Origin of the sequence: Parapedobacter sp. SGR-10 (assembly GCF_011030405.1) — a bacterium.
Lineage (GTDB): Bacteria > Bacteroidota > Bacteroidia > Sphingobacteriales > Sphingobacteriaceae > Sphingobacterium.
Genome location: NZ_JAAJTJ010000004.1, coordinates 115,343 through 173,013, shown reverse-complemented (window position 1 = coordinate 173,013; position 57,671 = coordinate 115,343). Strand labels below are relative to the sequence as shown.

Here is a 57,671-nt window from a genome sequence, read left to right as displayed (position 1 = left end):
CTTCACGACCGTCCGATACATGGTATGCTATCTTCCCGTCACTCGGCGACAACTGACCGGCAATCGTTTTCAATAAAGTCGATTTTCCCGAGCCGTTCGGCCCCAGGATTGCATATTTTTTTGGAGAAGAGAAGGTGTAATCCATGTTTCTAAAAACCCATTCCTGATCAAACCTTCTACCTAGATTGTGTAAAGTTATATTCAATAAGCGCGCTTTGTTAGATTTAGACACTGATTTTTCCTTGGTTAAACCCTCTTACGACCCCACGATCGGAATTTCGCACAAAAGCCAGGATCTCATCCCGCAATTCGGTAGCGGCAAACTCAGCCTCCACCAGATCCAGAGCCTTGCTCAAGTTACGGTGCTGTACGAAGAGTACCCGATAGATATTTTGGATCTCGGCGATCTGTTCGGGTGTAAATCCCCTGCGTCTCAGCCCCACCGAATTGACACCTGCATACGAAATAGGCTCTCGTGCAGCCTTGATAAACGGTGGCACATCCTTACGTACCAGTGTACCTCCTGTCACAAAAGCATGTGAACCTATCTTACAAAACTGATGGACGGCAACCAAACCGGCCAGTACCACATAATCCCCTACGGTAATATGACCGGCCAACGTACTGGAGTTAGAGAAAATACAGTTATTACCGACAATACAATCGTGTGCAATATGACTGTAAGCCTGAATCAGACAATTCTTTCCGATGACTGTTTTGTAGCGGTCCTTCGTCCCCCTATTGATGGTTACACATTCTCGAATAGTAGTGTTATCCCCGATTTCCACCGTTGTCACTTCACCTTCAAACTTAAGGTCCTGAGGCTCACCGGAAATAACGGCACCGGGAAATATCTTACAATTCTTGCCAATTCGGGCACCATCCATGATGGTGACATTGGATCCTATCCAGGTGCCCTCCCCTATGACCACATCTTTATGTATGGTACTGAAAGGTTCGACAACCACGTTGGGCGCTATACGAGCCTCCGGATGGATATACGACAACGGTTGTATCATTTATTATTTATTTTACTTTGACAATTTGAGCCATTAGTTCGGCTTCACTCACAATCTTCTCACCTACCATCCCCACACCCTTCATACGGGCGATCCCTCTTCGGATAGGCTCCAGCAGTTCACAGCTGAATATCAAGGTGTCCCCCGGATGCACCTGGTTCTTGAAGCGGGCATTTTCTATCTTCAGAAACAAGGTCAGCCAATTTTCGGGATCCGGCACTGTATTCAACACCAGAATACCTCCGGTCTGTGCCATAGCTTCAATCTGTAGGACGCCCGGAAATACCGGAGCTCCGGGAAAGTGTCCCATAAACAAATCTTCATTCATGGTTACATTTTTCAAACCCACTACATGGGTTTCTGACAGTTCCAAGATCTTGTCCACCATCAAAAAAGGCTGACGGTGGGGAAGAATATTCATGATCTGTACCGTATCATAGACCGGCTTGGCATGGATATCGTAGGTATTGATCTTTTTCTTGTTTTTGTCCCGCTTGATTTGATTTTTGACACGCTTGGCAAACGCCACATTAGCGGCATGCCCTGGCCTTGCAGCCATGATATGCCCCTTCAAAGGTCGTCCTACCAATGCCAGATCTCCAATCATATCCAACAGTTTATGTCGTGCGGGTTCATTTTGATACCGCAATTGAATGTTGTCCAAGATGCCTTCATCCGCTACAGTTACTTCTTTGTTAAACAGCATTTGGAGCTTGTCAAGCTCATCCTTGCTCACTTCTTTGTCCACTATAACGATAGCATTGGACAAATCGCCACCTTTGATCAAATTATTTTTTACCAAAGCTTCCAATTCATGCAAAAAACAGAATGTCCGCGAAGAAGAAATATCTTTCTTGAACTCGTCTATCTTACTGATGGAAGCATGTTGGCTACCCAATACGGGCGAATTGAAATCAATCATACAGGTCAAGCGATAACCATCCAAAGGCATGGCCACAATCTCAACCTTACGCTCAGGCTCTACATAGTGGATATTCTCCTTAATTTCGTAAAAATCTCTATCAGCTTCTTGTTCTGCAAACCCTGCTTCTAATAATTTCTCGACGAATACAGCTGAGCTTCCATCCAAAATCGGCACTTCAGGACCATCAATATCAATAATAACATTGTCTATTTCCAGACCCACCAATGCAGCCATCAAATGCTCTATCGTGCTGACAGAAGCTCCATTCTCCGAAATAGTCGTTCCACGCGAAGTATCCGTTACATTGTCCGCATCTACAGCCACGACCGGCTGATCTTCCAAATCTACACGTCTAAATTTAAACCAATGATTTTCGGGAGCAGGCTTGATGGTCAATGTTACCGATTTACCGGTGTGCAACCCTATTCCCGAAATTGAAATCTCTCTCTTGATTGTCCTTTGCTTGGCATTCATTTCTTCCATATTGTATGGTTCAATTTATAGTAGTTTATTCCTGGTTTTTTAATTTCTTTTCCAGTTCCAAAATCCTTTTCTCCAATTCGGGAAGCTTAGCATACACGACTTGTGATCTTAGCTCGCTCGTATACGGTGCAAATGGGGATCCCCCCCATTTTGCATTGGCAATCAGGATACTGCGGTTTACCCCCGACTGGGCTTGTATCTGGCTTCCATCAGCTATGCTGATATGCCCTACGATACCGACCTGACCGCCGACAATCACCTGTTTACCGATTTTGGTACTCCCCGAGATGCCCGTCTGTGCTGCTATCACACTATGATCACCGATATCTACGTTGTGGGCTATCTGTATCAAATTGTCCAGCTTCACCCCTTTATGTATGACCGTCGAGCCCATTGTCGCACGATCAATGACCGTATTGGCACCTATTTCCACATCATCTTCGACAATTACATTTCCGATTTGCGGAATCTTGTCATAGGAACCGTCTTTTTGGGGAGCAAACCCAAACCCATCACTACCGACAACTGCCCCCGCATGTATAATGACATTTCGCCCTACCACACAGTCGTAGTATATGGTCACATGAGGATACAATACCGAATTGTCTCCGATGGTCGCATCATCTCCTATATATACATGGGGAAAAATCCGGACATTGTTTCCGATACGTACATTCTTGCCCACATAAGCAAACGCTCCTATGTATCCACCCTCTCCTATCAGTGCCGACTCATGGATAAAATGCTCGCCTTCCCTTCCTGTACGTTCTGTTTTAAAGCCGTAATAAATCTTCAGCAGCGTAGTGAAAGCCGAATACGCATTCTGTACCCGAATCAATGTCGCCTGGACAGGCTTCTGCAAAAGCAATGATTCGTCTACGATAACAATACTAGCCTGCGTAGAATAAAGATATTGCTCGTACTTTGGATTAGAGACAAACGAAAGACTACCCTCCGTACCCTCCTCGATTTTGGACAAATGGGTAACCGTGGTATGAGGATTTCCTTCGATCTTACCATTCAACAACTCGGCTATTTGTTCGGCTGAAAATTGCATTAATTTACAAATGTATATTTTTTCTTAATAAAAAATTAATCTTTAATTCTCCTTTTTAAATGACTCCAATCTCTTTCGGATAGGTTACCGTATGTTTTTCAACACTCCTGGCCAATGCTTCCAAATTTGAAAGGTCAGAAGCTTCAGCTATATCGACAAGTTCACCCTTATTGTTCAATATCCGGATCGGATCCCGTTCGGCGTCATACGCACTGTTGCGGATGATCTGTGTGTACACAAAATAGTCGACCTCCGTATCATCTACCCCAAAACGATCCTTGACCCTGGACCGGATATGCTTGATCTCCTCCGAATCAAAACAATCGTTGCGCATAGCCGTCCTGAACAGATCCCGACCTAAGAGTTTTCTGCACAGCGTAGACAAGATGAAATCCTCGTGATCGGCCCAGACTTTAAGTGCGGACATGATATCATTATCGTCCAACTTGGTGAACCATTCGAGGTGTTCCTCGTGCAATGCAAAATCCTCGGAAGTAATCCTATTATTCAAGAAATGTTGCAAAGCCGGCGTTGCAAACAGTGCTGTTCCTGTATTGCTCAACTCTTTTGCCCGAGCCAAAGCCTTGATCAACATTTGCTCTGCCGCAATCACTGTCTTGTGTAGATAGACCTGCCAATACATAAGCCTGCGGGCTATCAGAAATTTCTCCACTGAATAAATCCCCTTCGCCTCCACCACCAACTCATCATCTTTCACATTCAGCATCTTGATAATTCTATCGAAGGATATCACCCCCTCTGATACTCCTGTAAAGAAGCTATCCCTATTCAGATAGTCCATACGATCCGTATCCAACTGGCTCGACACCAACTGATGCAAAAATTTCCGGGGATATTCATTATTGAAAACGGTAATAGCCAGATTCAATCTCCCATCAAACTGCTTATTCAGCCTATCCATCAATAAGTGCGACACTTGCTCGTGCGATACGCCTTCGATAAGCGTATGTTCCAGGGAATGTGAAAACGGCCCGTGCCCTATATCATGCAGCAGGATAGCAAGAAGCACGGCTTCCTCCTCTTCCTCCGATATATAGACCTCCTTAGAACGCAAGGTGTCGATAGCCAACTGCATCAAGTGCATCGCACCCATGACATGCTGAAAACGCGTGTGCAATGCCCCTGGATAGACCAGATGCGTCATGCTGACCTGCTTGATATACCGCAATCTTTGCAAATAAGGATGTTGGATCAGATCAAAAACAAACCCCGACGGTATCGAAACAAAACCGTACACAGGATCATTGATTATTTTCTTTTTGTTCAAGGGCAGTTTTTTATAGCTAACTTAGCCTATATGCTATTCCATAAAAGTTCAAAAAAACGGATATACTAAGTTAGCCGCAAAGATACATACATTGCAGTTAATTTATGTTAAAAATCGGGCCTATTCTTTAGCACGAACAAGGTATTTCCTTTAAAAATAGTATTTTTATCCTACATCACAAAATAAATACACAAGACTAAACTTTGCAACGAATAGATTATCTTCGATGAGCACTTCGTGATTCTCCATTCGTTCAGAATGACAAACGACAAACAAAGTATTTCTATGGCGAAAACACATATTTTATGGGCTGACGACGAAATTGAGTTTTTAAAACCTCATATTTTGCTGCTGGAAGAGAGAGGTTATAAGGTCATTACCGTGAATAATGGCAATGATGCCGTAGAAGCTTTTAAGAATGAACCTTTTGATATTGTTTTTCTGGATGAGAATATGCCCGGATTGACTGGTCTCGAGACATTGAATATCTTAAAATCCATCAACCCGACTATACCGACTGTGTTGGTGACCAAAAACGAAGAAGAGCACCTGATGGAAGATGCCATTGGCTCCAAGATAGACGACTATCTGATCAAGCCTGTGAACCCTAAGCAAATATTGCTGACTATAAAAAAATTTACGGAAAACAAGCGGTTGGTCAGTGAAAAGACCTCTATGGCTTACCAACAGGAGTTCCGCAACCTTGGCATGATCATGAACAATGATCTCAATTACGAAGAGTGGGTCGAAGCTTACAGGAAACTTATCTATTGGGAGCTTTCATTGGAAAAGCTCGAAGACGAGAGCATGCACGAGATATTGACCACACAGAAATCCGAGGCCAACACACTGTTTTCCAAGTATATCGAGCGGAATTATCTCCAATGGATAAATAATCCAGACACTGCCCCCCTATTGTCGCATCAACTCTTCAAAAAGAAAGTTTTTCCGAGTCTAAGCACAGATTATCCGACATTCTTCTTCCTGATCGACAACCTACGGTATGACCAATGGAAACAGATCAACGATATCGTGACCGACTATTTCAGGTTGGAGGAAGAAACCTGCTATTACAGCATCCTCCCTACAGCAACCCAATATGCTCGCAACGCCATTTTCAGTGGTATGACACCCCTGGAGATGGAAAAGCGTTTTCCCTCGCTCTGGCAAAATGACGATGATGAAGGGGGCAAAAACCTGCACGAAGACACTTTTCTCGCCGACCAGATCAAGCGGCTCTACAGGCCCGAGATCAAGCACAGCTATACAAAAGTATTGACCTTGGAACAGAGCAAAGAGGCCTTGGAAAATGCCGGCAGGCTCATCAAAAACGATCTTAATGTCCTTGTCTACAATTTTGTAGATATGTTATCACACGCACGTACAGACATGGCCATGATTCGCGAATTGGCCAATGACGAAGCAGCCTACCGCTCCCTTACCATTTCCTGGTTTGAGCATTCACCGCTATTGGATCTCATTAAATGGTTGTCGCAACGCAAAGTAAGGATTATTATCACGACCGATCACGGCACCATTCGGGTCAAAAAACCTTCAAAAATCGTGGGCGACCGTCATACAAATACAAATCTTAGGTACAAGCAGGGACGAAACCTCAATTACAACGACAAAGAGGTTTTCGTCATCAAAAATCCACACGAGGCGCAGTTGCCTAAGATCAATGTTAGTTCTACTTTTGTATTTGCCAAGGATGACTATTACTTCGTCTATCCCAATAATTACAACCAATTTGTCAATTATTACAACGGAACATTCCAACATGGCGGCATATCCTTAGAGGAAATGATCATCCCGTATGCGACGTATATTCCAAAGTAGAGACGTAGCATCACCCTTCACCTCCACAACTTTTTATACTTTTGCAACATGAGGATAGAAATAAAAAGCCTGCATGAACTGCCCACGATAGCAAATACCATCCTAAGCACCTTTCCCGACGAAAGAATATTTCTATTTTACGGAGATATGGGTGCCGGAAAAACAACGTTTATCAACGCTTTGTGCGAGGCACTCGACGTACAGGATCATACTTCCAGCCCGACGTTTTCCATTGTCAATGAATACGCTGCCACACATGGCCCTTTATACCATTTTGACTTCTACCGATTGAAAAACGAGACCGAAGCTTTCGATATGGGCTATGAGGAATATTTCTATTCGGGAAATTACTGTTTCGTAGAATGGCCGGAAAAAATAGCCAATCTGCTGCCATCAAGTTATGTCAAAATAAAAATGGAAGTTACTGAAAATCAAAACCGTTTCATGACTGTCGAAAAAAAATAAATTTTTCTTTCCTCTCCATGCAACCTATTATCTTTTGCCGTCGTCTTCCCTAATAAAGTTAATATAAAAAACAGCAAAAAATTGGATAGCTTGGCCATCAACAATATATGGGAACGGTGCACGAGGCAGGACAGAAAAGCCCAAGCTTTATTATACCATCATTTTGCGAAAAAGATGTACGCCGTTTGCCTACGCTATGCACACACCTCGTTGGAAGCGGATGATATTCTGCAAAACAGTTTTGTCAAGGTATTTACCAAACATTATCTGTACGATGGAAAAGGTTCTTTGGAAGGTTGGATCAAAAGAATTGTGGTGAATACAGCCATCGAAACGCACCGTAAAAACAAGCGGTCGTACATGGAGAACATCGATGATATACAATTATCCGTATCAAGCCTTGTCGGGACGGAGCAGACAGGCTATCAAGAACTACTTGCCTTAATCCAGCAATTGCCATTGGGTTACAAAACTGTGTTCAACCTATATGCTATAGAAGGATATTCGCACAAAGAGATCGCCGAAATGCTGAGCATCAGTGAAGGAAACTCCAAATCACAATTGTCACGTGCACGGCAATGGTTGCAAAACAAATTAGTCAAAACAGCAATTTAGAAGAGGCCATGGAAAATAAAGACATAGACAAATTATTCAGACAAACCTTTGAGGACGCTGAGCAGGAAGTACATCCAGCCGTCTGGCAAAATATTGAAAAGGAACTGGACAAGAACAGCAAAAAAACAATTCCTGTCCTTTTCAAGGCATACAATTGGGTCAGCTATGCCGCAGCAATACTTATTATACTGGGTATAGGTTTCTTTCTTTTTAAGAGTAAGCCTACCGAAAACATTATTGCCGAGCAGCCCGCCAGCAAACAAAAAGATTCTCCTGTACAAATGACCAAACCAACTATCGAGAGATCTGTCACAGCGGAGAATACTTCAGCGAATGCAACGGTACCGACTGCTATAGAGGATCTGCCAAAGGTAGACAGAACCGCCTCCAAAGAAAAGGTATCCAAATCTCCTCACGATAGTCAAGGCAACACCGTTCTCCCTTCTGGACACAAGTGGAAAGCCTCGATTGTAGCCCTATCCGACCTTCCCACGGATACGGGAACGACGCTAGCAAATGTAGTGGATCTTGTACAAACCAATGTTCCTACTACGCAGGTCACGGAGGTAGAACCGATCAAGCCTCTGATTGTTTTTGAAGAAGAGGAAGAAAGCATGTATGCCGCAAACGAAGGCTCTTCGTCCAATGAAAGTACGGTAATAACGACGATTTTGAACAAATTGTCTGAAAATATCGATCTCAAATCAAAAAAAGAAGTCCGCTTTAAATCCGATGATGAGGGTTCCATCCGGATAAATTTGATTAATCCTTTAGCAAAAAACCGCAACAAAAAAAGAAAATAACATGAAAACATTCGTATTAAAAATATCCTTGATTTGTCTATTATCCTTGTTTTTCAGCATTGTGCATGCAAAAAAACATGATATGGCAGTACAAGACACCTCTATCCAAGATACCTCTGCCACAGATAGTATCCAAAACGATCAAAGCACCATACAATACCCTCGTCTCTTTGGGGGCATTACATTTTCAAGAATAGACTGGGGTTTTTCCAGACCGATGGACGATGGTTCGTTCAGCTTATCGGACGAGAAAAATGACCTGTCTTATAAAAGAGCTTCAAACTTTGGTTTTGATGTCCTACAGGTAGGTTTGCGTTTCAACGATCATTTCAAGACCTATATTTCGGCCGGAGTAGAGTGGAATTATCTGAGACTGAAAAAGAACATCCTCTTACACGAAAACCAAAGCCCCCTATCCTATGAGTTTGTCGATGAGAATGATGTCCGCTATACCAAGAATGTATTGACGACGACCTACCTCCGCCTACCATTGTCCTTTGAGTGGAGAAGTGGAAAGCTACGTGATGGAGAACGCGTGAAGGTGGCATTCGGTGCAATGACGGGTATACTCCTAAAAGGAACGCAACGTCTCAAAAGCGAGAAACTGGGCAAACAAAAATTCAAGGACAATTACAGCCTGGCGACATTTCAGTATGGCCCATTTGTCCGCATCGGATATGATGACTTCGGCATATTTGCCAAATACTATGTAAACGATATGTTCGAGAACACCCCTGCCATGAAAGGCCTAAACAACTTTACCTTTGGCCTCACATTAGGATTTTAATTTATGTAGAGACGCAATGCATTGCGTCTCTAATCTACACACCGTCCTCGTTTGTAACGAGGGCGCCCCTGTCTTTTTCTGCCAACCTGACACCCTCCCCAATGATTTTCTGACACGACAGTGAAAAATTGTCAAGAAAATGCCTTAAAAATGATTTGGCACAGTTGATGATAAAAATGTTGCGTACATTTAACAAATTAAACATTTAAAAATAAGTGATATAACTATGGCATTAAGTATTAAACCTATCGGAGACAGAGTAGTCGTAGAGGCTGCTCCCGCAGAAGAAAAAACAGCATCAGGTATCTACATCCCGGATACTGCAAAAGAAAAACCTTCTCAAGGTACCATCGTAGCAGTAGGCACAGGCAAACCTGACGAGCCTCTTACTGTAAAAGTAGGTGACAAAGTATTGTACGGCAAGTATGCTGGTACCGAGATCACTTACGAAGGTAAAGAATATTTAATCATGCGTGAATCGGATATCTACGCTGTTTTATAATTACAAAAAGGTAAAAGTAAAAATCAACAAAGTCGTAGGGGCGAAAGATTTTTCGCCCGTACAAAGTTTGTCTCAAATCTCAATACTATAAAAACATGGCAAAACAAGTAAAATATAATGTAGAAGCACGTGACGCCCTAAAAAAAGGCGTGGACACGTTGGCAAATGCGGTAAAAGTAACTTTAGGTCCTAAAGGTCGTAATGTCATCATCGAAAAGAAATTCGGTTCACCTGCGATCACTAAGGACGGCGTAACAGTAGCAAAGGAAATCGAGCTGAAAGATCCCTTGGAAAACATGGGGGCACAAATGGTCAAAGAAGTAGCGTCAAAAACCGCAGATCAAGCCGGCGATGGTACGACTACAGCAACTGTATTGGCACAGGCCATCGTTGCACCGGGTATCAAATCCGTAGCTGCAGGTGCTAACCCCATGGATCTTAAACGTGGTATAGACAAAGCCGTTGCAGCTGTTGTCGCCAACCTCAAAACACAGTCACAAACTGTGGGTCAGGACAACAATAAGATCAAACAAGTCGCTTCTATCTCTGCCAACAATGACGATGTCATCGGTGCATTGATTGCCGAAGCCATGGAAAAAGTGGGCAACGACGGTGTCATCACCGTAGAAGAAGCCAAAGGTACCGAAACCGAAGTAACAACTGTAGAAGGTATGCAGTTTGACCGTGGTTACTTGTCACCTTACTTTGTCACCAACTCCGACAAGATGGAAGCCGAGTTGGAAAGCCCTTACATCTTGATCTATGACAAGAAAATCAGCAACATGAAAGAATTGTTGCCTATTCTGGAAAAACAAGTTCAAACCGGCAAACCATTGCTGATCATCGCAGAAGATCTGGACGGTGAAGCATTGGCTACCCTTGTCGTGAACAAGATCCGCGGTTCGCTGAAGGTAGCCGCTGTAAAGGCTCCCGGTTTCGGTGATCGCCGCAAAGCGATGTTGGAAGATATCGCTATCCTGACAGGTGGTACCGTTATTTCGGAAGAAAGAGGATACAAGTTGGAAAATGCCGAGCTTTCTTACCTAGGCCAAGCAGAGAAAGTCGTTATAGACAAAGACAACACGACTATCATCAACGGATCTGGCAATGTAGACGATATCAAAGCCCGCGTGACACAAATCCGTTCGCAGATCGAAACTACAACTTCGGACTACGATCGCGAGAAATTGCAAGAGCGTTTGGCCAAATTGTCCGGTGGAGTAGCTGTCCTTTATGTAGGTGCTACGACCGAAGTCGAGATGAAAGAGAAAAAAGACCGTGTAGACGATGCATTGCACGCAACCCGTGCCGCTGTCGAAGAAGGTATCGTAGCCGGTGGAGGTGTAGCTTTCATCCGTGCCACAGATGCTTTGGCTGGCCTGAAAGGCGAAAATGAAGACGAGCAGATCGGTATCGACATCATCAAACGTGCGATCGAAGAGCCTCTTCGTCAGATCTGTGACAATGCCGGTATCGAAGGTGCTGTCATCGTTCAGAAAGTCAAAGAAGGTACAGCCGACTTTGGATACAACGCTCGTACAGACAAATTCGAGAACCTGATTGCAGCAGGTGTTATCGACCCTACCAAAGTATCACGTGTCGCATTGGAGAACGCTGCTTCTGTAGCATCCATGTTGTTGACTACAGAGTGCGTATTGGCCGATGAACCGGAAGATAATGCAGCAGGCGCAGGTGCCCCTCCTATGGGTGGCGGCATGGGCGGAATGATGTAATAAAAAAAACCGCTCTCAGTTGAGAGCGGTTTTTTTATTATATTTTAGCCATATTCCGAACAATGGTAAATAAAATAATAACCACAAATACCACTTGAATGGCCCGGTAGCCATACAAAGCCTTACGCAGCTTAAGTTCCCTTACCGTAGGCTCAGGAACCAATTGCAGATAAAAGCCCAATAAGAGGTAAGGAACCATCAAAAACAACAAAGGGTTTTGCAAAAAAGATTGTTCGATCTCACCATTGAGCAAGTGATGTAAAGCCCGTTGGCTGCCGCAACCGGGGCAGTCCAGTCCGGTCAAATGCTTCAAAGGACATTTGGGAAACAGGGCATGATTCAACGGATTGAAGTATTTATACATAAATAGTACACCCGTTGAACCTATGCCCAACATGACCCATATTAATACCCGCTTAATAACCATTGATCAACCCACCGAATATAGCTAGTCCAAAAAAGCCAAAATACGCAATCCATAGCACGACACAAGCGATCAGATTGATGATCATCCATTTCTTTGCATTGGCCGAATCCTCTTCTGCTCCCGCGATATCTCCCGCATAAAATTTCTTTTCCACACGGGAAGCGTAGATAATCGAAGGAATCCCCAAAGGCCAACAACAGAATATGGTTGTTAAAATACTCTCCAATAAATAGGTCTTGGGAGGACGTTGAAAGTTCTGTGTATTCCCTTGTTGAGATTGGCCCGAATAATGCTGCGTACCACCAAACTGTGAAGGTGGTGGGGGATTGGATATATTTCCAAACAGATCCTGGAGCTCAGGAATCTCCTTGGCTTTTTTCCAAGTCACCAATTCCTCCGTCCATATCAGTGTGTCCGGATTTATATTTTTCGTTCGAAGCTCTTCCAAGCTGATCGGCCCATATGAGTTTACGCCATCTGAATAGTGGTATTGTTTCATGCTATACTTGCTTTTATACAGGCTAAGATAAAAAAATCTCGTGTAATTATTAGGGGTAGGACAAATTGCACGTACGACATACATTCGGTTTTCTAAAGACAAGCCTTTGCCCAAATAGCATATAAGTTATGGTTTCGGTGCGTTTGTTGGGCAAGCTATACGCAACTAAAGATAACGGAATATTGATCTAAATTTCGCAAAGTGGTAAAAATCAAATAGATTTGCAAGAACAGTACATTGTTCTTACTGTGTCAAAATCTATTTATCTCGTAGACAGTTTTTATTGACCCCTTGTAGACATCCAAGTTATGATTACCGATTTAGTGCCCGATAAATTACTTACCTCATATATCTCAAAATATAGCTTTATCAGTCTTTCCAGGACATACCGTCCCGAGCAATACGTACCCGATGGGGCAGTAAAAGTTTTCATTTACGAGGGGGATGAGTATATTCGCTATTGTTCTGATACGGGTAGATCTCTACGGTGGAAAGATGGAGCTATAGGCAACCTTTCTCCAAGATTCAGTATGGAGATAGATCGTCCCATAAGATTGACTATCTGCTGTTTTAGGGCGTCAGCTTTTTATCAGCTCTTTGGAATTCCAATCCATTTGTTGCATGACGATTTTATTCCTTTGGAAGAAATCATAGCAAAACATACCCATCAATTAAAAGACAGCCTTGCTCACACCATTTGTCCACACGAAAAAAAGAAATTACTTGACCGTTTTTTCATCCATTTACTGTCCAAACGTAAATTATCGGACTTAAAGGCCATACCTTTTATCGAACAAATTATCTTGTGCTATCGAGGGAATATTCAGCTAGACAGATTGATGCGGCATACGAATATGTCTCCCCGTACCGTAGAGCGGCTCTTTGGAGAATACATCGGCATGCCTCCCAAACAGTTCTGCAAGATCGTCCGCTTTAATCATGCGTTTCTCCTACGGAAGTACAATCCTAAAATTTCTTGGCAAGAGATTGTCTACGAGTGCGGGTACTACGACCAAAGTCATTATATCAATGAATTTCGCTCACATATGGGCGTATCTCCACAAAAATATGGCAAAGGCCGCAGCAGAATGTCTTCACTGTATGTAGGAACACATATAGATTATCTCGATCTTTAAATAATTTTCAAAGCCATTTGTCGTTTTTTTCCAATACCATTACCATAATTTACCTTATTTTTACGCACAGATAGGCAACTCACTGTTATATAAGGAATATAATTGTTTGAAAAACGCACGCACAAGGATATAAACTTAAAATCGGAATATATGAAAAAGAATAGGTTGTTTATGTGCTCATTGTTAGCCATGCTAGGGATGAACATATCGCTTTATGCACAACAAGGTAATAGCGAACTGAATTTGATGGTCAGTGATGCGGCGCCCACTGTCCTAATCTTAACTATTTTTGATGAGCTGGGCACCGCCTTGAAAGCCAATTACGGTGACTACGATAAAGAAAACAAAGACAAATCTATACCAGGTATGATTAGTGCAAGTTATCTGTACAAAGTCAACAAATGGCTCGCTGCCGGAGGAGATCTGGGCTATCTCCATCTCAACCAAGAGATCAAGCTGACATCGAGAGATGGTTCAAAACCCGACGAACTTATAAAGCGTAAGACCAACCTCTTTACGGTGATGCCTACGGCAAAATTTTATTATCTCCAACGTGAGAATATCAATCTATACGGGGTACTGGCCGTTGGAGCTCTTTTCTCTGGAAAAACAGAAAAGAGCAGCACTCTCGAGGACAAAGAAAATTTTACGACTTTTGCCTTCCAGATCAATCCAATCGGAATCCGTGTAGGCAAACGATTCGGTGGCTTTGCCGAATTGGGATTTGGGATGAAGGGATTTGCTACAGCCGGATTTAGCATGAGATTATAAATCCCTTGTGGCTAAAAAGTCATAAATATGCGCAACTGTCCTAATTATGGCACACACCTGCCGTGTGTGCCTATCATCCTCGCTGAGATCTAGGCGCAGCGCTGGACTAGAGACCGGTACCATCTATAGTTTAAATCAATTTCTGTTCTACCGCCATCTTGACCAGTACAGCCGTATTTTTGGCGCCTAATTTCAACAGGAGGTTCTTTCGATAGCCACGTATGGTCTCCGGGCTAAGAAAAATTTTGTCGGCGATTTCTCCATTGGTCAATCCTTCCGAGATCAGCCGGAGCAATTCCCGTTCGCGGTCGCTCAGCCATATGTTCTTTTCGGGCGACCGCTTCATCAGCAGGTCTATCTCATGACACAGGAAAGTCTCGCCCTTAGCCACGGTTTCTATACCTTCCAAGACTTCTTCGGACATAGCGTTCTTGATAAGGTATCCCGAAGCACCGTTGTCCAGCATCTGCCGCACGATAGCATATTCATTATGTGTGGTCAGTGCCAATACCTTGACCTCCGGAAAGTGGTCTTTTATCTCCTTACAAAAGTCTAACCCACTGATATCGGGAAGCCCAACGTCCAATAGTAAGATATCAGGTTTCCAGAACCCAAGGGACAGCCTACATTCGGCAGCACTATGGGCTACACCGACCACACTGGCTATCCCCGACTCCTCGATCAAGTTCTGTAATCCTTCCGTAAGGATCTTATGATCATCTACAATGGCTACTTTAATCATTTTCTTCCTTTTTAGTAAATTCCAGCTCCACATGGATCTCGGTACCTTGACTCGAAGAATAGATATTCATCTTGCCCTGGAAAGCCGCAACACGTTGCCGTACATTCTTCAACCCCATGCCTTCTACCACCTGCTCTTGGTCAAAGCCCACACCATCATCCTGCACCGTAAAGGATATACGGTCCTGCTCCTGCACAAGCTGTACATTGATATGCTTGGCCTGTGCATGTTTGAGCGCATTATTGACCAGTTCGTGGATACAGCGATAGATCATGATCTCCAACTTCTCCGACAAGCGGGCTTCATCCCCGAAATAGTGAAAATCAGCTATGGGAATGGCAGAGCAGAAGTCGGATAAGGATGCTTTCAGGCCGTAGCGCAGCAATGATTCCGGCATCATATGGTGTGCCACACGCCGCAGTTCCTGGATCGAATCGTCCAACATGCCCAGGGCTTTCTGAAAACGGTTGACATCTATCCCCTCCAGTACAGCGGCCTCGCCTTCTTTTACCTGAGGCAGGTTGAACTTGACGAGGGAGAGCATGCTGCCCAATCCGTCGTGTAGGTCTTTGGCTAAGCGGGTGCGTTCGGCCGTTTCACCGTCCAATGTTGCCTGCACGGCTACCAATTGTTTTTCCTGTTCCAAACGTTGGGTTTCTTCTTCGGCTAATTTACGCCGGCTCACAGCCAGGCGGTAGCGTATAAAGGCAAGAGCAAGGGCAATAAGCAAGATCAGTCCTGCGCCAATGCCTAGCCAGATATACAGTTGTCTCTGCTTTTCCAAGACTTCTATTTTGAGTTCTTTTTTCTCCGTTTCGTATCTTACTTCCATTCCGGAGAGGGAGTTTTGGTAAGATTCGTTGGCATAGCGATTTAGTACTTCCCGATAATGATGCAGATATTTTTTAGTGAGATCCGGTTGTCCGAGATAGGCATAAGCTTGTGCCAGATTCGCATAGACATTCATGGTAATATTGAGATCGGTTGAGTCTGTCTTCAAGGATTCCATTGCTGCCTCGACCGACCGGGCATATCGCCCTTGGTGGAAGTGTATATTGGATATGATATTCAATGCCTCTGCAATCAAAATGGGAAAGCCCAATTCCTTAGCCTGTGCGATGGCCTGTTGTGCAATGGGTTCGGCTGCCGCATAGTCATCGTGAACGTAGTGGGCTTTGGCCAAGGTTTGCAAAGCCTTGCTTCCAGCGTATTTATTGTCCGTGCTGCGGTAAATGTCGACAGCTTTCCTGGCATAATCTACCGAGACCGCTTTGGGCTTGTCTTGATGGTAGGCGATATCACTCAGCGAAATATAGATAGCCGCCAGCCCTTCCTGATCACCTACCTCCAGAGCCAGCTTTTCTGCCATTTCAAAATATTTGAGCGCCTGATCGAAGTTGGACATCATCTGATAAATGCCGCCGATATTGGAGTAGACTAACCCAAGCTCTTTTTTGTCATGTTGCTCATCGAGGATTTTTACAGTCGCAAAATAATTTTCCAAAGCCTTGTCATAGCTGCTTTGGACACGGTATATATTAGCGTAGGTATTGTTTATAGAGGCTTGTAATCTGTGTTCTTTCAGCTTGTCGGCAATAGGCCGGGCTTTTTCCAGATAGAAGGCGGCCGTATCGAGGACGGCTCCCATAAAATAGGCTACACCTAAATTTCGATAAAAAATGGCTGTCATCTTTTCGTCCTTGTTCTTCCGGGCCAATGCCAGACCTTCCTGGCCGAAATCTATGGAACGACATACATCGATATTGGTATAGAACCAAGACAGATCGTCATATATCTTGATTTTCTCCTCTTCGGACAGTTTTTTCGTTGCCAATACCTGTTCCAGCGAATCCAAAGACTGCCCAGACACAAGTGCCGGTGTCCAAACCAAAATAAGACACAGCAAAAAAAGATATACTTGTCTTCTGCCCTTATTTATATGTTTTTCCATCATGAGCATAGTAAGGTTTATTGTGAATTATCTTTCCAAACAAAGGTAAGGCATTTATCGCCAATAAAAACCCCCTTTTGGGGGTAAGTTACGCAGCGTTTCCTCCATAACTTTGTTCTACAAAAGCAATAAGCTTAATATTATAAAACTAAACAATACGGTCATGAAAAAATCAACAACATTATTTTTAGCGTCCGGGATGTTATTATGTACAGTCTGCTCTTGCTCCAAAAAAAACAGCCCACAGCCCGAGATAGAACCCGTTGAAGTGTTGCGGCTTACCGCTTTTACCGTCGATTACGAAGACAACAATTCTCATTATAACGAAGAAACCCGTTTTCACTACAACAGCGACCATTTTTTAAGCAGTTACCAAACGGGAGAAGACATACGGGAAATGCGCTACGACGAGCAGGGGCGGATCATCCAAAATGGGAATATGACCTATACGTACAACGACCGTGGACAGATAGCGCAGATAGACGAAGATCCCGGAGAGGATTATCTTGGAAATTATAGCGAAATTAAATCCACCTATACCTACAATAATAAGGAACTTCCTACAGAGTCAACCGTTGTTATTACAGGCAGAGATGGTAGTTATACGACTACAGTGACACGTCAATTTGCATACGATGAAGACGATCGGCTTATTTCTATCGTCGAACACAGACCGGGTGGAGGCACTAATTACCGAACTGCGCTGCGTTATGACACCAATGATAATATTGCAGAAATTAAACGTGAATCCTCCAACGACCCCACTTTTCCAGAGGATAATACCCAAACCTATATCCATACGTATACGTATGACTATAAACAAAATCCCCGCTATGTCTATTTGCAGCGCATGGGTGTGGACATGCGCCTGTCGCTGGTCTATACGATACCGATGGGACTCACACAACCACTGGAAAGCAACACTTTCCACCGGGTCAACTACTGCACCCCCAATAATATACTGAGTTCTGTAACAACCCTATCTACAGGAATGGTAAGCTCTACCTATACGTTTGCGTATGAGTATAATGAAGAGGGTTATCCCGTTTCTGCAGAGCGCACCGAAACCTCAGGCCCTAGCTATATGAGAAAGAGATATTATTCCTGGGATTACGAAGTGTCTATGACAAATGGGCAATAGAATGAAAACCATCAAAAAAAAGAAAATCATGAAAACATTGAAATATTTATTCATACTGACGGTGCTGTTATGTGCCATGACGGCACAAGCTCAATTTCTGGAGAAAGTGGGCAAAAGTGCAGAAAGGGCTGCCGAGCGTACCGTGATACGGAAAACCGAACAGAAGACTTCACAAAAAGCGGGGAAGACCATTGACCGGGCCGTAGATGGCGATCCGGCAAACGGACACGATTTACAGTCCACACAACACTAGCATTCCATCTCCACATGGATCTCGGTTCCCTGTTCGGTCGAATAGATATTCATTTCACCGCCGAATGCGGCTACACGCTGTCGTACATTCTGTAAGCCCATACCTTCTACCACTTGCTCTTGGTCAAAGCCCACACCGTCATCCTGCACCGTAAAGGAGATACGGTCCTGCTCCTGCACGAGCTGTACATTGATATGCTTGGCCTGTGCATGTTTGAGTGCATTATTGACCAGTTCGTGGATACAGCGGTAGATCATGATCTCCAACTTCTCCGACAAACGGGCTTCATCCCCGAAATAGTGAAAATCGGCAATAGGAATGGCTGAGCAGAAATCAGATAAAGATGCTTTCAAGCCGTAGCGCAGCAATGACTCCGGCATCATATGGTGTGCCACACGCCGCAGTTCCCGAATGGAATCGTCCAGCATGCCCAGGGCTTTCTGAAAACGGTTGACATCTATCCCTTCCAATACAGCGGCCTCCCCTGCTTTTACCTGAGGCAGGTTGAACTTGACTAGGGAGAGCATACTGCCCAACCCATCGTGCAGGTCTTTGGCTAAGCGTGTACGTTCCGCCGCCTCGCCGTCTAGTGTCGCCTGTACAGCCACCAATTGTTTCTCCTGTTCAAGCCGCTGTGACCCTTCTTCCGCCAGCTTCCGCCGGCTCACAGCCAGGCGGTAGCGTATAAGGGCAAAAGCCAATGCAATGAGGAGAATAGTAGCTCCGGCAATACCTAGCCAGATATACAGTTGTCTTTGTTTTTCCAAAGCTTCTATTTTAAGTTCTTTTTTCTCGGTTTCATATTTTACTTCCATTCCCGAAAGGGATTTCTGATAGGATTCGTTGGCATAGCGATCCATGGTCTCCTGATAATTGATCATGTATTTTTTGGTCAAATCCGGATGACCCAGGTACGCATTAGCTTGTGCCAAATTGCCATAAACATGCGTGGTAATATTGATATCGGCAGAGTCTGCTTTCAATGATTCTAACGCCATCTCGACTGATTGGACATATTTTCCCTGATTGATATATAAATCGGACAACGTGGCCAATGTCTGTGCGATTAAATTAGGGTTTCCTGTTTCTTTCGCCTGTATTACGGCCTGCCGCACGATAGGTTCAGCAGCTCCATAGTCTCCGTGATGATAATACGCTTGTGCCAACGCTTGCATGGCGATACTTCCAGCACGTTTATCATCAACTTTCTTAAATATTTCGACAGCTTTCCGAGCATAATCTACCGATATTTCTTTTGATTGACCTTGATGAACGGAAATATCGCTCAGAGAAACATAAATATAGGCCAGTCCCACTATATCATTTTTCTGTATAGCCAATTCCTCGGCCATTCTGTGATATTTGAGTGCCTGCTCAAAATTTTTCATCCCCTGATAAATTCCTCCTATATTGAAGTATAATCTAATAAGAGGCTCTATATCATCATATTCTTCCAACACCTTTACAGCAGCAAAATAATTCTCCAAAGCCTTTTCATGCAGGCTCTGCGCATGATAGATGTTTGCATAGATATTGTATATAGAAGATTGCAGCCTAGGTACTTTCTCTAGTTGATCGGCCATAGATCGGGCTTTGTCCAGACAGAACATGGCACTGTCATAGATTCCGGCTCTGTAATAAGCCTCTCCCATATTTTTATAAAAAGTGGCTTCCATTTTTTCATCTTTATTTTGTCGGGCAAGTACTACCCCTTTTTTACCAAAATATAGGGAACGATTTACCTCATTATTGGCATATCGATGAGATAAAATATTGTATATCTGCACTTTTTCCTGCATAGACAACTCTTTTTTATACAGCAATCGTTCCAATGAATCCACTGACTGTCCCACCAAAATCATCGGCAGACAGATGGCTATCCATAAAATCAAGTTAAGACTGTAATACTGTTTATAGCTATATATTCTCACAACCAAAGGTTTAAGTTTAGACTTCTGAAGTTTTCAGAACTTCTGAAGTCTTTCTAATCAAAGGTACGGCATTTATCTCCAATAAAAACCCCCTTTTGGGGGTAAGCAGGGTGGGCTTGCCCCTGTAACTTTGCTTTTGCAAGATGAGGGAGGGAAATCGACAGCGGGTTGAATGTATTTGGCTCTCTCAGAAACAAAAATTATAGACTAAAAGATAAAAATTATGAAAACAATACTCCAAAAAACAATACAACTACTTTTTATCGCGGTAGTCTTAGCTTCCTGCTCAAAACCCGGCGACGAACCTACACCAACGGAAATACAGACCGATGTGTATGCAATCGGGCATAAAAATATAGCCGGACGCGGCAATACCGGAAAAATCTGGAAAAACGGCACGTTGTTGTACACCCTCCCCGAAGCGGAAGTCTTTGGGATATATGTCTCGGGCGAAGATGTGTATGTGGCAGGTACTGTGTACAATGATTGGAAAGTCGCTATGCTCTGGAAGAATGGTACGCCCCAGGCGCTGACTGATGGTACTAACCGTTCGGAAGCCGGTTCGGTTTATGTCGCCGGCACGGATGTCTATGTAGCGGGATATGAATTCAAGAGTTCGGGAGGGAGTGTAGCTATGGTCTGGAAAAATGGCGTAGCACAGGAACTCACCGATGGCAGTGCACGAAGTTCTTATGCCGGCTCGGTCTATGTTTCCGGCAGTGACATCTATGTGGCAGGGTATGTACTTTACGATTCTAATCGTGCCTGCACGGTCTGGAAAAACGGCATCGCCCACAAGCTGACCGATGGTTCTACCATTGCGATTCCCCAATCGATGTATGTTTCCGGCACCGACGTTTATGTGGCTGGCTTTGAAAGCTACAATTCAACCTCTGCTGTGGCCAAGCTCTGGAAAAACGGTGTCGCTCAAGACCTGACCAACAGCACTTTCTTTTCACAAGCTAATTCGGTATTTGTATCCGGCGGTGATGTCTATGTAGCGGGGCGGGAATATAATAATATGGTCTCTTCGGCCAAAGTATGGAAAAACGGCGAAGTCCTGTACGATCTCACCGCCCCCGGAGAGGAGATCCGCCCCACAGGGATGTTTGTCGTCCAAACAGAAAAATAACCCGAGAACGTAAAATCTTCACGGATAAAAACAGAAAAAATGATAATGTAAAACAAGAGACTATGAAAACTACAATCCAAAAAACCATGTGGCTATGTATGGTAGCCCTCACCATGACAGCGTGCAAAAAGGACGGAGACAGCGATAACGCTGGAACTACAGACGAATGTTCGTACAAAGTGACGATCGATGGTGTGACGACCCAGCCCAATCAATTCGGAAAAGACAAGATCGTATTCACGACATCCGCTGACACGGAGGATCCCGAAGACCGTGGCTTTGCCTTGAGTATCGATCAGGCCAAGACGAACAGTACCGAAAAATCTGTACTGATGCTCATGGGCAGGGCGCTCCTGAACAGCAAGCTGGCCACGGGAGATTACCCGGCCATCGCATTCAGTACGACGGCGTTCAGCAATCCACAGTTTGCCCAATGGCCTTATTACGTTTTCTCAGAGGAAGACAACGATACAGGAGCTCTTGCGTTGACCATCCTAGAAAATTCGGACAAACGCATACGTGTCAAGGCGTCTGGAGAGGTCGCCAAAGCCGAGGAGGGCTACACACAGGTCAGCATCGTACCTGTAGAGGTAGAAATCACGATCGGACGCAAACATTATACAGAGGTACCCTATGAAGGCGAATTGTTCGGAGGTGCGTATTGTGAATGTCAGAAGTGAGAAAAGATCTATTTCAGTTATTGACCTGATACGAAGTGTATATCATTATTAACATTAACTATTAAAATAAAAAACCATGAAAACGATTTTTAAATTTTTGGTCTTATGTCCGCTGTTAGGGATGATGGCCTGTGAAAAAAATGATCCTTCGCCTGATGAAGAGATTTTACAGAACTGTAATGTGGTTCTGGTCGAAGAAAACATTCAGGAACCCACCACATGGACGTATGGAAATGTATATGTCATCAAAAATAATATTTCAGTAAGAAACGTCTTGACCATCGAACCGGGCGTCGTTGTAAAGCTAAAAGATGCAAGCATCGATGTCGTTGGAGGAAAAATACTAGCTGTCGGGACCGCCCAAAGACGTATTGTGTTTACATCTATTGGCGATGATAGATACTGTGGCGATAGTAATGGAGATGGCGCGTCCACCACACCGGCAAAGGGTGATTGGCAACAGATTTATCTCAATGGTACGACAGAAACTACATTTAAATATGTCGATATATTCTATGCCGGAAAGAATCGAGGCGGATCTAGTAATGCTGTTAGAATATCCGGCCCAAATTCGGTGTCGTTTACTTTTGACAACTGTAGGATTGCGCATACCCTATACCAAGAGTCTTCTTATGACAGTTCCTGTGCATTTTTTGGCACGAGTTCTATGATGGATGCAACGGTAAGTAAATTTACCAATAATGCCTTATATGATAATGGCAAGCCTTTGCTCGTCAATGTGTATTATACATTAGACCCGAGCAATAAATTCCATAATCCCGAAAAGCCGTCACAAATCAACACGCACAATGGTATTTATATTCATCATTCTTCTGGCGGATTTGACGTAACAGTGAATTGGAACAATACGGAAGTACCTTATGTCTTAGATGAATGGCATCAGGTTCATCCCTCGGCTACTGTAAATATCGGAGCCAATGTCGTCGTGAAATTTAAAAGGCCGACTGCGGGACTAAACTCGCGATATGGGAACGTACATCTTAACGCGGCAGCATTTCTCACTTCCTATAAAGATGATGTGCATGGAGGAGACACAAACGGAGATGGAAGCAACTCAGCACCTGCCGTAGGCGACTGGGAAGGCTTTTCTAATACAGATGTATATAGCGAGTGGATACATGGCCCAAATATTTTGTACGCAGATAACTAATAGTCTGAGACTTTCACCATCTTATTTAAACAATAATATTTACAATCGATGAAAAAATCAATCTTTATTATCCTGGCGGTGTTTATCGCCGTAGCTGCCCATGCGCAGCCATTTCAAAAAGGTACAACTACAGCAAATCTCGGTATCGGCCTAGGAACCGCCTTAGGCGGGCTTGGTAAAGCTCGCCCCGCTATCAGCGCCTCAGTCGATCACGGCATGTGGGACATCGGTGGCCCTGGTGTCGTCAGTCTTGGTGGTTATGTGGGCAATACAGGCTATAAATATACCAGTGGTAGCTATACAGCCAAATGGAACTATATCGTCGTTGGCGCCCGCGGGGCTTATCACTACAATGGATTTAAAAACGTGCCCAACCTGGATGTCTACGGCGGCTTGATGTTAGGATACAACATCGTGAGCTACAGCAGCACCGGCAGTGACGCCGGGTATGCCAACAACTACGGCAGCGGCCTGGGATTATCTGCTTTTCTGGGTGGACGTTGGTTCTTTAGTGACAATATTGGGGCCTACGCCGAGCTAGGTTATGGTGTTTCGCATCTTAATGTCGGGGTTACGTTCAAGTTTTAGTACCTGTTAAGTATTCAACATTAAGGTCTAATCCGGAATAACTCTGCTTATGGTCGGGTTATTCCCAGGGGGAGGTAAATACATACTCTTTGTAAAATGTTCAAAAATTTAATTCCTCCCCCTATTTATTTTAGGCAGTTATATACTTTTATGACCAATCATAAATAACATCGTCATTCTGACCGAAACGAAGTGAAGTGGAAGAATCTCATCATTGTTAACCCCTCCTTAGATGAGATCTTTCGACTACGTTTCACTCCGCTCAAGATGACGGAATGTTTTGGTTAGATTTGTATATAATCGCCTTATTTTAAAACCGCAATTGGGAGAACTTATCCCAGCAATCGGAGAAAGGGGAGGCCATAAGGTCAAATGGATGTATGTTTTACAAAAAAAGTCCTCCCCTATCCCGATTCGCACCTTAGATCAGCACGCGCATCCCGCGGGAGCCAGTATTTAGAGAATATATTTTCCTTTACCTCTTTTTATAACAATCCTGCAAATATTTTTGTAGGACAAGCACATGTGCATGTTTCTCGTCTTTGGCGGCATACAGCAAGGTAATGACGGGATGTTCTTCCCATTTATCCAGATAATGCGGGATATCTTCATTTTTTTTGAGCTCAGCCAGGTACTGTCCCTTGAATTTCTCCCATCGTTCGGGGATATGTCCGTACGCCACGCGGATCTCCGTGGACGGTGCAATATCTTTTGCCCATTCGTCTACATGGGCCTTTTCTTTTTTTATCCCTCTCGGCCAAAGCCTGTCGACCAGTACACGAAAGCCATCTGTTGATTCCGCTGGTTCATATATGCGCTTGATATGTATCTTGGGTATTTTCATGGCAATGGATAAACAAGTCTGAAAGAGATTGGTTTTAAAGTCATACCGCCATTTTGTCACAAAAATGATTGTTTTTTATTTTTCTTGAAGCCAATTTGGCCAAAATAAATATCTTTATGGGACAACAAAGCTGCTGATTCAAGTATGGAACAATATTTGGCGATTGATTCAGCAATAGTATATAATTAGGTAAGAAATTTAAAGAAAGAAAAATATGACTATTTGGTTTTTATTGATTGGTATCGGTATCGTCAGTATGATCGTACAGACGAGGTTTAGGAACAAGTTTAAAAAATACTCCGAAATGCCCCTGACGTCGGGTCTGTCCGGTGCAGAGATCGCCCAGAAGATGCTACATGACAACGGTATCTATGATGTCAACATCATATCGGTAGAAGGACAACTTACGGATCACTACAATCCGGCAAACAGAACGGTCAATCTAAGTCCGGAAGTGTACCATGGACGTAGCGTCGCAGCAGCGGCTGTAGCGGCACACGAATGTGGTCACGCCGTACAACACGCTTCGGCATACACTTGGCTGCAGTTTCGTTCGGCGATGGTGCCTATCGTCAGCGTTGCCTCGAAGATCACATCCTTTACCTTGATGATCGGTGTGATGTTGGCTATTTTTTCGAATAGCTTCTTGCTATTGACCATCGGAGTCATTGCTCTGGGCGTGACTACTTTGTTCAGTTTCGTAACCCTTCCGGTTGAATTTGACGCGTCCAAACGAGCATTGACCTGGTTGGATCGTGCCAATATTACCCACAATGTTCCTGAGCACGACGGAGCCAAGGATGCATTGAAATGGGCTGCCATGACCTATGTCATCGCTGCACTATCCGCTTTGGTCACTTTGCTCTATTATGCAAGTATCCTGTTGGGTAGAAGGGATTAGAAATTTTACCTTTTGTAGAGACGTAAGATTTTACGTCTCTACAGAATAAAAAAAATAATAGCCTGTTTTTGAGCAGGCTATTATCTTTTTTCCTAAATTGCACACCTTATAAATGACTATGTAGAAATGAGCGCGACAGAACAACTTTCAATTCGCGTAGAGCCAACACAACAATCAAGACTCTCGCAGGTAGACTTCAACAATTTAAAATTTGGACAAATCATGTCTGACCACATGTTAGTGGCAGAATACAACCATGGCCAGTGGGTGGATGTGAGCATCGTACCTTATGGCAACCTGTTCATCAGCCCCTCCATGTCTTCCCTGCATTACGGACAAGCCATCTTTGAAGGCATAAAGGGATACAAATTTGCCGATGGTACGGTAAGCATCTTTCGTCCAGACAAGAATTGGGAACGCTTCAACAAATCGGCCGTACGCCTCCAGATGCCAGAAGTACCGGAAGAAATCTTCATGGACGGTCTGAAAAAACTATTGGACGTGGATAGGGATTGGGTTCCATCCAAAGAAGGCACATCGTTGTATATCCGTCCCTTTATGTTTGCGACCGAAGCAGCTTTGGGTGTACACCCTTCTGTCTCGTACAAATTCTTGATCATCACGTGCCCTGTAGGTGCTTATTACAGCAAGCCCATCAGCCTAAAAGTGGAAACATACTATACCCGGGCGGCTGAAGGCGGTGTAGGTTTTTCGAAAAATGCAGGAAACTACGCCTTATCCCTATATCCTACCCAATTGGCCAATGACGAAGGTTACGACCAGATCATGTGGACAGATGCTAAAGAACACAAGTATATCGAGGAAGCCGGTACAGCAAACTTGATCTTCCGTATCGGTGACAGCATCATCACACCGCATGGAGATACTATCCTCCACGGCGTGACACGACGAACAATCATGGAATTGGCTGAAAAATGGGGTTATAAAGCCGAGCAACGAAAAGTTTCTGTACAGGAATTGATCGACGGTATCAAGGCCGGAACCGTATCAGAGGCTTTTGCGGCCGGAACCGCAGCAACCATCACCCATATCGACAGGATAGGTTATGAAGGACAGGATTATCATCTCCCTCCTGTAGAAGGACGTGAATTTTCAAACAAAGTACTGGATTATCTCAACCAGCTGCGTTACGGGAAAATAGAAGATCCTTTTGGATGGAATTTCACGATCTAAGCTTTATTTTTATTTTTTTATTAAAATTTCTTGGATTTTTTAAAAAATATAATAATTTTGTGCGGCAATGATGACTGAAAACAAATATCAATTTTGGTGGTGGCCTGAGTATAATACGTCGGGTAGCTAGCATTTTGGTATTCTTGATAAAGATTTTCATAATCAACCAAAACCATTCAAATTAAAGCCCGACAATATAGTCGGGCTTTTTTGTTAATGAAAATTGCTAGTTTGAATCAATACTTTTTGACTTTTTATTTTTGACTTTTTACTTTGATAAGATGAAATACACATTCAAGACACCGTATAAAAAAATATTGGCAGACACAACGACGCCTGTCAGTATCTATCTAAGACTACGTGATACATTTCCAAATAGTCTCTTGTTGGAAAGCTCGGAATATCACAGTCGGGACAATAATATCAGCTATATCTGTTGCCAGCCCATAGCAGGCATCACACTGGATCAAGACACCTTGCAGATCGCTTACCCCGGAGAGCAAAAAATATACAAAAAAGCCAGTGAAATAGATCTACGTAAAGAGGTTTCAGATTTTAGGAAAACATTTCACAGTGATGGAATCCCCGGTGTAAATGTGATTTCAAACGGTCTTTTCGGCTATTTCACATTCGATACGGTCGCACATTTCGAAGACATCACGCTGACGGCCAAGGTGGAAGAGAGTCGAGCCATTCCTTTTCTACAATACCATGTCTACAAGTATGTCATTGCGATAGACCATTTCAGAAACCAGCTGTATATCTTCGAAAACCTGTTGGAAAACGAAGAAAGTGAACTGGAACGCATGGAGTATCTGATCCAAAACAAGAATTTCCCCGAATATTCCTTTCAGGTCAAAGGCGAAGAAACTTCCAATATGTCGGACAGTGACTTTCGTAACCTGGTCGTCAAGATGAAAGAGCATATCCAACGTGGGGATGTATTTCAGATCGTACCATCAAGAGGCTTTGCTACAGCCTTTGCTGGTGATGAGTTCAATGTATACCGTGCCCTGCGGTCCGTTAACCCCTCGCCCTACCTATTCTATTTTGACTACGGGGACTTCAAGTTATTCGGTTCGTCTCCGGAAGCACAGTTAACCATCAAAAAAAACGAAGCAACCATTTATCCTATTGCAGGAACATTCAAACGTACGGGAAATCTGGAAGAAGACGAAAAAATAGCCGAAGCCCTTAAAAACGATCCAAAAGAATCAGCCGAACATGTCATGCTCGTAGATTTGGCCCGAAACGACCTAAGCCGGCATTGTACCGATGTACAGGTCAAATCCTATAAGGAAGCTCAATATTACTCGCACATTATACATTTGGTATCCAAAGTCTCGGGACAGTTGCATGCCGATGCCAATCCATTCGATGTCGTCGGGGACACCTTTCCGGCCGGGACACTATCCGGAGCCCCCAAGCATATGGCCCTGACCTTGATCGACCGTTACGAAGGGCTTCAGCGCTCTTTCTATTCCGGGGCATTAGGCTACATGGGTTTCAACGGAGATTTTAACCATGCTATCATGATACGTTCCTTTTTAAGCAAACAAAGTGTATTGCATTACCAAGCGGGAGCAGGTATCGTATTGGACTCGGATCCGGAAAAAGAACTACAGGAAGTCAACAATAAGATTGCCGCATTGCGCAAGGCATTGGAAATAGCACAGGAGATATGATACGACCATTGGAATACTGCCTTACATTACCTCACCTAGAGGCCTCGATAGCCACGATAGACCAACGTATTTTAGAATTGTTGGACTTGAGGGAGAAATATGACAATCAAGCAAAAAGTTTGCAACAGGAAAACGAAAAAATAGAATTTAAGAAAAAAACGTCATTTCGATAAGGAGGTACGACGAAGAGAAATCTATGGACATATAGCGCGTTAATTTCCTTTTCATTCATAGATTTCTCTCTTCGTTCGAAATGACGACAAACTAACTACCTCTAATTCAGCACAAACATCAAAGAAAAAGAATTAGAAAGCACCGATGAGCAAAACTAAAATATTAGTAATCGACAATTACGATTCATTTACTTACAATCTGGTACATCTCCTACAAGAATTGGGAGAAGATTATGAAGTCGTCCGAAACGACAAATTCACATTGGATTATGTGGACGATTTTGACAAGATCCTTCTATCGCCCGGCCCCGGCATCCCCGAGGAAGCAGGGTTGCTGATGGACGTCATACGTACCTATGCCCCCACAAAAAGTATTTTGGGGATATGCCTTGGCCAACAGGCTATTGCAGAAGTTTTTGGAGGAACACTCTTCAATATGCCCAAACCCTTACATGGCGTAGCGACAGACATTATCATCACGGACGATACAGAAAAGTTGTTTCAAGATTTTCCCCGCAATTCCAAGATCGGCCGTTACCATTCTTGGGCGGTAGAAAAGAATACCCTTCCCGATACATTAAAAATCACAGCTCTCGACCCCGATGGCATCATCATGGCCTTGTCACATACGATATACGATGTACGCAGTGTACAATTCCATCCCGAATCGGTGTTGACAGATAATGGAAAGAAGTTGATAGAAAACTGGTTGAAATAAATTTGAAGATGGGGTAATTTGGAGATGAGAAAATGATTTAATTTCAAAGTCTTACATCTTTTTTAAGATAGACAGTGTATCTAAATACTTTGTACTAAATACTATAAAATGACTATACTCGATAAAATCGTAGAAAAGAAAAAACAAGAGGTTGCTGAAGCCAAAGCTCAGGTTTCTCTTGCTGAACTGGAACAATATCCTCTATTCGGGCGTACCTGCTATTCATTGAAAGACAGTATCCTCGACCCGCAGAAAACAGGTATTATCGCCGAGTACAAACGAGCTTCTCCTTCAAAAGGGCTGATCAACGGAACTTCTACCGTGCAAGATGTCGTGTTGGGCTATCAAAATGCCGGAGCGTCGGCCATCTCGGTGCTGACTGATCCGGATTTCTTTCAAGGAAGCCTAGCCGATCTGACTGCCGCCCGGGAGGCATTGACCATTCCCCTGCTCCGTAAGGAATTTATTGTAGATACGTATCAGATTGCCGAAGCAAAGGCTTACGGAGCCGACATCATTTTGTTGATTGCGGCCTGTTTGACAGAGGAGGAGGTCGAATCCTTTTCACAGTATGCCAAGTCTCTGGGGCTGAATGTCCTGCTCGAAGTACACAACGAAGAGGAACTGCACCGCAGTATCTTTGACAGCATTGATGCTATCGGTGTCAACAACCGCAATCTCAAAGACTTCAGCGTGTCCTTAGCACACTCCCACGATCTAGTCGATCAGATTCCGGATCGGTTTATCAAAGTTTCCGAAAGTGGCATTTCAGATCCTTCAACTATCCGCGATCTGAAAGAAAGAGGGTTCCAAGGTTTTTTGATCGGTGAAAACTTTATGAAAACAGGGGATCCGGGAGCGGCTATGGAGGAGTTTGTACAACAGCTTTAACTATATATGATTCCTTATTCATAGTGTCCCCTAAGTGAGTAGACATACAACTTGTCTTCCTGCACGTGATAAATATAACGATGCTCCTTCGTGATTCTTCTTGACCATTTAGGAGCAAGGTTGTATTTAAGTGCTTCAGGCTTACCTATACCTGAGTAGGGCTTATCCAAAATTGCTCTTGTGAGTTCAGCTATTTTTTTGAGAACAGCTCTATTTCCTGTTTTTACCCAATATGCAAGGTCCTCATCAGCCTTTGGAAGATAGATTATTTCCATAAGCTATCAAGCTCTTCCAAGGTTACAACCCTTCCTTTTCCGTTTTTGAGATCTTCATCGCCCTGTTGGATTTTTTCAACAAATTCCGGATTATAAGGGTTTTCTCCTTTAGTCAACTCAAATTTTATCTTCAACGCCTTCATAACAGCCTTTAATGCTTCTATTTGGGAAGTATCATCCGTATATGCTGTGATATTTATTGCTTTCATCTGTTCTTTTTTTAACTCCCTAATCGCTGTCTTATACAAAGTTACAAATTTTATGTGAAGAGACTTAACGTTTAAAACTTTTTCAAGACAACTGGTCTCACCATGGGGTGTCCGAAAAGGTCTGAGAACTTATACCTGGTCATCATTTCGGACAGCCTTCTGTTTAGGTTTCGGCAAATAGTCGTACCTTTGCAAAATGTCCATAAAGATTGGCGATAAGATTGATCTGGGAGAGTTTCCATTGCTGTTGGCTCCGATGGAGGATGTCAGCGATCCACCATTTCGTTACGTATGCAAACAAAATGGTGTGGATCTGATGTATACGGAGTTTATCTCGTCTGAGGGGTTGATCCGTGACGCGGCTAAATCCCTCCAAAAATTAGACATTTTCGAATACGAAAGACCGATAGGCATACAGATCTTCGGAGGAGATATCGAACACATGCGCCAATCTGCCGAAATATGTTCAAGAGCAAACCCAGATCTGATCGACATCAACTACGGTTGTCCGGTCAAAAAAGTAGTTTGCAAAGGCGCCGGATCCTCCTTGCTACAAGATATAGACAAGATGGTCGCTATGACCAAAGCTGTGGTCAATGCTACGCACCTCCCCGTGACGGTCAAGACGAGGCTAGGTTGGGATGACAACACAAAGAACGTCTACGAAGTAGCCGAAAGGTTGCAGGATGTAGGTATCAAAGCACTGTCCATACATGGACGCACACGTGCACAGCTGTACAAAGGCCAGGCCGATTGGACAATGATCCGCGACGTGAAACGCAATCCCCGGATCAAAATTCCGATTTTTGGCAACGGTGATGTCGATTCGGTCGAAAAAGCTGCCGCATGGCGTCAGGAATACGAAGTCGACGGCATTATGATCGGCCGTGCTTCTATCGGTTATCCATGGATATTCCGGGAGATCAAGCATTTTTTTGAGACCGGACAACGTCTCGAAGGCCCTACTATTGCCGAACGTGTGGAAGTATGCCGTACCCACCTCATCAAATCTATTGAATGGAAGGGAGACAAAACCGGTATTTTCGAGATGCGCAGGCATTACGCCAATTACTTCAAAGGTATCCCCAATTTTAAGGAATACCGCATGAAGTTAGTAAGCCTTTCATCCTATACGGAAATATTGGAGGCACTGGAAGAAATCAAATACAATTTTGCGGAAGAAGCTGTTTAAGCTTAAAACTTATACCCTACACCGAGCATCCATTTTCCGACCAGGGGTTCATTCGGGCCATCGTAGAAAAGCCTTCGCCCTACACCACCGCCTATTTCGAAGATGATATTTTTCTTCAAGACCCATTTACCGCCCATGCCTACACCAAAACCAAACGTCGTCTCGCGTGTAGAAGGTGTATTTTCCTTCTCAAAGGACTCCTCATACTCTTCACTGCTCGTAATCGGAAAAAACGCTTCCAGAAAAAAGCCACTCGCATATCGCTGTCCCAGGTACATCCGGGCATAAGGGGAGATCTGCACAATCTCATCCATGGCCCCAAGTCCCAAAAGCGCATGTACACCCACACCGTAATCTGCATTCAAGATCCGTTCATAGGAAGCATTCAATGCAGGTGCAGCAATCAAAAAGATAGGGTCAATAAGCACATCGTTCTTTCTTTCATACGAAACAGTACGGGTTGAATCCTGGGCAAAGAGTGCCCCTGAAATACATAGTAAACAAATTAAAAGTAAATTTTTTCTCATCCTACAAATATATAAGTTTATCCTGCTATAACGGCTCCAAGAAGCTCAGCGCTACAGGGTAAATGTCTGCCTGTCCGGTAGGCAGGCATCTTATTTTTTATTGATGGTATAAAGGGAGGTTTTCTTTATCACTTTCATACCGCTCAATGGCCGCGGAGGCCTAGTCCTTGGAAGCACCCAAGGACCAAGGTGCTGTGTCCAATCAATGTGGTCTGTCGCACAGGCTTCCGCTCACGACAGCCATACCGTCAAGGCTGGGAAGAATTCCGAAGCTAGGGTGGGGCTTCGGAAATATCCCCTAGGCCTTGGCCTACCCACCGCCCCCGGTATCTCCTGTCGTCTGCCACCACTTGTGATTGGACGGGATACGTTCTACATCGGATAGCTTATCCTTGCATGTAATGTACTGATGTGCAGGTAAAGCAAATCCGTATTAGATGACGAACCGTCCATTTCACCGGCATCGGGAGGGATAGCCCTGCAACGGGAGGCTGTGCGGCGGGATGCCCCTAGCTCCGTTCAGTTTTGTCGAAGGGTTGCCGGGGAATGGCCCTAGGGAGACAAAACCAAGGGCAGCAGTTGCAGGGTTATTGAGCGAGGGCCTCTGTGACAAGATGCATTGAAATGGACAAGCCTTTTGGTGACTTTTGGGCTTCAAAAGTCACGAGGCCGTCCGCCGGAGAGGACGGAGAGGATATGGGCAGGAAACGACAACAAAATGTATCTAAAATAAACCTCCGTTTTAATCCCACATCATTTTATTACAAAAAAACAATTTTGATGCGTTCACCCTACACAACGCCACAGCCCTTAAGTTTATTTTCCTTTCTTCACCAAGAAGGTGCGGATAAATTTTCTTTCCGCAAAAAGAATAATGATACACAACGCCAGCAACAAGAAATTCCCTATCCAAAAATTGCTATCAAACACAAAGAAACTGACCAACGAAACCGCCAATCCCCCGACAAGATAGGATCCTATCTTTAAAAACCGATAAGGGATCGGATAATATTTCTGTCCCCAAAACGCAGATAGACCGACCATAACCAGATAGACAATACTCGTGGAAGCCACCGCCCCTACATAAGAATAGCGTGGGATAAGGAGGACATTCAATACGATCGTCAACAGGGCCCCTATACCGGAAATATACAATCCATATTGGGTCTGATCCGTCAGCTTGTACCATACAGATAGGTTCATATATATACCCAGCAGCACATAATTGAATAGAATGACCGGCACCACCTTAAGCCCCGACCAGTACACCCCCGGATCTGCTTCATTACCTTTGATAAAATATTTAAGCCAGTCCAGGTTGACTGTCATACCTACCATGACCAACACCATCAGCAATACAAAATATTCCATAATTCGGGCATAGGTTCTCGGAGCATCCTCCTGCTTGGCATAGGAAAAGAAAAAAGGTTCCGCCCCCAACCGAAAGGCCGTCACGAACAAATTCAAAAATACGGCAATCTTGGCCACGGCACCATAAATACCAAGCTCAATCTTACCTTGGTCTCCCGGCAATAGCTTCGGAAAAAACATCTTGTCGAGATTTTCGTTGATAATAAACGAAATATTAGCCACCAAAATCGGGAAACTATATCTCAGCATGGATGTCATCAGAGCCTTGTCAATCCGTAATCGGAAGGTCAGTATCTCGGGCAACAACAACAGCAGGGTCACACTGCTGGCCAATAAATTGGAAATAAACACATAGCCTAGCCATCCCTCTATAAACCACCCCTCCGCAAACCTGGCCCAAAAAGGTGAAGTGTGTACCCAAGACGGCAAAAATACAATGAAGAACAAATTGGCAAAGACCGTAATAAAGATATTGATAAACTTGAGATAGCTATATCGAATAGGTCTACCGTGGGCCCGCAGCATAGCAAAAGGCACTACGGCCAGTGCGTCTGCAACCAATATCAACGCAAAATACTTGATATACTTTACATAATCATCTATGGGGTCGCCATCTGCAAACCATGTGGCGAGTGGCCGGGTAAACAAGAACACGGTCAATAGCAGCAGTGACGAGGTCAGCAGTGTGACCACGAAGCTATTGTTATAGACCTTTCTCTTATCCTTCTCTTCTACCTTTTGCAGGTAACGGAAAAAAGTAGTTTCCATCCCAAATGCCAATAAGGCATTGAGTATGGACACCCATGCATAAAAATTGGAATAAACCCCGTAGACACCTGCATTTTTGAACTTGTCCAGGTATATTGGGGTCATCAAAAAACCCAGCATCCGTGATACAATGGTCGTAAATCCATATATCACCGTATCGCTTACAAATTTTTTTATACTTGACACCCCCAGAAGTTATTTAACGAATCCTTTTACGGACTTCAAAATTCTTAAAACCTCGTACGATCTTCTCTTCGGTATAATCCACCGCTTCTACTTCTGCTCGCTCGGGGCCCTCCTTACAAAAATCCAACAAAGCCTCCAATCCAAAATCATCCCCTTCGGCCTCTATATAGACCGAACCATCATCTGCATTCATCACAAAACCCTTAATGCCCAACTGGTCAGCGACAGCTTTGGTCGTCAATCGAAAATACACACCCTGTACCTTTCCCCTGACTCGGATATTCCAATGTTTCATGCAAGCAAATGTAATCAATTTATTAGGGGAACTTTTCCAAAGTTTGAACTTTGGAAAAGTTTTGTCTAAACAATACGCTCGACTTTAACATCCTCTGTCAAGTGAAGCTGCTTCATATTTTTGAGCAACACCAGGCCCGGAGTCTTCCCGACTTCCAAAGATCCCAATTGATCTCCCATACCCAAAGCTTTTGCGCCATTGAGTGTAGCCCATTGCATGGTCTTGACAAAATCCAGTTCAGGATAATGCCGGTGCAACACTTTCAATTCTTCCAAAATATCCAGCGTATCATTGGATGCCAGACTGTCCGTACCGATAATTATATCCGCACCGTGATTTATGACGGACAACCTAGGTAGCGTATCCTCAATATACAGATTAGCCTTGGGACAAATACACAACGCAACATTTCGCCGCGTCCGAAGGGCAAAATCAATGTCTTTCACTGTCGTATAGGTATTATGCACCAATATCACCCTGTTGGTGGAGGGGAGATAGGGAAGGAAATATTGCAGAGAAGCCCGGGCCTGTGGTTTAAAATGGGATATATCTACTCCTATTTCTTTATAAAATCTTATAAAATCCCCTTTTGCATACCGGAACAATATATTCTCCTCTTCACTCTCCTGATTGTGTATACTGATGATATTTCTTTCAGACACGGATTTTTTAAAAGCTGTCAGCATAGACTTTGAGCAGGAATAAGGTGCATGCAATGTGATAGACGAATGGAGATGGTCAAAATAAAATTCGATTTCTTTTGCTTCATCTATTTTTTGTCCGACGACCTCTTCCTGCAATCCGATGATCTCTACAAACGTATGGTACTGTATTTTACTTTTTTCTTTGATGTTGGCAGACAGCGCGGTATTCACATGATCACCGACTGCCTGTATCCCATTGTTGTACATCATCTCATCTGCCTTCTTCATGGCCTTTTCAATTTCTTCCTCACCAGCCGTCGGATTGCGATGACGCATCACGTACAGAAGAAAATCCACCAATCCCTGCTTTTCGGGTACATGCCCTTTGAGATAAGATAGCTCAAGATGGCAATGTCCATTGATAAAACCGGGCACCAATACTCCTGACAGCTTACGCACTTCTGCTTCTATCGGAGCCTCATCACTATTATACACTCCTTTGATCACACCGTCTTGATCGATCGCTACAACACCATTTCGTATCGGTGGCGAGGAGATAGGCAAGACATAATCTGCTGAAAAATACTTTAACATTCTCTCTATATTATAACACTTATCCAAACACTGTATTTTATACAAAATACCAAAATATCCCTAATTATTAAATTAAATACTGCAAAAAAGATTCCAAACTAAATTCAGCCCGAGTTAATTTATTTTAAATCGTGGTAAATAATAGAGTAAGACTTCCGGAATTTTAGAAGGTTTAGAAGTCTTTCAACCAAATACTTTTTTATAATTAAAAAATCAACTATCTTTGCATCATCGAAATAGGGGTGCCTTGTTCTATGAACACGAATAAAGGCTGAGATTATACCCTGTCCTGCCAAAAATGCAGGACATACCTGATCTGGGTAATGCCAGCGTAGGGAAAGGGCGGTTAAATTAAGCGCTATTGTAACCCCTTGCAATAGTGAGGTTTAACTCAAAATTTTATTTTATTATGTTAAAAAAGTTTTATGCCTCTTGGGCATTCTGCTTCATGGCGTTGCTAGGCTTCGCACAACATGACGTATCTATCAGGGTCGTCGACAATCATCATCAAGTATTGGTAGGTGCTACCGTGACATTGGACAGGATCAGCAAACAAACTGACGAACGAGGTATAGCCTCTTTTGCTCAAACGAGTGACAAGACGCTCCCACTACAGGTCACCTATCTGGGTTATCGGCCACACAATGGTCGAATTTCGACCAACCAGGCCCAACACTCCATCACATTGGAAGCCCTACATCTACAAACGGGCGAGGTGTTTGTGTCCGCTACACGTGCCGGAGAAAATGCTGCGACAACCTTCAAGAATATCAACAAGGATGAACTACGGCAAAATAACCTGGGCCAGGACATTCCATACCTGTTGGAACAAACTCCCGGTATGGTCATCGGTTCGGATGCTGGTGCCGGAATCGGCTACACCTCCATGCGTATCCGAGGGTCAGACAATCAGCGGATTAATGTGACATTGAACGGCATCCCACTCAATGATGCGGAAAGCATGGGTTCCTTCTTTGTCAACTTACCGGATTTCGCATCCAGTGTAGAAAGCATCCAGATCCAGCGCGGTATCGGTACATCGACCAATGGTGCAGGCGCTTTTGGTGCTTCACTCAATATCCAGACAGACGCTTTGGAAGAAGGCCCGTATGCTGAACTCAACAACTCTTTTGGGTCTTTCAATTCTTGGAAAAACACGGTTAAGGTAGGGTCGGGATTGATTCAAAACAAATATGCTTTCAACGCGCGATTGTCACGTATTGCTTCGGACGGCTATGTCGACAGGGCAACATCCGATCTCAAGTCTTTCTATGTAGATGGAGGGATTTACACCGACAAGCATATCCTGAAAGCCACCGTCTTTTCCGGCAAGGAGAAAACCTATCAGGCTTGGAACGGTATCTCTGAGGATAAACTGGAAAGCGATCGCACGTATAACGGATTCACCTATGATAACCAGACGGATAACTATACACAGACACATGCTCACCTGCATTATACGAGCTACTTTAATGATAAAGTCAATCTGAATGTTGCGGCACATTATACCCGTGGAGCCGGTTATTATGAAGAATACAGAGAAAATGATAAATTTTCAAACTACGGCCTAGAAAATGTTTTTATCCGCAACGAGGACGGAGATGTCTTGTCTGAGATAAAAAGGTCGGATATGGTGCGCAGGAGATGGCTTGACAATCACTTCTATGGCCTGACTTATTCCTTGAACTACAAGGCTTCCGATCAGCTCAATCTGACTTTTGGAGGTGCCGCAAACCAATACCTGGGTGACCACTACGGACAAGTCATTTGGGCACAATATGCCTCAAACTCGACAATAGACAGCAAATATTACCTCAACGATGCCAAGAAAACCGACATCAACTTATACGCAAAGGCAGATTACCGCGTAAACAATTGGTTGTTCAATCTGGATCTGCAGGGACGTCACGTCAATTACAAGGCTTCGGGAGATGACAATAAAATCAAAAACTTCAGCTTTGAGGACGACCTATCCTTCTTTAATCCGAAAATCGGAACCACCTATTTTATCAATGGCCATTCCAATATCTACGTATCCTACGCCTATGCCGGTAAAGAACCCGTCCGTAAGGATTACGTAGAAAACCCGAGGAATGAATTCCCCAAACCAGAACAAATGCAAGACATTGAAGCTGGATATCGCTTCCGCAACGAACAGTTCAATGTCGGTACAAACCTATATGCCATGCTGTACAAAGACCAACTGGTACCGACAGGGACACTGAACGATACAGGAGGAGCTTTGCGTTTCAATATTCCGGACAGTTACAGAATCGGTATAGAACTTGACGGATCATGGGCTATCCATCCCATGTTTACCTGGAGCGCCACAGCAGCATTGAGCCAAAACAAAATCAAGGATTTCGTGGAGTATATCCCTGTCTACAACGAAGATTGGGAAAAATTGCACGAAGAAACAGTCGAACACGGCACAACGAATATTGCGATGTCCCCTTCGACAGTACTATCCAACGATTTCACTTTCAAAGCAACAAATACACTGTCTTTCAGCTTGTTGACCAAATATGTATCTCGTCTGTATCTGGACAACACCTCTGCCACGGAGCGTAGCATAGATCCATATTTTGTGAACCATATCCGAGCGTTATATACCTTCAAAGCTTTAGGGTTGGAGCGCGTCGACCTGAACCTCACGGTCAATAATATCTTCAACAGCAAGTACGAAACATCGGGCTATACCTGGCGCGAAATGTACCAAGGCTCTACGGATATAGCACATTACAATTACTATTACCCACAGGCCGGCACCAACTTTATGTTGGGTCTGAATATCCGGTTTTAGTTCTCCTCTGATCTCGTCCTGCTCCTCATCAGGGTGGGGAAAGGAGAGAAATATTAAAAAACCAGTCAGGTTTCAAAAATCTGACTGGTTTTTTAATGCATATTACCAATATACCTTAGAAAACCTAAGTAAGCGTCTTGAGGAGAAAAGGGAAAACAACAGTAGATATTATCAGGTTCTTTCAACCTCATTTTTCTGTTCAACACCTTCTTTAATTGTCTTCTTTTGCCAATAAGAAGCCAAAATAGAACCCGTAATATTCATCAATGGGCCAAAAACGGCAGGCGCAAGCCCAGTAGTGGCTAGTCTCCCTATTTCTTTTGCAATTCCCGAGGCCAGCCCTCCATTTTGCATACCCGTCTCGATGGCCAAGGTACGGCAATCGCGTTCATCAAATTTAAAGGCTCTTCCCATCCAATATCCCAATAGATAGCCAGATACATTATGAATGAGGACAAAAAGTACCAACAAACCACCAATGTGGAGTAAGCTATCGCGACCGGCGGCAGTGATAATCACAATGATACAGGCAATCCCTGTCATAGACACAAACGGCATAACTGTATTCATCCATTTCAGCTTTCCCATAAAAATCCAGTTAAACAACAACCCTCCGCCAATGGGGAGAATAACCATCTTAACAATATCCCACATCATTTTCATGACGTCAATTTCGATAAAAGTACCTGCAAGTAGTTTCATTAGCAATGGTGTTATCAATGGTGCACAGAGCGTACTTACAGAGGTTAACGTAATAGATAGCGCCAAGTTCGCCTTAGCAAGATAGGCCATCACATTGGAAGCCATCCCGCTGGGTGAACAGCCGATGAGAATCATTCCCGCCGCAATCTCAGGTGGGAAGCCACTCAATTGGGCTAACGTGAACCCTATTATGGGCATAACCGTAAACTGTACCATACTTCCCAGAACAACTTTCTTAGGCGACCGGATTACTTCCACAAAGTCCTTCACGCTCATGGACGTACCCATACCAAACATGATCAATTGAATCAGTGGGGTGATCAAACCAGAGAACGCAAATCCATCATATTGTATGAAATAATCGGGATAATACAGCGCCAACGTGACTGCCGAAAAGATTACCAAAGAATAGGAGAATCCTTTGAGCCTTTCATAACCTCGGCAGCCGATGGCCAATATAAGCAAGAAGAAAATCATAAGCGGTCCCGCTGACGCTAAACCATATTTAGACACAACGATTGCTATTGTGCATAGCATAATCGCTGACAACCCGAGTATCAGATTGTACAAGTTGATATTTTTCACAATGTTTCGGATATACTTTGTGTTTAATTTAAATTATCTTACTACTTATGCCATTGCTAACGGCCACTTATTTTGAAATCAATCAAAACATGACCTTGGTATTCCGCCCCTTCCTTCGCCTGAAAATCGGCAATATATCCCACAGCATACATTTCCTTTTGGTTAGATCTGAATAAAATATAATCACCAACACTCACATCTTCAATCCGATCGGAACTCTTACGTCCTGATGGCTTCGTCCACTCTTCAAATGCATCTCTCAATTCCCCATCTGTCTTAATACCTTCAAAAATTTCCCGGTTCTTTTCGCCTCCTTTTAAAACAACCAATACTCCCCTATTTTTGTACTGCCATTCCGAAAGAACATTTTCCCTATATAGTTTAAAGGATTTAAGACTTTTACTAGACGGTGCCATTATGTTCATGGCCGACACCTTGCTATATCCAAACACCAAATCTATGTCTTGTTGGTGATTTCCGGCATCTTTCAGATTGTAAACCATTCCTGCCTGAAGATCTACAAAGCTGCCATAAGGAGATCTCTGGCTTTGCATACCTATTGAAAGCCTTTTTTCTGTAACTTTTTGACTTTGCTGTCCATACACGCCATTCCACAACGTCATGGCAATCAATAACATTATACTACTCAAATTCATATTCTTTTATTATTTGTTCATTTATTCCAGTATCTCTGTATCTTAGGGTATTGTTAATTTAGATAGGTATTGTCATCCCGACTTTGGAGGGATTTAAAAACTATACAGATAATCATATTTTTAGATACTTCGGCAAGCCTCAGTATGACAAAAACTATACTAGTTTGACAATATCTATCTTAGAAGTTTGGACTTGAGCTTACACCGATGTGCCCTTGTCATCGATAGCACCTGTAAAACCTGGTCCTCCAGCAGCCACATACCCATAGCTTGCTCCCGACGTATCAGGAGAAACCCAAAATGCGTAAAACTTCCCGTTTTTCAGGTGGAATCGAAAACTCACCTTACGTCCGGCAATGGCAGCAAGATCGCCTCCCCCATCCCATGTCATCGCGGCACATGTTTTATCCACAACCAAAGGCACACTGTTTGCCAAAGAAAATGGTGTGATTACCTGTCCTCCCTCATCCAATATCTCAGCCCGCAACTCGCCTGCCGGGCAATCCACGTTTACAAATAGGTGATGGCCCTTGAATGTCACTAACCGTGTGGTAATTGTCCCCCCTGTTTCGGTTGCGTTCAACGAGGCGAAACCATCCCGCCTTAACTTTGCCAGTCCAGTGCCCGACCCTTGGTATTGACCCCTGGGTTTTGTTCCCCCTTCATCGCCTTCAAACCCGCCATAATAAAACCATAGTTCATCGTTTACGACAAGACAGACACCCCCAGCAGATTGCAGGTAGCCCCGCTCCCAATCTTTTTTGCGTGTGGCTTCGATGAATGACCGCCGATCTGGGCGGTGCCAATGGAAACCATCACGACTATAAGCAAGTGACAGCTCTGTGATTTTTGGAATTCCGGTTTCATTTCCAACGTCATTGTGTGGTCCTCTATGAATTTGAAAGACCCCTAACATGAGGCTCTCATAGGCCACAGCATCCAAATTATACAGCTGGGGACGGTCACCAATGACTGGATCTGGTGGATCCAGTCGGTCTGCACCTGTCCAAAATACAGGTTCGTCAGCTCTCCAATTCGCTTCTTCAAGAAAACGGTCACGTTCTATGTAATACCTCGCCCGTCCAATACCTGACCTCAATTCTGCACGTCCACTAGATCTAATACCATAGACCCATTTATTTCGAAACGGATTGCGCATTAAAGTGGAGCGATCGCCCATCTCTCCGGTTTTTACTGGTGACGACCAGTGTATTCCATCAGGGGAAATACGTAGTTCTCCGGAAACTATGCCACCACCTGAACTACGTGAAAACAACTTAAACCGTTGCCGCGGATGGTCAGCAGCGTGGTCCAGTATAACGAAGGTGCTGGCTGCGCTGATGTTCTTGACCACGATATTTGTGCCGGCCTCAACCCCGACATTTGGGCGTTGCCAATTTATGCCATCAGTACTGGTCGCATAGGCCAACGAGCCATTCCAACCGGCCTCATACCACATTTTGTAAAGACTATCTGCCGGATCCCAATACACTCCACCACTTATTGGTGCAGCTCCGGTCACATTCAACCAACTCTCCCATTCCTTCTCCGCGGTGAGCACTGGATTGCCTTCATATTTCTTTGCCAAGTGAAACTCCCTGCTCAATGTCATTTCCTTGACCAAGAAGTCATCTACGAAAAGCTGACGGCCTACATCAATAGGAATCGTGGCGGGAGGAGCCTCCAAATAGGGAACAGGCATCGGGTCAAAATTGTCGGGACTGAAATTGCGTGGAGGCCATACCCATGGCAATTTGATACCATTGTAGAGCAATTCTTCTCCTTGGCCTCCAGGTTGACCGTTGGCCAGTAGATCGCCGAGACTATAGGGCTTACAAAAAGGGAACAACAGTGTCCCTACACTTGCCAAGGAGGCGTTTTGTATAAATTTTCGTCTTTTCATTTAACTCGTCTTTATAGATTTTATTGATAGAAAACAGCAACATATTGCTGCCCTATTACAGGTCTTCCAGCTTACCAAACATGATGCGTTCCTTTTGGCCTTGCGTGACACAAAGCCAAACACTGCCATTATGTTCCATGAATGTGGGATATTGGAACGTTTCAGGCGTTTCAAATCGGTATTTGCGCTCCCAATTTATACCGTCACGGGAAACGTCGATATTAAATACCGAGCGCTTGACACCTTCGATCAATGTGGATTCTTGCCATCCCAAGTAATAAATGCCATTGAATTTATCAAAAGTCGGTTTGGAATCTCCCCCATTGGGCACAAAATCACGGTATTCGGCTCTTGTCCATGTTTTGCCATCCTTGCTGGTGGAAAAGACATAGTTGCCCCCGTTTTGACGTATTATTGCCATCCACGTGCCATCGGGCAAGCGGTTTACCGATGCTTCTGACAAGGCCATTTTCTGTGGCTCGTTGAAGTGTCCGATGATCTCAAACGTATCCATATCGTCATTGAGCGAAGCCAAGGCATTCTGCCGTCCCGGGTAATTATTCAATGCCACATATATCTTTCCATCAAAAGACTTGAAGGAATCAAAAATACATAGCCCGTAATCCCGAGGGCGCTTTCTGAATCCATGTTTCGCTGCATCGGCGTGAAAATGGCGAGGCTGCATATCAAATGTTCCATCAGTTGTTGTAATCTTTGCCTTGAAAATATGGTTGGTAAATCTATGTGTTGTCAGGTCAAAATCCATATACCAAATTTGAGATTGCCTGACATCCGGGTTCTCACTCGAAAAATAGCATCGAAGCGTTTGTTCGTCTCTTTGGATAATCCGAGGCACAAAACAGGCTCCCAATGGCAGTGTCTCATTCTCAAAAGATTGGCCTGACTGCGCGACATTATATATCTTTTCCAGCTCCAGCGTCTCAAGGTTGACAACCGACATTGTCACGTATACAAATGGCCATCTCGGATGTTCACCGGGTTTTATATCGTTTACTTCAGCGACAATATATGCACGGTTACCTACCAAAACCATTTCGGCGTCATGTGCACCCTTTACTTGCAAAGCCGTAATAGGAATAAGCCGGTCCAACACTTTGCTCCCTGCTGACAGGGGATCCCAATCAGAAGGGATGAGCTTGCCCTTGTTTCTTGCGATATTGTCTATACGCCTATCAAAGCCCAGATCATTTTGGGGTACAGCTCCTGCTTCGAGAGAAACCTGAGAGCCAAGAGATAATTGCTTCGGCAAATTACCTGCCATCAACTGTGTCCCCAAACCAGCATACAATACATTCGTTACGACCAAAAAACAAGTTAAAAGATACATCATCATAGTTAAAATTATATTACTGTACTGTGTTAAATCATTTGAAAATCAAGAACATTCATGCTTATTTGGGTAAAACCACCACTTCCACCTGCCTAATGATCTCTTTCCGCTCATCTAAGCTCTGGTTGGCCGCTACAAACGTGGCTGTGTAAGTCCCTGGCTCGGTATAGGTGTGGGTATAACTCGGCCTGTCTGCATCGGCAATAGATTTGATGGGTACAGCCCTATCCGGCCCCAGATCCATCAAAAAAGGATCGATATGAAGTGGAGCGGAGATTACCCAACCCGTCAGGTAAACCTCGGGATTGGTAAGATTCCCATTGAAAACTATGGTGGCCCCTGGTGTTATCCGGTTATTGTCCCAAGGGCCTTTCTGAACGACCGACCAATTCACGTTGGAGCTATTGACAATTTCTGTAATTCCAAGATCAGTCTCACGTTCCACCCGAAACTGCCTGATGCGCCAAGTATTTCTCCGTCCAAAAAGCTCAAAGGGTCTATGCTCGTACCGGAAAGCAATAAACAGTGGGTCTGCTCCTGTATTCAAATCTGAGATATCTACACTGCCAGACTGGTAATAACCGTCAACATCACCTGTGATGGGTGGAAGTACAAACCTCTCGGTAATGTTAATCCATTCAGCTGCCTCGACATCTTCCAACGTATAGTTGCCGGAAAAATCGGTGGACACAATCACGCTGGGTTTGTTATCCTGTGTACCATCGAAAATGCGGGACTCGAAAGACAACAGCAAATTAGCGGAAACAACACGTCCCCCGATTGAATCGTAGTCATTCCCCACCTCGCCGGAATAAAAAGAAATGATTTCAGGGTTACCCGTGAAATGGAAGGTTACGGGGTCTCCGGCATAATGAGTGGCCTGCTCAACCTCTACCTCAAAATCAAACGATGTAAGCTCCAATTCCCTTTTACAGCTCATCGATACCACGATCAACACTGCATACAAACAAAACTTTTTCATAATTTCACTGTTCTATTTTTTTTAAAAAAAAATTTAATTAATTAACTACCAACCTGGGTTTTGAACAAGTTCTTTATTCAGGATCAATTCACTATTGGGTATGGGCCACAGTACATCTCTGGCAGCAGCATTGTCATAGTACTCCTTTGCCCTTACCAATACATTCCGTGTTCCACCGTCGCCTGCAACGTGCTGATGGACGAATTTCATTCGGGGCAAAAACTCGCCCCACCTGATAATATCGTCTTTTCGCAATGCCTCAAACCCTAATTCGCGCGCCCGCTCGTCTTTCAGCTCATCCATAAAAGAAAAGGCATCAAGCCCTTGCAGATCAACGGTAGGGTTTTCAACGTGAATAGCTAAACCGTGACCTCTTCTGCGTACCTGGTTAATTGCCTCATACGCCTCGGGCGTTGGGCTGCCGTTCACCTGAACATCGGCCTCTGCAAACATCAACAACACGTCTGCAAAACGCAGAATGGGATAATTGATCGATGTATATGGGTGTTCTTTAGGTCCAAGTTGATGTTCCCTCCTGAATTTACCGCAATAACGGTCGTAGATTCGGTTAGTTGCCCAATAATTAATCGTTGCTGGAGTTCCGGAAAACCCATAAGGGGCAATCGTCCAATCTCTTCTCAGATCGCCTGTCTCAAACAACCGATAGAAAAAATCTGTCGTACACAAAATCCCTCTGGACCATCCATATTCGGGGTCATCTGTGGTAGCGATCCCATTGTGGATACCAACCAACCCGCTTGCCCCACCATATAGTCCCACACCATCTCCCCAAAATTCCACCTCCCAGATGCTCTCTGTCGTATCATAAATATCCCGGATGTAATTCATGAAAACTTGCTGGAAAGACGGATTGAGCTCATGATGCTCTTCATCTATTACCATTTTGGCCCATTTACGGGCATCTTCGTATTTGCTAGTTTCATTCAACGGATTACCTGCCATGTAGAGGCATACACGGGCCATTATTCCCCAGACAGTCGATTTGCTGATCCGACCTCCTCCCGCAATATCCGTAACGTCTCTTACCAAGAGCGATGCCTCTTCCATGTCTAAGAGCACTTTGTCGTATATCTCTTTTGATTTTGCGGCAGGAATCTGTAGTGCCTCAGCAGATGGTGCCTGCGCTGTATGGAGTATCAGCGGTACATCGCCGAAGCGGATGGTGAGCATAAAATAGAAATAAGCCCGAAGGAACAAAGCCTCCCCTATGATAGTACTTTTGAGGTGTTCATCGATATTGGCCTCTCCTATATTCTCCAACAATAAGTTGGCCCTATTGATGCCGGCATACAATGTTTCCCAATAATTCAATATCCGTACATCTGTGGGTACTACATTGTAATCCCCTACAGAAGCAATATCGTTCCCCCATCTACTGAAGCCCAAATCAGCATCCAGTCCATACCTGCCCAATATATGTCCACCATATAAAGCTGTGGCTCCAAGCGTGGTGTAAACGCCATTCAACGCATAATTTACCTGCTCTGCTGTTTCAAAATACTGATTAGGGGTTAGAAAATCTTCCGGATGCATATCCAGAAAGCTGTTGCACGAGGCTCCAAGCATCAAGAGCCCCATTATTATAACTTTAAAATACCTTTTCATGTTAAATCTGATTTTAGATGATCTTGATTACAAGGTTGCTTTTACGCCAAAATTGATTGTGCGTGCCATGGGATAGGCCGAATAGTCAAATCCCGGTGTGAGCGTGGAATTGCTCGTAGACACTTCGGGATCCATGCCGGAATAGTTTGTCCAAGTGTATAGGTTTTGCGCAGCAGCATAGACAGACATCCGTTGCATTCCGATTTTCTGCGACACCCGCTCGGGCAAAGCATATTCCAGCGATACTGTTTTCAGCCTAAGGAAAGAACCGTCTTCCAACACCCGAGACGAATAGACACCTCTCGGCCCCTGACCTCCTGTTCGGAAATACTCATTGCTGGGGTTCTCTGGTGTCCATCTGTTCACGTAGGTGGCAAACTGGTTCAGCGTACGGTACGCATAGGCATTCCCATCCAATACCAGCCTGTTTGCATTGTATACACTATTGCCGTACGACCATTGGAAAAACACATTCAGGCTCAATCCCTTGTAGGCAAAATTGTTGTTGAAACCTCCTCCATGGATAGGAATGGCTCTTCCAATGGTAGTATAGTCCATAGCATTGACTATACCGTCGCCATTGAGATCCTTATATTTGATGTCTCCGGGCTGTATAACGTCTCGCCCCATTCCATTATCAGGCACATCAGGGTTTAGGTTTCCAACTTCGTCAAAATCACTATATTGGTACACCCCATCCCATACCACCCCATAAAATACGGACGCTGGATAGCCAACTTTGGATAAATAAAGGAAATTGGCATTGAATTCTCCCGCCCAGTTATCGGGCCGGGAAAGAAAACTGGTCTCGCCATCGGTCAATGACAAGATTTTGTTGTCGTTGAAGCTAATGTTGAAGTCGGAAGTCCAAGTGAAGTTGCGGGTTCGCACATTCAGTGTATTCAACGTTATTTCCAATCCACGGTTGCGCATATTCCCTATGTTTTGGAGTACCGTGCTAAAGCCACTGCTCCGAGGCACATTTGCGTTTAGCAAGAGGTCACGGGTTGTTTTTTGGTACACATCCACGACCAAATTGAGCCGGGTTTTAAATAATGAAAGATCCAAGCCGACATCAAGTTGGGTAGTGGTCTCCCATCTAAGGTCGTTGTTTGCCATCCGATTCATCAATATGGATGGTGAGGGGGTAGCGTTGTCAAATGAATAATACGAACTATTGGGTAGGCTTAGGGAGGCAAACCGAGAAAAATCTCCGATACGGTTATTGCCCGTGGTGCCTATGCTGAACCGCAGTTTTGCATCGTCAATAAACGACATACTGCGCATAAACTCTTCCCTGCTCATACGCCATGCAAAGGCTGCCGAAGGAAAATGAGCCCAACGATTGCCTTCGGCAAATTTGGACGACCCATCACTGCGCAGGCTGGCCGTCAACAAGTATTTCCCGGCATAATTGTAGTTGACCCTTCCCAAATAGGACATTAGCGTGTGCCCAGTGACTTCTGCCCGTATATTGACAGGGGTACCATTGTCAATCCCACTTAACCCCAATTCCTCAATGGGAATTTGATGCGATTCATAGCCATCTCTAAAGCGTTGTCTCCCTTGTAATGTAAAGCCAAGCAATCCTTCGAACCGGTGCTGTTTATTTATACGTTTCTTATAGGTGAGCAGGTTTTCATTCATCCAATCCCTAAACTCATCGTTGTAAATGGCTCCGTTGACTCCTCTGGTATTTGTGGGCCGAGGGAATCCCCTATTTGTAAGCGAATTGTAAAACTCTTCGCTACGTGTCGTACGATTCCTAATCCCTCCACTTACCCGCAGTGTCAGCTCGTTGCTGATGCTGTAATCAGCAAAGGCAGTCGCATTCAAGGTATTGGCCAAACGTTTGCGGACTTCATTTTGCACCGCTATCACCGGATTCACTCTATTGTCAGTGGCCAACTCGTCGATAAATTCATCTTCCAGCTCTACGAAATCACTACCGATAGCCACAGGCCTGTATCCCCACGTCTGATACATCGTTCGGGTTGTCCAGCTTAAGCTCGAGTTATGACCAGCAGTAGCCAGTTGGCCATAATTTTCATCCGAAGAATAGTTTACATTGGCAAACACACGGAGCCGATCGTGAAATTGATGATCCAGCCTAATGCGCCCTTGCTTCCGGTTATATCCTGAATTGATGATAACTCCGTCAAAATCATACAGTGACCCTGAAACCAAGAATTTAGTCGCCTTATTGCCTCCCGAAATCGACAAGTTGTGCAACTGTGTGTTTGATGTCCTAAAAAGCCGGTCCTGCCAATCAAACGTGGGCACATTCCTATAATCCTCTAACGTCATTTCTGGCCCAGTAAGATAGATTCCCTCGCTTATAGCTGGGTTGAGCTCTATCTGATATTTCACAAATTCATAGGTATCCATCAACTCCATGGTTTTGGTGACTTGTTGTATACCTGCTGCCCCTTCATATCTTACTTGAGTCTTGCCTTCTTCTCCGCCTTTTGTTTCGATTACCACTACTCCATTTGCCCCCCTAGATCCATAAATAGCTGTTGCGGAAGCATCTTTCAACACATTAATCGATTTCACGTCATCTGGGTTGATGGCCATAAGTGACAGGTCTTCTACGGGAAACCCATCGATCACATACAGGGGCGAATTATCTTGTGTAAGCGAGTTCCCGCCACGGATCACAATGTTCATTTCGCTGCCGGGTTGTCCGTCATTTGCTCGGACTTGTACACCGGCAACCCTGCCAGCCAACGCTTGATCAATGGATGCCACTGGTGCCCGACGCATATCCTCAACTTTGACCTCTGCCACGGACCCAGTGAGGTCGCCCCTGCTCACCTCTCCATATCCGATCACCATTACCTCATCCAAATGTGCGAGTCCCACTTCCATAATTACTAAAATGCTTTGCCTATTTCTCACAGCTATCTCCTGGGTTTTAAAGCCCAAGTGAGACACGACCAAAACGGTTTCTGGAGAAATATCCGAGATAGTAAACCGCCCCTCTTCATTTGTCAATACTGTCCGGTTTGTACCTTTTGCCGTTATATTCACCCCAGATATGGGGTTTTCCTGCTTATCTATCACCTGACCGGTGATTATCTTCTGTTGCTTTTCTGACAAACGATCGAGATCGGAAACTCCGCTGGTGTTATCACTACGAAGCGCCGTAATCACAATCGTGTTTTCTGTAATGTGGTATGTTAACAACAACGGCTTTAACAATGATTCCAATGCATTCGTCAACGAGGCATTCTCAACATGTATGGAAACCTTTCGATCGGGTTTTACAAAACGGTCGTTGTACACGACACTCAGATTGGTTTGCTTCTTTATTGTTCGAAGTACACTACTGAGTGACTGATTTTTAGCGTCCAGATTAACGGTCTGCGAATGTGTAGCGCCAGTGAGGTGCATACAAAAAATAATAAGCAGCAATGAAGTCAAATTCATAATCCGAAATAATTGACCGGTGCCAAAAATCCGCACCATGTCCTTTTTCTCCCTCCATTGGGAAAACCCATAATTTATCATTACGTTTGTACGTTTAGATAGTCTTAAAGACTGATTTAATACTTAAGTTTACATTAGTACTGTCTGAACGAAAGGGAAGTGTTAGCCGCGCTTCCCTTGTTCGTTTAATTTTTCAAAGTTTTCTTTCTCATAATTGCCCTTTTTTAGTTATACATTGGTTATATATTGTTTTCTCAATTCACAATCAAATTCTTACCTTCCAACCTGACACTAATAGTGGAGCGCTGCAATATCTCCAACAAACCACGTAGTGAAATATCGCGCTTGATATCCCCACTAAACGTCTCACGGGGTACGCCATTTTGGTATATTACCTGGACATCATACCACCTCGCCACCTGCCGAAGGATATCTTCGAGCGGTGTTCTCTCGAAATAGAAATAGCCGGCCTTCCAAGCAGTATAAAGTTCAGTGTCAACATGGGTTTTAACAAGGCCTCCATTTTTAACGATTCCTTGCTCACCAGAAACAAGTTCTACATACTTATCATGTTCACGAGTCTCTCCGCCTGTCCCCCAAGCTAGCGAAAGCCGGACTTTTCCTCCCACCAGTGTAGTTTTGGTGTCAGGATCATCCGGATAAGCAGAAACATTAAACTCCGTACCCAGTACCTGAATCTCTTGCCCCGAACTGACGACCTTAAACGGTTTTCCAATATCTTTAACCACCGAAAAGTAAGCTTCGCCAGAGAGTTCGACCATACGTTCGGCATCTGAAAAACGCATTGGGTACTTCAATGTAGTGGCCGCATTGAGCCACACCTGGGTACCATCCGGCAGTGTAATCTGGTAAGTGCCTCCTATAGGTGTAGTCAGTTCTAACAAAGTGAGTTCTTCTCGCCCAACTTCATTTTCTGCGACTTTAGCAAGCGGATTCCCATCGCTGTAAGTTATCTCATCACTTCCGATGACGATACCGTCTCGGGCTTCATCCAGCGTTATCGTTCGACCATCGGCCAAGGTAAGCGTGGCTCGATTCCCCCCCGGCGGGATATCTTGTACATTTGCGATTCTAATTTCTTGACTTCCAATCTGGTCACCATAGAAAAACCATGTACTGGCTAATGCGGCGAGTAGAATAGCCGCTGCATAAGGCAGCCAACGGAACTGACGTTTCCTCAGATAAACGCGGTCTGTCGGAGAAGTTATGGACTTCATCAGCGAGTCTTCAATCTGCTGCAACCGATTTGAAACGGCTTCATCATATACCTGTAAATAATCGGTGTATCCGGCAAAAAGGTTCTCCTCATCCGAAAGATTCTCCAACAAGTCCCTATTAGCAGGGTGTTGCGCAGACCATTTCTCCAATCGCTCTCGTTCCGATTCGGTCAAGCTACCGGCAAGATAACTTCTTAATAGGATTACGATATCGTTTAATTCTTCCATTCATTAGTATAGACAAAAAAGAATGGAAGACCTCAAGAAAAAAGTTGAGAAAAATATAAAAGTAAGATCCACTGATGTTTTTCGCGCAGTGCTTTTCGGATAGCTTTGATAGCCGCAGATCGGTGGGTAAATACTGAACCTGGCGAAATATCGAGTGCTTTGCATATCTCATCAGTTTCCTTTCCTTCAATGACACTCATTTGAAATACGGCTGCCTGCTTGGGGGTCAGGTGCTTCAGCTCTTGGCGGATCGCCTCGAAGAGTTCGGCACGAAGGATATTGGCCAAAGCCTCAGGTTCTCCAATAAGTGTTTTTTCATCCAATGGTTTGTGATCAATGCGTTGTCGAGCAGCCTGAACATGATTTAGGCTTGCATTACGTATCACGACATAAAGGTAAGCCTTGACACTATTGATCGTGTGAAACTGGTCACGAGCCTCCCACAATTTCAAAAAACCGTCCGAGAGGATTTCATCCGCAACTTGCGAATCTTTCACAATATTCTGTGCGACATACAGCATCTGCCGGCTGAACGATTCGAAAAGCTGTTTGAAAGCCAATGTATCGCCCTGCTGGAATTTCACAACCAACTCATTTGACAGGTTCACAATCATAACAAAACGCTAATAACGGCAAAAAATCAGATTAATGCAAGAAGTCAAGCCTTCGGGCTTAAGCTTTTTCGAATACTACCGACCTACGCTGCTTTGTCAGAGATAGATCTAGGTTCCCTAAAGAATTCTACCGATTTTTGCCTTTTCACTTTTTACTTTCTACTTTTATAACCATGCGCGCAGTAATACAACGAGTGACACAGGCTTCATGTACGGTAGATGGACAAGTTACAGGAAGCATAGAAAGCGGACTTTTGGTGCTCATCGGCATAGAAGAAATAGATACAGAAGAAGACATAAAGTGGCTCGCACAAAAGCTGGTCAATCTACGTATCTTCTCGGACGAGCAGGGTCTGATGAACAAATCCATACAGGATATTGGGGGCAATATCTTGCTTATCTCCCAATTTACACTGCTTGCACAAACGAAAAAGGGGAATAGGCCTTCCTTTATCCGGGCAGCAAAACCGGACAAGGCCAAACCGCTCTATGAACGAATGGCAGCACAACTTTCGGCATTATTGCAAAAGGATATTCAGCTCGGCGTATTCGGTGCCGACATGAAAATCGATCTGAGAAACGATGGTCCGGTAACCATTATAATGAATACAAAGGATAGGGATAATTACTAATGGACAGTCGTCAGTGATTAGTCGTCAGTAAAAAGTTGGACAATGACCAGTAAATCGGAACTATATTTAAACCAACAGATATGAAGATACAAAAATTTGAAGATCTTATTGCATGGCAAAAAGCACAAGATATAGCTGTGGATGTATATGCTTCATTCAAAGAATTAAAAGATTGGAACTTCAAAGATCAGATCAGTCGTGCCGCAGTTTCAATTTCCAACAACATAGCGGAAGGATTTGATCGAAAGAGCAAAAAAGAGTTCGTTAGATTTTTATATATTTCCCTAGCTTCCACTAGCGAGGTAAAGTCCATGCTCTATTTAGCTCAAAGATTAAACTATCTAAGCACAACCGATATCAATAAACTTCATGCTCAAAGTATAGAAGTGTCCAAGATTATCACAGGACTGATTAAATCTTTGCAACCAACTGACAACTGAACACTGATAACTGAACACTGATAACTGAACACTGATAACTGATAACTGATAACTAAAGAAACATGACCATAAAAGAAGCACAAGAAACTGTAGACAAATGGATTACCACAACCGGGGTACGCTACTTCAACGAATTGACCAATACCGCCATGTTAATGGAGGAAGTCGGTGAGGTCGCCCGCATCATGGCTCGCCAATACGGCGAACAGTCCTTCAAGAAGTCCGATAAAGAAGTGAATCTTGCGGATGAAATGGCAGATGTATTATTTGTATTAATCTGTCTGGCCAACCAAACGGGAATAGACCTTACGACAGCATTGGAAAAAAATCTGGACAAGAAAAACATGCGAGATGCTGAACGCCATAAAAACAACGAAAAATTGAAATAACATCGTAACCACCATACAATATACAACGATACGACAATACATTATACCATGAAAAAAACACTTTATGCCCTGTTTATCTCACTGGCTTTCTTGTCTTGCCGAAATGCAAAACAGATAGAGGTCATTCCGGTCAGCGAATTTGAAAACGGCGCTGTTGTCACGGCTCATCCACTTGCTTCCCAAGTCGGTCTGGATATCCTCGAACAAGGCGGCAATGCCATTGATGCAACAGTGGCGGTCAAATTTGCACTCGCCGTAGTGTACCCTAATGCTGGAAATCTAGGTGGTGGTGGTTTTATGGTTTACCGGGACAGCCAAGGCAACAGCACATCATTAGATTTTCGCGAAAAAGCCCCTATTAACTCGCACCGGGATATGTACTTAGACGAAGACGGCGACCCTGTCACTGACCTAAGTTTGTACGGACACTTGGCCGCAGGTGTTCCGGGATCGGTCGCAGGAATGGAAGCAGCACACCGGAAGTATGGTACACTACCTTGGAAAACTTTACTCCAACCGGCAATAGACTTGGCAATACTCGGTTTCGAAATTACGGAACAGCAAGCTGAAGAGTTCAATCAACACCAAGCGGATTTTGCCAAGTTTAATCCAAACGGAACAGCTATTTTGAAGGAAGAAAAATGGCGTACCGGCGACCTATTTGTTCAGAAAGAGTTGGGGGAGACATTAGGACGGATTGCAGAACAAGGTCGGGACGGCTTTTATAAAGGTGAGACAGCGGACCTTATCGTCGCCGAGATGAAGCGTGGAAACGGAATTATCACCCATCAGGACCTGATCGATTATGAAGCGGTGTGGCGTGACCCCATTGTGGGAACATATAAAAACTATACCATTATTTCCATGCCTCCGCCGTCTAGCGGCGGTATTGCATTGCTAGCATTATTGCAATCCGTACAAAACTATCCATTGGCATTATGGGGATTTCAGTCAGACAGTACGGTACGGGCAATGGTCGAGGCCGAGCGCAGAATTTACGCCGATCGGGCGACACATCTTGGCGACCCCGATTTTTACAACGTTCCCCTTGCCCCCTTAACCGACGCACAATTCAATCGGGAGCGGATGTCCAAGATATCTCTGGACAAAGCTACTCCGAGCGAACAGGTAAAAGCTGCGAAATTTCCGGGATATGAATCGGAGGAGACAACACACTTCAGCATCGTAGACAAGGATAGAAATGCAGTATCACTGACCACCACGATCAACGGCTCCTATGGTTCACTTGTATGGGTACATGGAGCAGGTTTTCTATTGAACAATGAGATGGACGATTTTTCCGTAAAGCCTGGCACACCAAACTTGTATGGTCTGCTAGGTGGCAAAGCCAACGCCATTGAACCGGGCAAAAGAATGTTGAGTGCCATGTCGCCCACCATCGTCGAAGAAGATGGTAAGTTAAAGATGGTGGTCGGCACACCGGGAGGCTCTACGATCATTACCTCTGTTTTCCAAACAATTCTGAATGTATTGGAGTTTGGCATGAGTGCCCAGGAATCGGTATCGGCCCCACGCTTTCATCATCAGTGGAAACCGGATCGTATAGATGTCGAGGAAGGTGCAATCAGCGAATCAATCCGTCAGAATCTTGAAAAGGATGGTTATCAAATACATAAACGAGGGGCGATAGGTCGAGTAGAGAACATTCTGGTATTGCCCAATGGCAGATTACAAACCGGAGCAGACCCGAGAGGAGACGACAAAGCGATGGGATATTAAAACAAAAAAGCACCTTTTCGGTGCTTTTTTGTTTTCTATTGCAACTTTTGATGCGTCCGCCACCAAAGATCCGGCATCTCACCCCCCACTGCCAATTGGTAATCCTCATAACGGCAAGGAACCAGATAATACCGCTCATTGACAGATTTTGTGCCGAAGTAGGGCACCTGCATCCACCATCTATCCGATTTTTTACTCTTGACAAATACCAGCTCATGATCTTCATTTTCCAACGGTGTGCGATAAATAATATAGGCTGATTTAGGATAGAGCGGCATATCTTGCTTTCGTTGGTAATAGCCATCGACAAAGCACCAAATCATTTGGGCCATCAACATAGCAGTATGTTCCATTGGATCGAACGTTGGATTGAACTCATAAAAACCGATCGAGCTGCACTTGTCCGACATACCTGCATAGCGGGCCAGTTGACAAGCCTCATCACCATATAAGCCGTTTGGTTGTGCATTTGCATTGCCGGGAGCCTCCGAAGCCCGAACAGCACCTATATCAAAACTCACGATATCTGCTCCACGTATCACCGGCTCCGCTTGATCCAGACGACCCGATATAGCCCCTATACGCTGTGTCGTAAAAAAAAGCTTATCGTACATATTGATCGATTCTTTACTAACCAAATACGTCTGGTAGGCCATGTTACTCAGATTGAACAGATAATCCGGTTCGTGCAAAATAATCTTGTTCAGATAGGTCTGCGAATCCAGTGTAGTTCCTTCGTCATTGTCCTGATCCAGATCAAACCGGGAATCTATGACAGTCAATTCCACACGTTGTTCCAGGTTTTCGTACCCCCTATATTGTGCATATGTCAGATCCTGTCCACCACCGATGATGATAGGGACGATCTCCTGCTTGACCAACTCTTCCACCACCAACCGCAGTGCTGCATACGTATCCGTAATCTGTTCACCGGCTTTGATATTGCCCAGATCCACCATACGCACAGCATAGTCTCCTTGATACAGATTGTATAGATGCTTGCGAACAGCATCCGGTGCCTTCGCCGTCCCTTTATTGCCTATAGCTGCCCGATCTTCTTCTACCCCAACAATAGCTAGGTTTGGCTTATGCTCTTCGTCCCACGACGGAAACTCGGAGGCAAAAGCGGTGATGATCTTGCCAAACTGGGAATTGTAAAATTCTCCACTCGAAGAATTGGCCTGAGGAACAATAATAGGTGCAAAGAAATCGGATAAAGACATAGTATATGAAAAGTAAGAAGTCAAAAACCTAAAAAAAGGTTCATTGATACCATTTTTTTAAATAAAAACATACAAAGATATCAATAATTAAAAATTAAATCTGTAGGGGCAAAAAATCTTTTGTTTACACCTATGCCTATTTGCCTACAAAAATAAATAAGCTATCTTTGAATGATGATTTTAGTAACCGGCGGAACAGGCTTTTTGGGATCAACATTGATTAACCTATTAATCAATGCCGGAAAAACTGTCCTGGCGACCAAAAGACCTTCTTCTGTCATACCGGAAAGATTGAGGAGCTCTTCGCTGATCGAATGGGTAGATGCAGATATAACAGATTATTTTGCGCTCTCCGATCTCTTTTCTAAAATATCCCAGGTCTATCATTGTGCAGCAGTCGTATCTTATCAAAAGAAAGAAGCGGTAAATATGCACAAAATCAACATCGAAGGCACACAGCATATCGTAAACCTCTGTCTAGAACACGGAACGAGGCTTGTGCATGTCAGCTCTATAGCCGCGTTGGGAACCAACAAAGCCGGACTTCCCGTTTCTGAGACCGACAAATGGGAATACGACCGAACGATATCCAACTATGCACTATCCAAGTACCGGAGCGAACTAGAAGTATGGCGGGGCATCAAGGAAGGATTGGATGCCGTCATTGTGAACCCCTCGGTTATCATGGGTCTGGGCAGTTACAAAAAAGGTTCTGGCGCTAT

Annotated in this window: 55 protein-coding genes and 1 riboswitch (2 of these 56 running past the window's edge); of the genes, 28 read left to right on the top strand and 27 right to left on the bottom strand. The window is 44.1% G+C overall.

The window, feature by feature from the left end; all coding sequences use genetic code 11:
- From G5B00_RS05660 to G5B00_RS05640, 5 genes are all read right to left on the bottom strand, one after another.
- Nucleotides 1-145: the start of an ATP-binding cassette domain-containing protein gene (locus G5B00_RS05660; protein WP_317168832.1), read on the bottom strand. The gene continues 419 nt to the left of window position 1, outside the view; only the first 145 of its 564 coding nucleotides appear in the window; the start codon lies at nt 143-145; the stop codon falls past the left edge of the window.
- A gap of 79 nt (nt 146-224) precedes the next feature.
- Entirely contained in the window at nt 225-1,019 is a 795-nt protein-coding gene (gene lpxA / locus G5B00_RS05655; RefSeq protein ID WP_163872290.1) for an acyl-ACP--UDP-N-acetylglucosamine O-acyltransferase, read from the bottom strand.
- Nucleotides 1,020-1,026: 7 nt separating this feature from the next.
- On the bottom strand, nt 1,027-2,418 hold the full coding sequence (locus G5B00_RS05650) for a bifunctional UDP-3-O-[3-hydroxymyristoyl] N-acetylglucosamine deacetylase/3-hydroxyacyl-ACP dehydratase (protein WP_205966318.1): 1,392 nt from the start codon (nt 2,416-2,418) through the stop codon (nt 1,027-1,029).
- Between the two features lie 34 nt (nt 2,419-2,452).
- Nucleotides 2,453-3,484, bottom strand: coding sequence for a UDP-3-O-(3-hydroxymyristoyl)glucosamine N-acyltransferase (gene lpxD / locus G5B00_RS05645; protein WP_163872288.1), 1,032 nt, complete (start codon nt 3,482-3,484; stop codon nt 2,453-2,455).
- Between the two features lie 55 nt (nt 3,485-3,539).
- Entirely contained in the window at nt 3,540-4,772 is a 1,233-nt protein-coding gene (locus tag G5B00_RS05640) for an HD domain-containing protein (protein WP_163872287.1), read from the bottom strand.
- 285 nt (nt 4,773-5,057) lie between these two features.
- On the opposite strand from G5B00_RS05640, the gene G5B00_RS05635 reads away from it, so the two are divergent.
- The 7 genes from G5B00_RS05635 to groL all read left to right on the top strand — a co-directional run bounded on the left by G5B00_RS05635 (nt 5,058) and on the right by groL (nt 11,516).
- Nucleotides 5,058-6,611, top strand: coding sequence for a bifunctional response regulator/alkaline phosphatase family protein (locus G5B00_RS05635; protein ID WP_163872286.1), 1,554 nt, complete (start codon nt 5,058-5,060; stop codon nt 6,609-6,611).
- Nucleotides 6,612-6,620: 9 nt separating this feature from the next.
- Nucleotides 6,621-7,076, top strand: coding sequence for a tRNA (adenosine(37)-N6)-threonylcarbamoyltransferase complex ATPase subunit type 1 TsaE (gene tsaE, locus G5B00_RS05630; RefSeq protein WP_317168833.1), 456 nt, complete (start codon nt 6,621-6,623; stop codon nt 7,074-7,076).
- Between the two features lie 81 nt (nt 7,077-7,157).
- Complete coding sequence (locus tag G5B00_RS05625; protein WP_205966912.1) at nt 7,158-7,691, top strand: RNA polymerase sigma factor; 534 nt, start codon at nt 7,158-7,160, stop codon at nt 7,689-7,691.
- Between the two features lie 8 nt (nt 7,692-7,699).
- Nucleotides 7,700-8,494 carry a hypothetical protein gene (locus G5B00_RS05620; protein WP_163872284.1) on the top strand — a complete coding sequence of 265 codons (795 nt, stop codon included), beginning with the start codon at nt 7,700-7,702 and terminating at the stop codon, nt 8,492-8,494.
- A gap of 82 nt (nt 8,495-8,576) precedes the next feature.
- Nucleotides 8,577-9,281, top strand: a complete 705-nt coding sequence (locus tag G5B00_RS05615; protein ID WP_163872283.1) for an outer membrane beta-barrel protein — start codon at nt 8,577-8,579, stop codon at nt 9,279-9,281.
- A 226-nt stretch (nt 9,282-9,507) separates the two neighbouring features.
- Nucleotides 9,508-9,783 (top strand): co-chaperone GroES, encoded by a 276-nt coding sequence (gene groES / locus G5B00_RS05610; RefSeq protein WP_163872282.1) that lies wholly within the window; start codon nt 9,508-9,510, stop codon nt 9,781-9,783.
- A 95-nt stretch (nt 9,784-9,878) separates the two neighbouring features.
- Nucleotides 9,879-11,516, top strand: a complete 1,638-nt coding sequence (gene groL, locus G5B00_RS05605; RefSeq protein ID WP_163872281.1) for a chaperonin GroEL — start codon at nt 9,879-9,881, stop codon at nt 11,514-11,516.
- 37 nt (nt 11,517-11,553) lie between these two features.
- On the opposite strand, the gene G5B00_RS05600 is transcribed toward groL, so the two are convergent.
- Together G5B00_RS05600 and G5B00_RS05595 are read right to left on the bottom strand one after the other, a co-directional pair.
- Nucleotides 11,554-11,943: a DUF2752 domain-containing protein gene (locus tag G5B00_RS05600; protein WP_163872280.1), complete on the bottom strand. Its 390-nt coding sequence runs from the start codon at nt 11,941-11,943 to the stop codon at nt 11,554-11,556.
- The gene (locus G5B00_RS05595) at nt 11,933-12,442 is read right to left on the bottom strand and encodes a CD225/dispanin family protein (protein ID WP_163872279.1); all 510 of its coding nucleotides are present in this window, start codon (nt 12,440-12,442) and stop codon (nt 11,933-11,935) included. The genes G5B00_RS05600 and G5B00_RS05595 overlap by 11 nt, the downstream gene beginning before the upstream one ends.
- A gap of 308 nt (nt 12,443-12,750) precedes the next feature.
- Here G5B00_RS05595 and G5B00_RS05590 point away from each other — a divergent pair, with 308 nt between their 5' ends.
- Entirely contained in the window at nt 12,751-13,578 is an 828-nt protein-coding gene (locus G5B00_RS05590; RefSeq protein WP_163872278.1) for a helix-turn-helix domain-containing protein, read from the top strand.
- Between the two features lie 150 nt (nt 13,579-13,728).
- Nucleotides 13,729-14,349 (top strand): porin family protein, encoded by a 621-nt coding sequence (locus G5B00_RS05585; protein ID WP_163872277.1) that lies wholly within the window; start codon nt 13,729-13,731, stop codon nt 14,347-14,349.
- A 130-nt stretch (nt 14,350-14,479) separates the two neighbouring features.
- Here the strand turns inward: G5B00_RS05585 and G5B00_RS05580 are convergent, their stop codons facing one another.
- Both G5B00_RS05580 and G5B00_RS05575 read right to left on the bottom strand, forming a co-directional pair.
- The gene (locus G5B00_RS05580; protein WP_163872276.1) at nt 14,480-15,091 is read right to left on the bottom strand and encodes a response regulator; all 612 of its coding nucleotides are present in this window, start codon (nt 15,089-15,091) and stop codon (nt 14,480-14,482) included.
- Complete coding sequence (locus G5B00_RS05575) at nt 15,084-17,045, bottom strand: tetratricopeptide repeat protein (RefSeq protein WP_163872275.1); 1,962 nt, start codon at nt 17,043-17,045, stop codon at nt 15,084-15,086. The genes G5B00_RS05580 and G5B00_RS05575 overlap by 8 nt, the downstream gene beginning before the upstream one ends.
- Nucleotides 17,046-17,205: 160 nt before the next feature.
- On the opposite strand from G5B00_RS05575, the gene G5B00_RS05570 reads away from it, so the two are divergent.
- Both G5B00_RS05570 and G5B00_RS05565 read left to right on the top strand, forming a co-directional pair.
- Nucleotides 17,206-18,183 (top strand): hypothetical protein, encoded by a 978-nt coding sequence (locus tag G5B00_RS05570; RefSeq protein WP_163872274.1) that lies wholly within the window; start codon nt 17,206-17,208, stop codon nt 18,181-18,183.
- A 28-nt stretch (nt 18,184-18,211) separates the two neighbouring features.
- The gene (locus tag G5B00_RS05565; protein ID WP_163872273.1) at nt 18,212-18,436 is read left to right on the top strand and encodes a hypothetical protein; all 225 of its coding nucleotides are present in this window, start codon (nt 18,212-18,214) and stop codon (nt 18,434-18,436) included.
- Here the strand turns inward: G5B00_RS05565 and G5B00_RS05560 are convergent.
- Nucleotides 18,433-20,367, bottom strand: a complete 1,935-nt coding sequence (locus G5B00_RS05560; protein ID WP_163872272.1) for a tetratricopeptide repeat protein — start codon at nt 20,365-20,367, stop codon at nt 18,433-18,435. The genes G5B00_RS05565 and G5B00_RS05560 overlap by 4 nt on opposite strands.
- Before the next feature lie 223 nt (nt 20,368-20,590).
- On the opposite strand from G5B00_RS05560, the gene G5B00_RS05555 reads away from it, so the two are divergent.
- The 4 genes from G5B00_RS05555 (at nt 20,591) to G5B00_RS05540 (ending at nt 23,938) form a co-directional block, all read left to right on the top strand.
- Nucleotides 20,591-21,499, top strand: coding sequence for a hypothetical protein (locus tag G5B00_RS05555; RefSeq protein WP_163872271.1), 909 nt, complete (start codon nt 20,591-20,593; stop codon nt 21,497-21,499).
- A gap of 62 nt (nt 21,500-21,561) precedes the next feature.
- Nucleotides 21,562-22,179 carry a hypothetical protein gene (locus tag G5B00_RS05550; RefSeq protein WP_163872270.1) on the top strand — a complete coding sequence of 206 codons (618 nt, stop codon included), beginning with the start codon at nt 21,562-21,564 and terminating at the stop codon, nt 22,177-22,179.
- 76 nt (nt 22,180-22,255) lie between these two features.
- The gene (locus tag G5B00_RS05545) at nt 22,256-23,350 is read left to right on the top strand and encodes a hypothetical protein (protein ID WP_163872269.1); all 1,095 of its coding nucleotides are present in this window, start codon (nt 22,256-22,258) and stop codon (nt 23,348-23,350) included.
- Nucleotides 23,351-23,398: 48 nt separating this feature from the next.
- Complete coding sequence (locus G5B00_RS05540; RefSeq protein WP_163872268.1) at nt 23,399-23,938, top strand: hypothetical protein; 540 nt, start codon at nt 23,399-23,401, stop codon at nt 23,936-23,938.
- Between the two features lie 475 nt (nt 23,939-24,413).
- Here the strand turns inward: G5B00_RS05540 and G5B00_RS05535 are convergent, their stop codons facing one another.
- Complete coding sequence (locus tag G5B00_RS05535) at nt 24,414-24,842, bottom strand: DUF488 domain-containing protein (protein ID WP_317168831.1); 429 nt, start codon at nt 24,840-24,842, stop codon at nt 24,414-24,416.
- A 154-nt stretch (nt 24,843-24,996) separates the two neighbouring features.
- Here G5B00_RS05535 and G5B00_RS05530 point away from each other — a divergent pair, with 154 nt between their 5' ends.
- From G5B00_RS05530 to trpC, 5 genes are all read left to right on the top strand, one after another.
- Nucleotides 24,997-25,683 carry a zinc metallopeptidase gene (locus G5B00_RS05530; RefSeq protein ID WP_163872267.1) on the top strand — a complete coding sequence of 229 codons (687 nt, stop codon included), beginning with the start codon at nt 24,997-24,999 and terminating at the stop codon, nt 25,681-25,683.
- Nucleotides 25,684-25,809: 126 nt separating this feature from the next.
- The gene (locus G5B00_RS05525) at nt 25,810-26,877 is read left to right on the top strand and encodes a branched-chain amino acid aminotransferase (protein ID WP_163872266.1); all 1,068 of its coding nucleotides are present in this window, start codon (nt 25,810-25,812) and stop codon (nt 26,875-26,877) included.
- A 281-nt stretch (nt 26,878-27,158) separates the two neighbouring features.
- On the top strand, nt 27,159-28,562 hold the full coding sequence (locus tag G5B00_RS05520; RefSeq protein ID WP_163872265.1) for an anthranilate synthase component I family protein: 1,404 nt from the start codon (nt 27,159-27,161) through the stop codon (nt 28,560-28,562).
- Between the two features lie 318 nt (nt 28,563-28,880).
- Nucleotides 28,881-29,453, top strand: a complete 573-nt coding sequence (locus tag G5B00_RS05515; protein ID WP_163872264.1) for an anthranilate synthase component II — start codon at nt 28,881-28,883, stop codon at nt 29,451-29,453.
- A gap of 108 nt (nt 29,454-29,561) precedes the next feature.
- Nucleotides 29,562-30,344, top strand: a complete 783-nt coding sequence (gene trpC / locus G5B00_RS05510; protein ID WP_163872263.1) for an indole-3-glycerol phosphate synthase TrpC — start codon at nt 29,562-29,564, stop codon at nt 30,342-30,344.
- 14 nt (nt 30,345-30,358) lie between these two features.
- Here trpC and G5B00_RS05505 read toward each other — a convergent pair whose 3' ends face one another.
- The gene (locus G5B00_RS05505) at nt 30,359-30,619 is read right to left on the bottom strand and encodes a Txe/YoeB family addiction module toxin (RefSeq protein ID WP_163872262.1); all 261 of its coding nucleotides are present in this window, start codon (nt 30,617-30,619) and stop codon (nt 30,359-30,361) included.
- Entirely contained in the window at nt 30,610-30,828 is a 219-nt protein-coding gene (locus G5B00_RS05500) for a DUF2683 family protein (protein WP_163872261.1), read from the bottom strand. Before G5B00_RS05500 ends, G5B00_RS05505 begins: the two co-directional genes overlap by 10 nt.
- A gap of 196 nt (nt 30,829-31,024) precedes the next feature.
- Here G5B00_RS05500 and dusB point away from each other — a divergent pair, with 196 nt between their 5' ends.
- On the top strand, nt 31,025-32,020 hold the full coding sequence (dusB, locus tag G5B00_RS05495; RefSeq protein ID WP_163872260.1) for a tRNA dihydrouridine synthase DusB: 996 nt from the start codon (nt 31,025-31,027) through the stop codon (nt 32,018-32,020).
- Between the two features lie 2 nt (nt 32,021-32,022).
- On the opposite strand, the gene G5B00_RS05490 is transcribed toward dusB, so the two are convergent.
- Nucleotides 32,023-32,547, bottom strand: coding sequence for a hypothetical protein (locus G5B00_RS05490; RefSeq protein WP_163872259.1), 525 nt, complete (start codon nt 32,545-32,547; stop codon nt 32,023-32,025).
- Nucleotides 32,548-32,752: 205 nt separating this feature from the next.
- On the opposite strand from G5B00_RS05490, the gene G5B00_RS05485 reads away from it, so the two are divergent.
- Nucleotides 32,753-32,932 carry a hypothetical protein gene (locus tag G5B00_RS05485; RefSeq protein ID WP_163872258.1) on the top strand — a complete coding sequence of 60 codons (180 nt, stop codon included), beginning with the start codon at nt 32,753-32,755 and terminating at the stop codon, nt 32,930-32,932.
- A gap of 431 nt (nt 32,933-33,363) precedes the next feature.
- Here G5B00_RS05485 and G5B00_RS05480 read toward each other — a convergent pair whose 3' ends face one another.
- The 3 genes from G5B00_RS05480 to G5B00_RS05470 all read right to left on the bottom strand — a co-directional run bounded on the left by G5B00_RS05480 (nt 33,364) and on the right by G5B00_RS05470 (nt 36,405).
- The gene (locus tag G5B00_RS05480; protein WP_163872257.1) at nt 33,364-34,872 is read right to left on the bottom strand and encodes a lipopolysaccharide biosynthesis protein; all 1,509 of its coding nucleotides are present in this window, start codon (nt 34,870-34,872) and stop codon (nt 33,364-33,366) included.
- A 13-nt stretch (nt 34,873-34,885) separates the two neighbouring features.
- Nucleotides 34,886-35,167 (bottom strand): acylphosphatase, encoded by a 282-nt coding sequence (locus G5B00_RS05475; protein WP_163872256.1) that lies wholly within the window; start codon nt 35,165-35,167, stop codon nt 34,886-34,888.
- Nucleotides 35,168-35,232: 65 nt separating this feature from the next.
- The gene (locus tag G5B00_RS05470) at nt 35,233-36,405 is read right to left on the bottom strand and encodes an amidohydrolase family protein (protein ID WP_163872255.1); all 1,173 of its coding nucleotides are present in this window, start codon (nt 36,403-36,405) and stop codon (nt 35,233-35,235) included.
- Nucleotides 36,406-36,633: 228 nt separating this feature from the next.
- Nucleotides 36,634-36,761, top strand: a riboswitch (TPP riboswitch).
- Nucleotides 36,762-36,814: 53 nt separating this feature from the next.
- Here G5B00_RS05470 and G5B00_RS05465 point away from each other — a divergent pair.
- Nucleotides 36,815-39,208, top strand: coding sequence for a TonB-dependent receptor (locus tag G5B00_RS05465; protein ID WP_240894395.1), 2,394 nt, complete (start codon nt 36,815-36,817; stop codon nt 39,206-39,208).
- A gap of 171 nt (nt 39,209-39,379) precedes the next feature.
- On the opposite strand, the gene G5B00_RS05460 is transcribed toward G5B00_RS05465, so the two are convergent.
- The 9 genes from G5B00_RS05460 to G5B00_RS05420 all read right to left on the bottom strand — a co-directional run bounded on the left by G5B00_RS05460 (nt 39,380) and on the right by G5B00_RS05420 (nt 52,525).
- Entirely contained in the window at nt 39,380-40,495 is a 1,116-nt protein-coding gene (locus tag G5B00_RS05460; RefSeq protein WP_317168830.1) for a bile acid:sodium symporter family protein, read from the bottom strand.
- A 56-nt stretch (nt 40,496-40,551) separates the two neighbouring features.
- A complete protein-coding gene (locus tag G5B00_RS05455; RefSeq protein ID WP_163872254.1) occupies nt 40,552-41,151 on the bottom strand; it encodes a hypothetical protein in 600 nt (199 codons plus the stop codon).
- 199 nt (nt 41,152-41,350) lie between these two features.
- Nucleotides 41,351-43,054: a glycosyl hydrolase family 32 gene (locus G5B00_RS05450; RefSeq protein WP_163872253.1), complete on the bottom strand. Its 1,704-nt coding sequence runs from the start codon at nt 43,052-43,054 to the stop codon at nt 41,351-41,353.
- Nucleotides 43,055-43,109: 55 nt separating this feature from the next.
- Complete coding sequence (locus G5B00_RS05445; RefSeq protein ID WP_205966311.1) at nt 43,110-44,408, bottom strand: sialidase family protein; 1,299 nt, start codon at nt 44,406-44,408, stop codon at nt 43,110-43,112.
- A gap of 58 nt (nt 44,409-44,466) precedes the next feature.
- Complete coding sequence (locus G5B00_RS05440; RefSeq protein ID WP_163872252.1) at nt 44,467-45,387, bottom strand: DUF5017 domain-containing protein; 921 nt, start codon at nt 45,385-45,387, stop codon at nt 44,467-44,469.
- Nucleotides 45,388-45,432: 45 nt separating this feature from the next.
- Nucleotides 45,433-47,013 carry a RagB/SusD family nutrient uptake outer membrane protein gene (locus tag G5B00_RS05435; protein WP_163872251.1) on the bottom strand — a complete coding sequence of 527 codons (1,581 nt, stop codon included), beginning with the start codon at nt 47,011-47,013 and terminating at the stop codon, nt 45,433-45,435.
- A gap of 27 nt (nt 47,014-47,040) precedes the next feature.
- Nucleotides 47,041-50,445: a SusC/RagA family TonB-linked outer membrane protein gene (locus tag G5B00_RS05430; RefSeq protein ID WP_163872250.1), complete on the bottom strand. Its 3,405-nt coding sequence runs from the start codon at nt 50,443-50,445 to the stop codon at nt 47,041-47,043.
- A gap of 254 nt (nt 50,446-50,699) precedes the next feature.
- Entirely contained in the window at nt 50,700-51,911 is a 1,212-nt protein-coding gene (locus tag G5B00_RS05425; RefSeq protein ID WP_163872249.1) for a FecR family protein, read from the bottom strand.
- 32 nt (nt 51,912-51,943) lie between these two features.
- Nucleotides 51,944-52,525, bottom strand: a complete 582-nt coding sequence (locus tag G5B00_RS05420) for an RNA polymerase sigma factor (protein WP_163872248.1) — start codon at nt 52,523-52,525, stop codon at nt 51,944-51,946.
- Nucleotides 52,526-52,698: 173 nt separating this feature from the next.
- On the opposite strand from G5B00_RS05420, the gene dtd reads away from it, so the two are divergent.
- The 4 genes from dtd (at nt 52,699) to ggt (ending at nt 55,726) form a co-directional block, all read left to right on the top strand.
- Nucleotides 52,699-53,157: a D-aminoacyl-tRNA deacylase gene (gene dtd, locus G5B00_RS05415; protein ID WP_163872247.1), complete on the top strand. Its 459-nt coding sequence runs from the start codon at nt 52,699-52,701 to the stop codon at nt 53,155-53,157.
- 80 nt (nt 53,158-53,237) lie between these two features.
- The gene (locus tag G5B00_RS05410) at nt 53,238-53,597 is read left to right on the top strand and encodes a four helix bundle protein (protein ID WP_163872246.1); all 360 of its coding nucleotides are present in this window, start codon (nt 53,238-53,240) and stop codon (nt 53,595-53,597) included.
- A gap of 62 nt (nt 53,598-53,659) precedes the next feature.
- Complete coding sequence (locus G5B00_RS05405) at nt 53,660-53,986, top strand: nucleotide pyrophosphohydrolase (protein WP_163872245.1); 327 nt, start codon at nt 53,660-53,662, stop codon at nt 53,984-53,986.
- 48 nt (nt 53,987-54,034) lie between these two features.
- Nucleotides 54,035-55,726, top strand: coding sequence for a gamma-glutamyltransferase (ggt, locus tag G5B00_RS05400; protein ID WP_163872244.1), 1,692 nt, complete (start codon nt 54,035-54,037; stop codon nt 55,724-55,726).
- 35 nt (nt 55,727-55,761) lie between these two features.
- Here the strand turns inward: ggt and G5B00_RS05395 are convergent, their stop codons facing one another.
- Nucleotides 55,762-56,949, bottom strand: a complete 1,188-nt coding sequence (locus G5B00_RS05395) for a formimidoylglutamase (protein ID WP_163872243.1) — start codon at nt 56,947-56,949, stop codon at nt 55,762-55,764.
- 171 nt (nt 56,950-57,120) lie between these two features.
- Here G5B00_RS05395 and G5B00_RS05390 point away from each other — a divergent pair, with 171 nt between their 5' ends.
- Nucleotides 57,121-57,671, top strand: the 5' portion of a protein-coding gene (locus G5B00_RS05390) for an NAD-dependent epimerase/dehydratase family protein (RefSeq protein ID WP_205966814.1). Its footprint extends 439 nt past the window's final position; 551 of the gene's 990 nt are visible here — the first part of the coding sequence; the start codon lies at nt 57,121-57,123; the stop codon falls past the right edge of the window.

Coding starts and splice junctions, on each gene's coding strand:
- lpxA (WP_163872290.1), bottom strand. CDS start 1,019: ATGATACAACCGTTGTCGTATATCCATCCGGAGGCTCGTATAGCGCCC.
- G5B00_RS05650 (WP_205966318.1), bottom strand. CDS start 2,418: ATGAATGCCAAGCAAAGGACAATCAAGAGAGAGATTTCAATTTCGGGA.
- lpxD (WP_163872288.1), bottom strand. CDS start 3,484: ATGCAATTTTCAGCCGAACAAATAGCCGAGTTGTTGAATGGTAAGATC.
- G5B00_RS05635 (WP_163872286.1), top strand. CDS start 5,058: ATGGCGAAAACACATATTTTATGGGCTGACGACGAAATTGAGTTTTTA.
- G5B00_RS05620 (WP_163872284.1), top strand. CDS start 7,700: ATGGAAAATAAAGACATAGACAAATTATTCAGACAAACCTTTGAGGAC.
- G5B00_RS05615 (WP_163872283.1), top strand. CDS start 8,577: ATGGCAGTACAAGACACCTCTATCCAAGATACCTCTGCCACAGATAGT.
- groES (WP_163872282.1), top strand. CDS start 9,508: ATGGCATTAAGTATTAAACCTATCGGAGACAGAGTAGTCGTAGAGGCT.
- groL (WP_163872281.1), top strand. CDS start 9,879: ATGGCAAAACAAGTAAAATATAATGTAGAAGCACGTGACGCCCTAAAA.
- G5B00_RS05600 (WP_163872280.1), bottom strand. CDS start 11,943: ATGGTTATTAAGCGGGTATTAATATGGGTCATGTTGGGCATAGGTTCA.
- G5B00_RS05595 (WP_163872279.1), bottom strand. CDS start 12,442: ATGAAACAATACCACTATTCAGATGGCGTAAACTCATATGGGCCGATC.
- G5B00_RS05590 (WP_163872278.1), top strand. CDS start 12,751: ATGATTACCGATTTAGTGCCCGATAAATTACTTACCTCATATATCTCA.
- G5B00_RS05585 (WP_163872277.1), top strand. CDS start 13,729: ATGAAAAAGAATAGGTTGTTTATGTGCTCATTGTTAGCCATGCTAGGG.
- G5B00_RS05580 (WP_163872276.1), bottom strand. CDS start 15,091: ATGATTAAAGTAGCCATTGTAGATGATCATAAGATCCTTACGGAAGGA.
- G5B00_RS05575 (WP_163872275.1), bottom strand. CDS start 17,045: ATGATGGAAAAACATATAAATAAGGGCAGAAGACAAGTATATCTTTTT.
- G5B00_RS05570 (WP_163872274.1), top strand. CDS start 17,206: ATGAAAAAATCAACAACATTATTTTTAGCGTCCGGGATGTTATTATGT.
- G5B00_RS05565 (WP_163872273.1), top strand. CDS start 18,212: ATGAAAACATTGAAATATTTATTCATACTGACGGTGCTGTTATGTGCC.
- G5B00_RS05555 (WP_163872271.1), top strand. CDS start 20,591: ATGAAAACAATACTCCAAAAAACAATACAACTACTTTTTATCGCGGTA.
- G5B00_RS05550 (WP_163872270.1), top strand. CDS start 21,562: ATGAAAACTACAATCCAAAAAACCATGTGGCTATGTATGGTAGCCCTC.
- G5B00_RS05545 (WP_163872269.1), top strand. CDS start 22,256: ATGAAAACGATTTTTAAATTTTTGGTCTTATGTCCGCTGTTAGGGATG.
- G5B00_RS05540 (WP_163872268.1), top strand. CDS start 23,399: ATGAAAAAATCAATCTTTATTATCCTGGCGGTGTTTATCGCCGTAGCT.
- G5B00_RS05530 (WP_163872267.1), top strand. CDS start 24,997: ATGACTATTTGGTTTTTATTGATTGGTATCGGTATCGTCAGTATGATC.
- G5B00_RS05525 (WP_163872266.1), top strand. CDS start 25,810: ATGAGCGCGACAGAACAACTTTCAATTCGCGTAGAGCCAACACAACAA.
- G5B00_RS05520 (WP_163872265.1), top strand. CDS start 27,159: ATGAAATACACATTCAAGACACCGTATAAAAAAATATTGGCAGACACA.
- G5B00_RS05515 (WP_163872264.1), top strand. CDS start 28,881: ATGAGCAAAACTAAAATATTAGTAATCGACAATTACGATTCATTTACT.
- trpC (WP_163872263.1), top strand. CDS start 29,562: ATGACTATACTCGATAAAATCGTAGAAAAGAAAAAACAAGAGGTTGCT.
- G5B00_RS05505 (WP_163872262.1), bottom strand. CDS start 30,619: ATGGAAATAATCTATCTTCCAAAGGCTGATGAGGACCTTGCATATTGG.
- G5B00_RS05500 (WP_163872261.1), bottom strand. CDS start 30,828: ATGAAAGCAATAAATATCACAGCATATACGGATGATACTTCCCAAATA.
- dusB (WP_163872260.1), top strand. CDS start 31,025: ATGTCCATAAAGATTGGCGATAAGATTGATCTGGGAGAGTTTCCATTG.
- G5B00_RS05490 (WP_163872259.1), bottom strand. CDS start 32,547: ATGAGAAAAAATTTACTTTTAATTTGTTTACTATGTATTTCAGGGGCA.
- G5B00_RS05485 (WP_163872258.1), top strand. CDS start 32,753: ATGTGGTCTGTCGCACAGGCTTCCGCTCACGACAGCCATACCGTCAAG.
- G5B00_RS05475 (WP_163872256.1), bottom strand. CDS start 35,167: ATGAAACATTGGAATATCCGAGTCAGGGGAAAGGTACAGGGTGTGTAT.
- G5B00_RS05470 (WP_163872255.1), bottom strand. CDS start 36,405: ATGTTAAAGTATTTTTCAGCAGATTATGTCTTGCCTATCTCCTCGCCA.
- G5B00_RS05465 (WP_240894395.1), top strand. CDS start 36,815: ATGTTAAAAAAGTTTTATGCCTCTTGGGCATTCTGCTTCATGGCGTTG.
- G5B00_RS05455 (WP_163872254.1), bottom strand. CDS start 41,151: ATGAATTTGAGTAGTATAATGTTATTGATTGCCATGACGTTGTGGAAT.
- G5B00_RS05450 (WP_163872253.1), bottom strand. CDS start 43,054: ATGAAAAGACGAAAATTTATACAAAACGCCTCCTTGGCAAGTGTAGGG.
- G5B00_RS05445 (WP_205966311.1), bottom strand. CDS start 44,408: ATGATGATGTATCTTTTAACTTGTTTTTTGGTCGTAACGAATGTATTG.
- G5B00_RS05440 (WP_163872252.1), bottom strand. CDS start 45,387: ATGAAAAAGTTTTGTTTGTATGCAGTGTTGATCGTGGTATCGATGAGC.
- G5B00_RS05435 (WP_163872251.1), bottom strand. CDS start 47,013: ATGAAAAGGTATTTTAAAGTTATAATAATGGGGCTCTTGATGCTTGGA.
- G5B00_RS05430 (WP_163872250.1), bottom strand. CDS start 50,445: ATGAATTTGACTTCATTGCTGCTTATTATTTTTTGTATGCACCTCACT.
- G5B00_RS05425 (WP_163872249.1), bottom strand. CDS start 51,911: ATGGAAGAATTAAACGATATCGTAATCCTATTAAGAAGTTATCTTGCC.
- G5B00_RS05420 (WP_163872248.1), bottom strand. CDS start 52,525: ATGATTGTGAACCTGTCAAATGAGTTGGTTGTGAAATTCCAGCAGGGC.
- dtd (WP_163872247.1), top strand. CDS start 52,699: ATGCGCGCAGTAATACAACGAGTGACACAGGCTTCATGTACGGTAGAT.
- G5B00_RS05410 (WP_163872246.1), top strand. CDS start 53,238: ATGAAGATACAAAAATTTGAAGATCTTATTGCATGGCAAAAAGCACAA.
- G5B00_RS05405 (WP_163872245.1), top strand. CDS start 53,660: ATGACCATAAAAGAAGCACAAGAAACTGTAGACAAATGGATTACCACA.
- ggt (WP_163872244.1), top strand. CDS start 54,035: ATGAAAAAAACACTTTATGCCCTGTTTATCTCACTGGCTTTCTTGTCT.
- G5B00_RS05395 (WP_163872243.1), bottom strand. CDS start 56,949: ATGTCTTTATCCGATTTCTTTGCACCTATTATTGTTCCTCAGGCCAAT.